Below are 56,679 nucleotides of genomic sequence, written 5' to 3'. Positions count from 1 at the left end.
TCGATCACCATGCCGGGGCCGTCCAGCTCGCAGGTGCCGAATACCGACGAGATCACCCCGGCGGCGGCCGAGCAGCTGTGCGACATGATGCGCGCCGACATCGACACCTGGCGTGGCCAGGGCGCGACGGTCGCCAAAGTGACGTTCAACGGCACAGTGCACAACTGGGCCGCCCGCAACGGCGGTCTCAACGACGTGGTCGTCACCGACCGGGGCACGATCGACGCCATCACCACGCAGAATTGCCCCGATGTCCGCGAGCAGGCGGTGCAGGCGCTGGACGTGCCCGACCTGGCCTCGGCTCTGGCGGGGTTCGGCCGATGAGCGCCGCGGGCCGCATGGGAATCGCCGCGCTCGCCGCGCTGGCACTCTGCGCAGGCGGATGCGGCGACGAGCCGGAGAAGATCGTGAACAAGGGCGGTGACACGCCGTGCAACGAATTCGTCGCCCAGGACAGCGACAAGCAGCGCATCACCACCGAGAAGTTCCTCGAGCAGGAACGCGAAGGTGATGGCACGCCCGACGCCAGGACCGTCGATGCCTCGATCGCGGCGATCAAGCTGATGTGCGCGGCACAGGCCAATCCGGATACTCCGATCCGCAAGGCCGACCTCACCGGCATCTTCGTGCCGAAATAGCGAGGGTTTCGAATCAGGCAGATCGGGCATCTCCGGATGTAGCAAGGACCGCTCGTCCGATTTCCGAATGCCGCTCCCGCGTGGGTGTCCAGGTGCCGACCTCCTCGGGAGTACCACCGTCATCCGTGCGTTCCCCCCTCGACAACGGCGTCGAGGTCCGTACACCGGCGGTGGGCTTCGAGCCCCGTTTCCCGGCCTTTTCTCGAACGACTCGAAGCTATGTGGCACACCCGCCCCGGGCCGCCGACGACGTCGGCCCGGGCGGCGGGGCCGTGCCCTTCGCGCCGAAGTGGAGGCTTTTTCCGTGACTGTGTTGCTCGCGCTGCGCGCGCACGGGTTGCGGGAGCTGCTGACCGCGGTTCCCGCGCTGCGCGCCTTGCACGACGTCCGCCCCCGACACCGGCTCGTACTCGCCGCGCCGGGATGGCTGCGTCCCGTCGTAGAACTGGCCGATTGCGTCGACGAACTCCATGCGACCCCGATGGCGGGCGGACTGCGCTGGAACGCTCCGCCGCCTGCCTTCGCGGTCAATCTGCACGACGCCGGGGCCGACAGCATACGCGCGCTGCTGGCGACCGATCCCGGCCAGACGATCACTTTCCGGCACAAGGACTTTCCGCAGTTGCCGGGTTCGCTGTGCGACCCTGGCCTGCACGAGACCGTGCGGTGGTGCCGACTGCTGGAATGGGCGGGTATCGCGGCCGACCCGGCGCGGCTCGACCTCACACCGCCGCCGGAGAGCACCGGTGAGCGCCGCTGGATCGTCGTCTATCCAGGCGGAGCGCCTGCTCGGCGCTGGCCCGCCGAGCGGTTCGCGACGGTGTCGGCCGGCCTGCGCGAGTGGGGGTATCCGGTGCGTATCGTCGGCAGCGCTGCCGACCGTCCGCTCGCGCGCGCCGTGGCCGAAGCAGCCGGATTGCCCGAAACCAGCGTGCTGGCAGGCGAACTCACACTGCGGCAGCTGGCCGTCACGGTGGCCGACGCCGCCCTCGTACTCAGTGGTGACACCGGTGTGGGGCATCTGGCTACGGCGTTCGGCACGCCGTCGGTGCTCGTCTTCGGCCCGGATTCGCCCGCGGTGTGGGGACCGCCGCCGGAACGGATGGCCCATGTCGCCTTGTGGGCCGGACACGTCGGCGATCCCCGGTCGGACGCGCCGGCGCCCGGGTTGGCGATGATCAGCGCCGCCGAGGTGCTCGCCGCGGCGGATCGGCAGCTCAGCAGTCAGGTCCGGGTGTGACGAGGAAGCGACGCGGGCGTTTCAGGCCGCCGAGACCGGCTATCTCGGGCTTATGACGTCCCTATGGTTGCACGGCGCGCAGGTTCCGGCGCGGTTGCGGTTGACGCCGGGATCGCACTTCGACACGGTGGTGATCGGCGGCGGGCTCACCGGACTGGTGACCGCACTGCTGCTCGTCGAGAACGGCGTCGAGGTGGCCGTGGTCGAGGGCAAGCGCGTCGGTGCGGGAACGACCGGCGCGACCACCGGGAAAGTCAGCCTGCTACAGGGGACCCGTGCCCAGCAGATCGCCAAGCACCACTCCGATGACGTCCTGCGCGACTACGTGGCGGCCAACCGCGAAGGCCAGGAATGGCTGCTGCGTTTCTGCGCCGCCCACGACGTCACCGTCGAGCGGGCCGCGGCGTTGACCTACGCGCAGACCGAGGACGAGATGTCCGCCGTGCGAGCGGAATACGCCGCGACGCAGAAGGCCGGTCTGCCCACTGAACTACTCTTCGAGCTGGATACCCCCTTCCCCGCGCACGGCGCGGTCCGCCTGGCCGATCAGGCACAACTCGACCCGATGGCGCTGCTGGCGGCGCTCGCGGCCGACGTGGAGTCGCACGGCGCGCCGATCTACGAATCCACCTCGGTTCGCGGCGTGCACCACGGCGCCCGCGGCGAACTCGTCGTCTCCACCGAGCACGGTGACCTCGGCGCACGCCGGGTGGTGCTGGCCACCGGGACGCCGATCCTCGATCGCGGCGGGTTCTTCGCCCGTCTGACTCCGCAGCGCTCCTATCTGACGGCCCTCCGCCTGGAGCGGCCCGCTCCGCGCGACATGTACATCAGCGCCGGCAGCCCGACCAGGTCCCTGCGTCGCGCGCAGGGACCGGACGGTGAGCTCCTGCTGGTCGGCGGCAACGGCCATGTCGTCGGCCGCGGCGGATCGACCCGCGAGAAAGTGGAGGATCTGGTGAGCTGGGCGCGAACCTGGTTCCCCGGCGCCGAACCGACGCACCGATGGTCCGCTCAGGACTACTCCCCCATCGGTGAACTTCCCTACGTGGGTCCGGTGCTGCCCGGTCAGAACGACATACAGCTGGCCACCGGCTACGCCAAATGGGGTCTGACCAATGGTGTGGCCGCGGCCATCGCGCTGGCCGGACGGCTCACCGGCACGCCGCCCCGGTGGGCGGGCGCCCTGGCGAGCTGGCGCCCGGACGAACTCAAGGCGCTACCGGCGGCCACGAAGATCAACAGTGCTGTGGCACAGAAACTCTCCGCGGGCTGGCTGCGGGTCGCGACCCACCACGACGGCGCCGCTCCGGACGAAGGCTGCGGCACGGTACTGCGCGAGGGCCTGCACCCGACCGCCGTGTGCACGGTGGACGGCGTCACCAACCGGGTCTCGGCGGTGTGCCCGCACCTGTACGGCATCGTCAACTGGAACGACGCCGAACGCACCTGGGACTGCCCGCTGCACGGGTCGCGTTTCGCCGCGGACGGCACGCTGATCGAAGGACCGGCCACCAGTTCGCTCACTCCCCTGCGCGTGCCGCGGGACACCCCCTGAGCGGACGGTCCGCCGGATCCGGATCGAACGCCCCGCGTCGGTCCGTCAGCGGCCTGGCCTCGGTCAGGATTCGGTCGACCGTCTGCTCGACCGTCGACTCCGAGGTGTCCAGCCAGAGTCCGATCCGGGGCGTGCTCTCGCGCAGCAGCGTGTCCAGCTCCGCCACGGTGAATTCGTCGTAGGCGACCTTGCCCCGCCCGGCCTCCCGCGCGGCGACCACCTCCGGGCGCGGCGCGAGCACCACGACATAGAGCGGGCGCGTGACGATGAGATCCGCCAGCCAGGGCAGGAAGTCGCCGAGCACGACGTCTTGCAGGACGGTCGTGAGCCCGGATTCGGCATAGGCGTCGGCGGTAGCGGCGGCGAGGCGGTAGCGCAACCGCAGCTGGGCCAGCGCCTCGGGCGATGGATCGGCGCTCATCTCCACCCGCCCGCGCACGACGAAGCGGCGGAACACGTCGCCTCGCACGTGCGCCGAGCGCGGCAGCCGTTCGGCCAATGCCTGGGCCACGGTGGATTTGCCCGCCGCCTGGATCCCGGTGATCAGATAGACAGCCGATGTCATGACGACGATCATGGCGAATCCGGCCCGACCGTCGGCGGGCGCCCTGCCGTGTTCAGTTGGCGGCGGCGGCTGCCTTCTGTTCGACATAGCGGTTCATCGCCCAGTTCAACCCGCGCATCGCGACGTTGTATCCGGGCGGGAAGTAGCGCTGCGCCCAGAAGCCCACCCGAATGTCGGGTGAGGTGAAGACCAGGTAGCGGTTGCGCTCGACGCCGCGCACGATCGACCGCGCCGCCGCTTCCGGCGTCACCGCGTGCCGCATGAACAGCGCCATTCCCCGCTGCACCGCTTCGGCCGTGCGATCGACACCCGCGATATCGACGCTGTCCACCATGGGTGTCGCCATCGCACCCGGACACACCAGGCTCACGCCGATGCGGTGGCGCGCCAGGTCGAAGCGCAGCACCTCCGACACCCCGCGCAGGCCGAACTTGCTCGCGCTGTACGGCGCATGCCAGGGCAGGCCGAACAACCCCGCCGCCGACGACACGTTCACCAGGTGGCCGCCGCGCCCGGCCGCGATCATCGGCGGGACGAACGCTTCGATCACGTGGATCGGGCCCATCAGGTCGATGTCGATGGTGCGCCGCCATTGGCTGTGCGTCAGCCGGTCGACGGTGCCCCAGGTGGCGATGCCCGCCACGTTCATGACGATGTCGACGCTGCCCACCGCCTCGTGCACCCGCGCCGCCAGCGCGACGACCTGATCGTAGTCACTGACATCGGCCGTCTCGGCCAGGTGCACGGTCGCACCGGCGGCGCGCGCGTCCGCGGCGGTCCGCGCCAGCCCCTCCGTGGCGATATCGGTCAGCACGAGCGCGGCGCCCTTGGCCGCCGCCGCGAGCGCCGCGCTGCGACCGAGACCACTGGCCGCCCCGGTGATCAGGCAGATTTTGCCGGCGAACTTCGTCATAGTGGACGACCATACGCAACCATGAACATTGCTGTCTATGGAACGGCCGGACGGCTCTCCCACGGAACAGGCGCCAGCGCGACCGTGATGTTGTCCCCGCCGCCGCAGCGCAACGCGAACTCCGCCAGCGCGCGGGCCGCCGCCGCGGGCGACGCGCCCGCCACCTGCTCGGCCAGCGCGGACGGGGAGGGAGCGTAGTTCCACATTCCGTCGGAGCACAGCAACAGCAGGCCGGGCCCCGAGACACGGACCGTCCGTACGCAGTTGTCCGCCCACGGCTTCGGCGGGCTGTCCGCGCCCAGCCAGCGGATCAACGTGTGCGCCCGGGGATCGGCCATCGCCGCACGCTCGTCCATCGCGCCCGCGTCGACCAGCGCCTGAGCCCACGAGTCGTCGACGGTCAACCGTTGGGCCTGCTCGTCGGCCGGTCGGCCGTCTCGGTCGGTAGGCAACCAATAGGCGCGGCTGTCACCGACATTGGCCACTGTGATCTCGGTTTCCGTGCCGTGGTGGGCGACGACGGCGGACACGTAGGTGCACGAGGGCGCGGGGCCGTCGGGAACATCGACGTCGCGGACCGCCTGCACCGCGGCCGTCAATCCGGCCATGATCGCCTCCGCCGCGGGCGCTCCGGTGGCGAGCGCGGCGGCGGTGGCCCCGACGCCGGAGCGGACCGCCGCACCCGAAGCCACCTGCGGGCGCGACGAGGTCGACACTCCGTCACTGACCGCGATCACGACGGATGCGGCCGCTGCGGGCGCGACACTTTCGAGCACCCCGGCCGCGACGGCGTCCTCGTTGCGCGCATGGACGATGCCTCGATCGGTGAGCACCGCGACCGCGCCGAGATCGGCGTCGAAGCGATCCGGCGCCGTGCGCGCCCGGCCGCATTGCGCGCAGCGCCCCTCCGCGTCGAAGCGGTCTCCCCCGCAATCGACGCACGGCGTCGGATCGTCACCGGGCAGCGCGACGTACCGGTAACCGAGTTCCAGACCACAGGACGGGCACCGCCTGCTGTCCAATCCGACAGCCGAGCATCCCGCGCAGCGTAGGTCGGCACCTTCATCGGTCATCGTTTCGCTCCCCCGGCCGACGATGCCGCGGACCCGGCATGCTCCGGAAGTCGTTGGCCCAACCGTAACCACAGTGGCTCGTTGCTGGTGCGAACTCCCACACCGTCCTCCTTCATCTCCCCGGCAGGCCGACTCCGATCGCGATAGTACGGGAGCGACGCGGGCTTCCGTCCCAGTGCTGGAGCGACCGCCCGCTGCCGGGCGGCACGATAGCCGACGGTCTGCCCGCGCCCGCGCGCCACCGCCTACTCCACCGGATAGCCGGCCCGGCGGGGGCCGCTGAAGCTCAGACCAACTCGGGCGCGCGATGCGAGCGCCGCCCCCGCGAGCGGAACGTCTGCGGAGGACAGCCCTGCCAGCGGCGGAAGGCGCGTATGAAGGAGGCCGCCTCCGCGTAGCCGAGCCGTGCGGCGACCTGTTCGGTGGTCATATCGGTGTGCGCGAGCAGCACCTCTGACATGGTCCGGCGCACCTCGTCCAGCAGTGCCCGGAACGACGTGCCTTCCTCGTGCAGCCGCCGAGACAGCGTCCGCGAGCTCATATACAGCCCGAGCGCGACCGTCGACTGATCGGGGATCTCACCCGGAGTGCGGACCAGGCGGTCGCGTACCGACCCCGCGACGCCGGTGCGCGTCCGGTACCGGTCGAGCAGATCGCGGCACAGTTGCCCGCAATTGTCCCGCGCGGCGTCGTTCGCCGGAGGCAACGGCCGGTCCAGCACACCGCGGTCGAAGACCACCGCGCTCACCGGCGCGCCGAATATCGGCGCGACGCCGAAGATGTCGCGATACCGCCTGATGTCGCGCGGAAAAGCATGCCGGAAACTGACCTGCCGTACCGGCACACCGACGGAGAACAGCTCACGATCGAAGGCGGGCAATCCGGCCAGGCTCGCCTCGGCGAAGAATGCCCGCATCCCGGGCGGAATGGTCGAGTCCTCGAACACCAGCCGCGCTTCGCCGCCGGCTTCCTCGACGGTCAATCGCCCGAACGGCACCGTACGACCGACGCAGCACAACCCCACTTCGATCAGCTCGCGCAGCGTCCGGCTGCCCAGCAGCGCGAGCCCCCACGGCCCGCGCGACCGCAGCCGGTGCCGGACCGCGGCCGCGAGGCCGAGCCCGGGCTCGTCACCGAAGCGACCGAGCACCGCGCGCACTACCCGCAGTTCGTCGTGCGCGGTGATCTCGGCGGCGGGATCGTCCAGCTCGGCGGGCCCCAACGCCGTACCGGCCAGGCACTCGGCAGGCGCCATGCCCCGCTCACCGGCGATGTGTACGAGAGCGCGCACGCCCGCGGCACTGCGGAGAGAATCCGGATCGACCATGGCTCGCATCCTCGATGAGCGGTACTACGCGGTATCGGCGCAATGTATCAATCGGGTGTCGCACGCATCGGTGGTTCGCCGAAATGCTGGTGCGCCACCCGCTGGCGCACTGTATTTTTCGTCATTTTTCGTCGCCCGAACAGCGGTCCGGTGCTCGCACGCGCTCAATCCCGCACGGTGATGCCGATGGAACGCGCGAAAGCGGGCGCCAGGTCGATCAGCTGCAGACCGGTGACCGTCGCTCCACGCAGGCTGTCGAGCCCCTCGGTGAACTCGAGGGCGGTCGCACCGCGCAGATCCACTTTCGCCAGCCGCGTCTTGCGCAACGACAGCCGGACGAGCGCCGAGCCGGGCACCGTGACGTCGGTGAGCGCGGCCTCGGCGAAGTCGCAGTCGCGCAGTACACAGTCGACGAAGGACACCTCGCGCAAGTGGGCGCCGCGGAAGTTGACCGAGTCGAACTTGCAGCCTTCGAACCGCACCCGCCGCAGGTTCGCGCCCGCGAAATCGACGCCGGACATCGCGCCCGACACCACCTCCCCGTCGAGCCATCCCGTGTCGGCCAGTTCGGTGCCCACCCAGCGGACGTGACGCAGCCACACATCGGTGAACCGGCTGTAGCGCAGACTTCCCCTGGTGAAGGTGATCGACGTGAACGCCGACTCGTTGAACCGCGCGTGCCGCACATCGGGATCGTCGAGCTCACCGCCGTCCAGCCGGACGCAGTCGTAGTCGCCTTCCGCCTCGAGGTCGCCGTCCGGGGCCGTGAGGTACCGCGCGTAAGGCAGGTCGTCGAGTTCGCGCGCCATGCACTCCTCCAGTTCGTCACGATGATCGGTCGGCGCCGAGTATTCCGGTGACCCACGACAAGTTCGCCGCCGATCCGACCGGTCGTGCGCTGCCGGCCGGAGGTGCGCTCACGCGGTGACCGAACGTGCCGCTAGCCGATGTGGCCGATGTCCGACCAGAGGTCGCAGTGATGTTGTCGGGCGAAGGAGTCCGCGACGGTGATGTCGTCGCTGCCGAGTTCGAGGGTTCGGGTCGTGTCCGAGGCCGACGGCCACGGGGTGAAGGCCGGCGTTTCCGGGTTCCCGGTGTGCGCGAATTGTGCCCAGCTCTGCTGGATCCGCTGGGAGAGACGGTCCGCCGCAGGTGGCAGCGGGATGGGCACGCCCAGCAATCCGGAGAAGACGTAAGGCACTTCGGCACCGTGAAATGCTCCGGGCAGGATCGGGTTGCGGCCCAGGGGCGCATCGTTGAACTGGTATTGCCACACCTGAGCGCCGCCGCGACGAGCGGCTCGGGTCGTGAACAACGCTGGACAAGCGAAGAAACCGTCGGTGATCACGTGCTGCTTGGCCTCGACCGGGCTCGGGAAGGCGGAGACGGGGTATCGCTGCAGAACGCGATCGGCGTTGCCGGTGAAGATTTCCCGCGCCCAACTCACGTAGTCCGCCGAGCCCGGCACGGTGGCGCGAGCGAAGTCGAGCAGCGCGAGGAAGGTCGCCCCTTCGTCGGCGTTGCTGCCGACGACGAGCGGAATATCGCGCACGGCCCCGTCGGCCAAGGCGTTCTCCGGCGAGGTGGCGACGACGACGTCGTCGCGCACCGGGGTCCAGGTGACGGCCATCGTGTGCAGAGTCGTCGTGGGCGAATCCAGCATCCGGTCGGCCGGTAGCGCGCGCAGGCACGCCAGGCGAGTCGCGGCTTCGGCGCAGCCGAGACCGGCGGCGTATTCGGCTGATCGCTGATAAGCCTGTTCTTTCGAGGCGGGTGCGAGGGGGCTGCGTGCGCAGGAACCGCTTTCGATGATGGCTTTGGCGTAGAGACCGCGGGCGGTCGGTGAGGCCAGTTGCGTGCAGACGCTCATGCCGCCCGCGGATTCGCCGAACAAGGTGAGGTTGTGCGGGTTTCCACCGAAGGCCGCGGCGTTGTCGCGGATCCAGCGCAGTGCTGCTTGCTGGTCGAGGGTGCCGTAGGTTCCGGTCACCCCGCCTTCGGCCGCAGCGAGTTCGGGCAGCGCCAGGAAACCGAACGGGCCGAGTCGGTAGTTGGGTACCGCGACGATGACCTGGCCATCCCGCACGAGCCGGGCGGGTGAGTCGTACTGGGCGTTGGAACCGAGGACGAATGCGCCGCCGTAGAACCACACCATGATCGGAAGTTCGGTTCCGGCAGGATGTTCCGGCACGTAGACGTCGATGGCGAGGCAGTCCTCGCTCGAGGGCTGCAGCGCTGGGGCCCACGGCAACGGAGATGATTGTGGGCACTGCGGACCATGCGCGGTGGCCGCGCGGACACCCGTCCATGACGGGGCGGGCCGCGGCGGCGCGAAACGGTTGACACCCCCGGTGGAGGCCGCGAACGGAACGCCCAGATACTGGACCACCCCGTTGACGCGCGCACCCCGGATCATCCCACCGGAAACACTCGTAGCCGGCCCCTCGTCGGCGCCTGCCGGCCCGGCAGCGGGCAAGCCGAACGCCCCGATGACCAGGACCACGACCACGACCAACCACCGTAGCGGGCGCATACGCTGAGATATTCCGACGTCGACCGGCATGAGAACACTCCTGCACACCTGGGGTCAGCGCCTGACGCATCGCCGCACCGACCTGGAAATTTGCTTTTGTGACAAAAGCAAGTTACAGGGGTCTCGTCGCGGACGGGAGGAATTGGACGAATCAGATCGCGGGCCGCTACTAGATGTCGGGACCACTCGCCAGGATGGTCAGCAACCGCTGCAGCGCGGGCAGGGCGGATTCGATCGACGTACGGTCGGAGGCGGGAAGGGACCCGAGGGCTTCGCGCAGCATCGCGGCGCTGGCCTGGTCATACCGATCGAGCAAATGCCGCGCCCGCAGCGAGGCCACCAGCATCGCGCCGCGCCGGTCGGAAGGCAGCGGCGTGCGATCGACCAACTCCGCCTCGGCCATCGCCTTGACCAGGTTGCTGATCGTCGAGGGCGCCATTCGGAGTTCGCTCGCGGCACGGGTGGGCGTCACGCCGCCGGTGGCCACCAGCAATCGCAGCAATTCGATCTGAGGTTCCGGCAAGTCCGGCAACCCCTCGGCGGCGCGCGTGCGGTTGAGCACCGCACGCCGCAGCGGCCCCAGCAGGGCGCTGAGCCGAGCCTCGACATCGGGCTCCGGCGTCGCTCGAGCCCGGACGGTGATGGCATCCACGGACTCATTGTGCACTTGCGGTGGACGGTACTCGCCATTATTTTTGTAACAAAAGCATTAGCCGCACCGGGCGCACGCCGCCCCGGCCATCCCGCACAGGAGCCATCCGATGAGCGTCCCACGTCGCACCGAGGACAACGAGCCGCCGATGGCCGAATTGGCCGGGCTGGTGGGCCACCGGTTCATCTACCGCTACGACAATGGTTGGCGGTACGAGATGTACGTGAAAAACAGCCACACCATCGACTACCGCATCCACTCGGGCATGGTCGGTGGACGCTGGGTCAAAGATCAGCATGTCGACGCCGTCCGCATCACTACCGACCACTTCAAGGTCTCCTGGACCGAACCGACCGGCACGTGCGTCGCCGTGGACATCCTGCCCCCGCAGCGACTTCTGCACGGGGTCATCTTCTTCCCGCGCTGGGTACACGAGCACCCCGAGCGAACAGTGCTGTTCCAAAACGAATTCCTCGACCGGATGGCCTCCTATCGCGACCAGGGCCCGACCTACCCGATCGATGTGGTCAGCGAGCTCGCCACCATCACGTGGTATGAACATGTAGGCGAGAACGACGACACCGTCATCGCCTGCGCACCGGACGAGTTGCCGCCCGGATACGCAGACCGAGTCAACTGATGCCGAACGCAAGCAACCGTCGTCCACGCCGATTCCGGCAGCCGGCGCGGGGAAACGCCTGCTCGCTCGGGGCATACGGTGTGCTCCACCGATCGCGCCGTCGCCGAGCGCCTGGCTTCGTCGATCCTCCGACGGAAGAAGCAAGAGGTTGTGATGACAAGGCGTTCGAATATCGATGGTCGGCGGAAGGCCGAGCACAACCCGCTCCTACCCTCGCAGGATCCCTTCTACCGACCACCGGCCGATCTGGCCGCGCACAGGCCGGGCGCGATCGTGCGGAGCCGTCCCGTCGAGGTGGCACTGTTCGCGGTTGTGCCGCAAAAGGTTTCGGCATGGCAACTGCTGTATCGCAGTAGCGATCTGCACGGCCGGGCGGAGGCCGCGGTCACGACCGTGCTCCTGCCCGCGGGGGCCGTACCCGATCCCGACCGGCCGTTGCTGGCGTTCCAATCGGCGATCGATGCCGTCACCGAGCGCTGCGACCCCTCCTATGTCCTGCAGCGCGGCGCCCGTGCCCGCGGGTCCATCACGCAGGCGGAATGGTTGCTGGTCGCCGGCGCCCTGCGACGCGGCTGGGCGGTGAGCATCGCCGACCACGGTGGCCGCGCAGGCAATTTCGGCGCTCCCCGCGAGCCCGGCTACCGCGCCTTGGACGGCATCCGGGCCGCCCTGCAGTTCGGGCCACTGCATCTGCACGCGGACACCATGATCGGCGTCTGGGGTTACTCCGGTGGCGGCATGGCCAGCTCCTGGCTCGTCGAGATGGCGCCGACCTATGCCCCCGAACTCGACATCGTGGGCGCCGTCCTCGGCTCACCCGTCGGCGATCCCGGGCAGGTGTTCATCCGGCTCAACGGCGGCCGCTACGCCGGCTTCCCCGCCATCGTCATCGCCGCGCTCCGGCCGCTGTACCCGATCCTCGACCGCGTCATCGAGGCCAACCTCACTCCCGAAGGCCACCGCCTACTGGATCGCGCGCGGAGGCTGCCGCCCATCGCCGCGCTGCTGCGGCTGGCCAACCAGAAATTCGACGACTACCTGCACAAACCCTTGGAACAAATCATGGCCGAGCCGGAACTGCAGGGCATGCTGGACGATCTGCGCCTGGGCGGATCCGCTCCCCGGTGCCCGCTGCTGGTCGTTCAGCCCGTGCGCGACAAGATCGTCCACATCGCGGGAATCGACGCACAAGTCGACAGTTACCGCCGCGTGGGTGTGCACGTCACCTACCTGCGCGACCGGTGCAGCGACCACTTCACACTCCTGCCACTCTCGACGCCGATCAGCCTGCGATGGCTTGCCGACCGATTCGCAGGCGACCAGCTGCCGCCCGCAGGCACCCGCACGGTACGTTCCGTCGCGACCATGACGCCTGGAGTGCGCGGCTTGCTCGAGATGGCTGTGACAGCACTGCGCGTCGCGTTCGGCCGGCCCCTGACCGCAGGCCGCGGGCCGCGGCGGCACACTGATCGCGCCATCGCCGCATAACCGGCCGACCGCCGTAGGCCGGTCGTCGGCGATACCCCGAACTTTCGCCGAGCGGGTGACCGGACACAAGGATCGATTCCGAGCGGTGGCCGGGGCATGGTCGGAGGGCGTCGGCAGCGGTTCGCCACGAGATCGGGCGGGTGTTCGCTCGGCCGCGTCGTGACATGCTGTGCCGCATGACAGTTGAAGGAACCGTCGCCGCCGGCTACCAGGCCGTGCGGGAGGCGTTCGCGGCGAACTTCACCGGACACGGCGAGGTCGGCGCCGCGGTCTGCGTGTACCGGGACGGGCAGCCGGTGGTCGATCTGTGGGGCGGATCGGCCGATCCCGGCGCCGGGCGGCCGTGGCAGCGCGACACGCTGCAGTTGGTCTACTCGGCGACGAAAGGCGTCGTCGCGACGATCGCGCACCTGCTGGCGCAGCGGGGCGAACTCGACCTCGACGCTCCCGTCGCGCGCTACTGGCCGGAGTTCGCGGCGGGGGGCAAGGCCGGCATCCCGGTACGGTGGCTGCTCACGCACCGAGCGGGCGTGGCGGCGCTGGACAAGCCCGTTCCGTTGGACGATGCCCTGGCCTGGACGCCGATGGTCGAGGCGCTGGCCGCGCAGGCGCCGAACTGGCAGCCCGGTACCGCGTTCGGCTACCACGGGCGCACCTACGGCTGGCTGATCGGGGAAGTGATCCGCCGCGTGTCCGGCCGTACGCCGGGCCGGTTCCTGGCCGAGGAGATCGCGGGTCCACTCGATATCGACTTCTTCATCGGGCTACCGCCGGCGGCACAGCACCGGGTGAGCCGATTGGTGTTCGCTCCGGCACCCGATCTGTCCGAGGTGCCCGAGGAGAACGTTCCCGAGTCACTGCGGCCACTGCTCGCCGCGATGCGCGACCCGCAGGCGCTGGTCAATCGGGCCTTCCAGATCACCGACCCCGCCGACATCGACTTCGATTCCCCGGCGGTCCAGGCCGCGGAGCTGCCCGCGAGCAACGGCATCGGCACCGCCCGCGGCCTGGCCCGGCTGTATGCGGCGCTCGTCGGCGAGGTCAATGGCCGGCGCCTGCTCACCGACGAGACAGTCGCGGCGGCCACTCGCGAGCAGGTGGCGGGCACCGATCGGGTGCTGATGCTGCCCGGCCGGTACGCCTCCGGGTACATGCTGCCCACCCCGGAGCTGCCGCTCGGCGGCGGCGCTTCGTTCGGCCATCCGGGCCGTGGCGGCAGTCTCGCCTTCGCCGACCCCGATCGCCGCCTCGCCTTCGCCTATGTCACCAACCACATCGTCGAAGGCGCGCTGGACCTGCGCGCCCGCAACCTGGTCGACGCGCTGAACGGGGTGCGCTGACGGCTCCGCACCGTCGCCGAGCGGCCGGCCCGGCCGATGAGCCCAGGGCGCCCGCCGCGGCGCGGTGGTGAATGCCGGGTCCGGCGTGGCCGCCGAGACACCTGCTCAGCGCACGACGGCGCGCACGTCGACAGACCCCGAGCGCGGCGCTATCCGTTACGTTCGCCGCACATCAGCGCAATGTGCGCAGCCAGCGGCGGGTGTCGGCGGGGTCGATGACGTCGTCGACCTCGAGCACGGTGGCCGCGGTGAGTGCCTTACCGTTGGCGTAGGCGAGCTGGACCAGATTGTCGAAAGCCTCCTGACGTTCGACCGGATCATCGATCGCGGCCAGTTCCTTGGCGAACCCGAGGCGGACCGCGCCCTCGAGGCCCATGCCGCCGATCTCCCCGGTCGGCCACGCGACGACGAACCGGGGCGCACGGAACGAGCCGGCCGCCATGGCCTGAGCGCCCAGACCGTAACCCTTGCGGACGATGACGGTGCCCAGCGGCACCGAGAGCGCGGCGGAGTCGATGAACAGGCGGCTGAACTTCGTCACCGTGGCGTCCTTCTCCGCGTCCGGGCCCACCATGAAACCCGGTGTGTCGCACAAGGAGACGATCGGCAGGCCGTGCGCGTCGCACAAGCGCAGGAACATGGCGAGCTTGTCCGCGGCGGGAGCGTCGATCGCCCCGCCGTGATGGTGGCAGTTGTTGGCGATCAACCCGAAGGGCCGTCCCTCGACCCGGATCAACGCGGTGACGATCCCGACCGCCCAATCGCGCCGCAACTCCAGCACCGACCCGACGTCCGCGACGGCTTCGATGGCGGCGCGGATGTCGAACGCGCGCAGGCGATTCTCCGGGACCACATGCCGCGCCAGGCGCGGATCCGGCGCGGTCCAGTCCTCGGTGTCGCCTTGGAAGTAGGCGAGATAGCGACGTGCGGCGGCGACCGCCTCGGCCTCGTCGGCGGCGACGATGTGCACGACGCCGTTGCGGCACTGCACCTCGACCGGCCCGATGTCCTCCGGTGCGTACACACCCAGTCCGCCGCCCTCGATCATGGCCGGACCGCCCATGCCGATATTCGCGTCGGGGGTGGCTATCACGACGTCGCACATGCCTAGCAGGGCCGCGTTGCCCGCGAAGCAGCGTCCGGACACGATCCCGATCAGCGGCACGCGCCCGGAGAGCGCACCCATCGCGCGGAAGGTGGTGACGTCCAGGCCGGAGATGCCGGGGTAGTCGGTATCGCCTGGCCTGCCGCCACCGCCCTCGGTGCAGAAGATCACCGGAAGCCGTTGCTCACGAGCGAGTTCCAGCATGCGGTCGGTCTTGACGTGGTTGCGCATCCCCTGGGTGCCCGCCAGTACCGTGTAGTCGTAGGACAGCACCACCACGCGGGAGCGATCGGGGCCGAATCGCTCGGCGCCGACCGTGGCGACGCCCGCGACCAGCCCGTCGGCGGGCGTGTTCGCGATCAGGTCCTCCTGGCTGCGACGCAAGCGCTGCGCGGCGACCGCGAGCGCGCCGTATTCCACGAAGCTGTCCGCATCGACCAGGTCGGCGATGTTCTCCCGGGCGGTGCGCCGCCCGAGTCGATGGCGTTTCGCGACCGCTTCCGGGCGGGATTCGTCGAGGACGGCGCGGTGGCGAGCGTGGACTTCGGCAAGATCGGCGCGCACCGAATCCAGGTCGACCGCACCGTGCTCCACGGCCGCGCCGTCGTAGTCGGCGGCGACGAAGGTCAGCAGCGGCGCATGCGGATCGACGACGGCCCCGAGCGCGACGACGTGACGGCACACGCGCAAGTCCCGTTCGGCGCGCACCACGTGCTGCATCTTCATCGCTTCCAGTACCGCGACCTCGCCGCCCGCCGCGACGACGGCGCCGGGCTCCGGGAGCGCGACCACCGTGCCGCCCATCGGCGAACGCACCGCTTGCTCGTCACCGGCCGGCGTCACCTCGGCCGCCGCGACCGGCTCTGCGACCGGCGCGGCGGGCAAGGCGAGAGCGAAATCCTCAGCGCGCCGTACCAATTCGCCGACGTGCTGCTCGAACCACGTGGTCGAGACGACGCGGCCCCGCGACAACTCCGCCAGGACCGCGCGCAGCACGGCGAGATTGGTGTCCACTCCGGTCACGACGGTCTCGGCGAGGGCGTCCGCGCACCGGCGCAGTGCGGCCGGATAGGACGGACCACTCGCGACGATCTTCGCCAGCAGAGAGTCGAAGCGCGCGTCCTGCCGCATCCCGGCGAACGCGGCGGTGTCGACCCGCACCGCGGCACCGGTCGGGGGCGCGAACCGGGTCAGCGTGCCCGCGCCGGGCAGCACGTCGCCGCCCGAGGTGACGGTCTCGGCGTTCAGGCGTGCCTGTACCGCGAAGCCGCGTGCGGCAGCGGGAGCGGGCAGCGCGAGATCGGCCAGCGCGGCGCCGCGGGCCAGATCGCATTGCATCGCGACCAGGTCGATCCCCATGACCGCTTCGGTGACGGTGTGCTCGACCTGCAATCGCGGGTTGACCTCGAGAAACCATGCCTCGTCGCCGCGCACGAGGAACTCGACGGTGAGAACCCCGCGGCAACCGACGGATTCGGCGATCCGGACAGCCCAGCCGTGCAATCGCTCGCGCACCGTGGCGGAAAGTTCGGGCGCAGGCGCCACCTCGAGCAGTTTCTGCTGCCTGCGCTGCACGCTGCAATCGCGATCGCCGACGGCCGCCGCGCCGCGGCCGTCGGCGACGATCTGGACTTCGATGTGGCGTGCGCCGGTGACCAGCGCCTCCGCGTAGATCCCGGAGTCGCCGAATCCGGCCAGAGCCTCCGCACGGCAGCGTTCGATCACCTCCGGAAGGTGAGCCGCATCCCGGACGGCGCGCATACCACGGCCTCCACCCCCCGCGGCGGCCTTCACCATCACGCCGTCGGGATGCGCGGCGAGCAGGGTCTCGACCGCGGCGATGTCCGCGCCGCGCACTGTCGCCGGGATCACCGGGACACCCGCGCGCTCGGCCGCCCCGCGCGCCGCGGTCTTGTCGCCGAAGACCTCGAGCGCTTCGGGCGACGGACCGACGAACACGAGGTCCGCCGCCGCGCACGCGCGCGCGAATTCCGCGCTCTCGCTGAGAAATCCGTAGCCCGGGTGCACCAGCGCTCCCGGCCCCGCCTTCCTGGCCGCGGCGACGACCGCCGTCACGTCGAGGTAGGCGGCGGCTGCGGCGCCCGGCAACGGCACGGCGTCGTCGGCCAACCGGACATGCAGCGCGTCTTGTTCCTCGGCGGTGTGCACCGCCACGGTCCGCCAGCCCTGTTCCCTGGCGGTGCGCAAGACGCGAACCGCTACTTCTCCCCTGTTGACCACAACGACCTGCATGCCGCTCAGTCTCGTTGACATTGACGTCAACGTCAATATGGGGCACGATGACCGGTGTGACCCAGTCCACCTGGTCGGTGCGCGCTGCGCGCGAGCGCTCGCACACCTCCCGGCACCGCGCCCTGCTCGACGCCGCGGCCCGGGTGTTCGCCGAACGCGGCTACGACAACACCACGGTCGCCGCGATCACCGCGGCGGCGGGCGTCTCCCGCGCGACGATGTACGTCTACTTCGCCTCGAAAGAGGAGATCTTCCTCGCGCTCGCCGAACGGGTTCGCGACGACTTCCTCGCCGCCCAGGAGCCGGGCATCGAGGACGACGATCCGCGAACGATGTTGCGCGCCACCATCGAATCCTTCGCCACGGCGGTCGCCACGGCCGGGCCCTTGGTGCGCCTGATCGACGAGCGCGGGGCGGTGGACCCGAAGGTGGGCACGCTGGCCGAGGAGATCACCGAGCGCCCGATCCGCCGCTTCACCCGGTATCTCCAGCGTCAGCTCGACGCGGGCCGCATCGCGCCGGTTGCGGCCCCGCGGGTGATCGCGGAGACCATCGGCTACACCCTCACCGCGGGCATCCTCGCCCGACGGACCGCCGACGAGACCGGCCGCGCCGAGTATTGCGCCGCCATGGGTAGAGTCGCCGAAACCCTGCTGGGTCTGTAGGCGACGACGACGCGCGAGAGTCGACTCGCTGCCCGACGGCAGCGCCGGCGAAGGATGCCGCACGGATGACCAGACCGTGCCCACCGCGGCGGCGCTCAGGCGCTGCGCGTGCCTTCCAGCGGGCGCGCGGCGGTCGGCGTCTGCTCGGCCCGGCCGAAGGTCAGCACCCCGTCCTCGAGCGCGCCCTTGCGCAGCAGCTTGCGGTCGCGGAAGTAGTTGTTGATCACTTGCCACGGACCGTTGGTGCCCTGACGCGGCATCACCGCGTCGCCGCGCTGGATGTAGCCGGAGGTCAGCGCCCCGCCCATCACCGAATCGACGCCCCGGTCACGGTCGGTGGCGACGGCCTCGACCCGGGTGAAACCATTGTTCTTCATGTGGTTGAGCACGCGGCAGAAGTACTCGGCGGCCAAGTCCGCCTTCAGCGTCCAGGACGCGTTGGTGTAGCCGAGCACCATCACCGCGTTCGGCACGCCGTCGAGCATGGCGCCCTTGTAGACCACCCGGTCACGGGTGACCACCGGCTCGCCGTCTACTTCCAGGCTCATACCGCCCAGCATCTGCACGCTCAGGCCGGTGGCGCTGATCACCAGGTCGGCGGGCAGTTCCTCGCCGGAGACCAGGCGGATGCCGGTCTCGGTGAAGGTCTCGATGCGGTCGGTGACGATGGACGCCTTGCCGCTGCGCAGCGCCTTGAACAGGTCGCCGTTGGGCACCACGCACAGCCGCTGGTCCCACGGGTTGTAGCTCGGGGTGAAATGCCGCATGTCGATACCCGGGCCGACCTGTATCCGCACGGCGGCCAGCAGCAGCTTCTTGGCCGCCTCCGGGTTGGTGCGGGAGAGTTGGAAGCTCGCGCGTTGCAAGGCGATGTTGCGCGCCCGCCCGATCCGGTAAGCGAGCTTCTCGGGCACCTTGGCGGCTTTCATCCCCACCGCGACCGGGTCGTCGGCGGGTAGCGCGGTGATGTAGGTCGGTGAGCGCTGCAACATGGTGACGTGCGCGGCCGCGTCGCTCATCGCCGGGATCAGGGTGATCGCCGTGGCGCCGGAGCCGATCACGACAACCCGCTTACCGGTGTAGTCGAGATCGTCGGGCCAGTGCTGCGGGTGCACGATCTGCCCGCCGAAGTTCTCCTCGCCGGGGAAGGTCGGTCGGTAACCATTGTCGTAGTCGTAGTAGCCGGTGCAGCCGACCAGGAAGCTACTGGTGAAGACCTCGGTCTCGCCGGTCTGCTCATCGAGCGCCTCGACCGTCCAGGTGGCCGTCTCGCCGGACCAGCGCGCGGTGGTCACCTTCCGCCCGAACCGGATGTGCTCGGCGACGCCGTACTCGGCGGCGGTCTCCTCGATGTATTGCCGGATGTGCGGACCGTCGGCGAGCACCTTGGTGCCGTTCCACGGACGGAAGCCGTAGCCGAAGGTGTACATGTCGGAATCGGAGCGAATGCCCGGATAGCGGAACAGGTCCCATGTGCCGCCGATGGCCGTCCGGCGCTCCAGGATCGCGTAACTGCGTCCGGTCCGCTCCCTGGTGAGATGGCAGGCCATGCCGATTCCGGACAGCCCAGCGCCGATGATCAATACGTCGACATGCCGCGTCATTGAGGTACTCGTTTCGTCCGCTCCGCCTCGCACACCCGAGGGTGCGTGCTGAAGCCAGATTACGTGTTATTCATGGTTACGTCTAGTCACGAATCGTGACAAGTGCGGACCCCGGGATTAAAACCGGGCTGGTTCCAAACCGTGACCCGGGCCGGGCGAGCGCCCAGCATGGATCACTGCGGCGCCCACCACGCGCACCGCCTCGATCTGCCCGTTACCGGCTCGGCCGCGGTCTCCCGAAGGAAGTTGGCTCACATGAGTCTGTCGTTCCACTGGTTCCTCCCCACCTACGGCGATTCCCGTGGACTGGTCGCGGGCGGGCACGGCACTTTCATGTCCGGTGACCGCCCGGCCGACCTGCGGTATCTGAACCAGATCGGCGCCGCGGCCGAGGACAACGGCTTCGAGGCCGTGCTCACCCCCACCGGCGCGTGGTGCGAGGACGCCTGGCTGACCACCGCGATGATGGTCGACACCACCGAGACGCTGAAGTTCCTGGTGGCCTTCCGCCCCGGCCTGGTCAGCCCGACGCTCGCGGCGCAGATGGCGGCCACCTTCCAGCGGCACTCCCGGGGAAGGCTGCTGCTCAACGTGGTGACCGGCGGCGAGCCACACGAGCAGCGGGCCTACGGCGACTTCCTGGACAAGACCCAGCGCTACGCCCGCACCGGCGAATTCCTGCACGTGGTGCGGGAACTGTGGACCTCCACCGAGCCCGTGACGTTCGACGGTGAGCACATCCGGGTCCACCAGGCGTTGCTGAGCAACCGGCCCGATCCGGTGCCGCCGGTGTTCTTCGGCGGTTCCTCCGAACCGGCGGGCCCGATCGCGGCCCGTTACAGCGACGCCTATCTGACCTGGGGCGAGCCGCTGCCCGCGGTGAGCAGGAAGCTGGAGTGGATCCGCGGTCTGGCGGTGGATCACGGACGCGTCCTGGACTATGGCCTGCGCGTCCACGTGATCAGCCGCGACACCTCCGAGCAGGCGTGGGACGAGGCCGACCGCCTGCTGGCCGGCATCGACCCCGCCGACATCGAGCGGGTGCAGGCCAATCTGGCGCGCAGCGAATCCGAGGGCCAGCGGCGCATGTCGGAACTGCACGGCGGCAGCACCGAGCGGCTGGAGATCGCGCCCAACCTCTGGGCGGGAGTCGGCCTGGTCCGCGGTGGCGCCGGCACCGCCCTGGTCGGCTCGCACGCCGAAGTCGCCGATCGGCTGGCCGAATACGCGCGGCTCGGCATCAAGCACTTCATCCTCTCCGGCTACCCCCACCTCGAAGAGGCGTACTGGTTCGGTGAAGGCGTGCTCCCGATCCTGGAACGCGAGGGCTTGTGGCGGCATCCGCACCGCACCGCCCGCGTCGCCGCCGCCACGCCCTTCGCCGCGTCCTCCGGTAGCTGAGCGCAACACCCCAGTTATTCCCAGGCGGGGCCGCGCGGCGAGAATGGCTATCGGTTCGGCACACCGGCCGTGACCGACGGACTGTTCTCGTAAGGGAGTCATGACCACCGCATCCGCCCGGCGATGGCGCCGCCGACTGCCCGACACCACGACCCAGGCGGGCGCTCCCACGCTCGCGCGCAGGCTCGGCCGACTCGATCTCACCGCCATGGGCGTCGGCACCATCGTCGGCGCGGGCATCTTCGTCATCACCGGCGTCGCCGCCGCGGAGAAGGCCGGCCCAGCCATCGTGCTGTCGTTCGTCCTGGCCGGAGCGGTGTGCGCACTGGTGGCGCTGTGCTACAGCGAACTCGCGGCGATGGTGCCGGTCTCCGGCAGCGCGTACACCTACACCTACGCGACTCTCGGTGAAGCACCAGCGTTCCTGGTCGGCTGGAACCTGCTGCTGGAGTTCGTCATCGCGGGCGCCGCGGTGGCGATCGGCTGGTCCGGGACCACGGTCTCCGCGCTGGACTCCCTGTTCGGCATCACCATCCCGCACGCACTCGTCGCGGGGCCCGCCGAAGGCGGCGTGGTGAACCTGCCCGCCGTCCTGATCGTCGCCGCCGTCGTCGCGGTGCTGGTCGGCGAGGTGACATTCACCGCGCGCATCACCAAGGCGCTGGTCGGGGTGACCATCGGCGTGCTCGTGCTGGTGGTCGCCGTCGGCGCCCCGCACGCGAGCGTGGACAACTGGACCCCGTTCGCGCCGTTCGGGATCGGCGGCATCATCGGCGGCGCGGCGATAGCGTTCTTCGCCTTCCTCGGCTTCGACGTGGTCGCCGCGTCGGCGGAGGAGGCCCGCAACCCACGCCGCGACGTACCGTTCGCCATCATCGGCACGGTACTCATCGCCACTGTGCTCTACGCGCTGGTCAGCGCCGTGCTCACCGGCATGGTGCCGTTCGCCACGCTGAACAACGGCGCGCCGATCGCCACCGCGTTCGGCGCGGTGCGGATCGGATGGATCGGCGATGTCATCGTGATCGCCTCGATCATCGCACTCACCAAGGGACTGCTGCTGATCGTCTACGCGCAGGTGCGATTGATGTTCGCGATGTGCCGCGACCGGCTGCTGCCCTACCGCCTCGCGGCCACCGGGAAGCGTTCCACCCCGGTGCGGCTGACGCTGCTGCTGGGCGTGCTGGGCGCGGTGATCGCGGGACTGCTGCCGATCGACATCGTGGTCGAATTGGTGAACATCGGCGCGCTGTCGGCGTTCGCCGTGGTGTGCGTGGGCGTGCTGGTGCTGCGCCGGGCGGAGCCCGAGCGCGAGCGCCCGTTCCGCACCCCGCTGGTGCCGGTGGTTCCGTTGCTCGCGCTGTTCGGCTGCGTCCTGCTCGCGACCACCCTCGAGGCGCTGACCTGGGTGCGGTTCGGCGTGTGGGTCCTGGTCGGCATCGCGGTCTACCTCGGATACGGACGCAACCGCTCCACCCTCGCCGAGCCACGACCCACCGCAGGCCCGCCGGCTGGGGCCTGACTCAGCCCGCCACGAAGAACAGGCCCGCGCCGTAGGCATCCCGTGCGGAGACGAAGAAACCCTCGTCCGTCTCCCGAACCGGTACACCCGCGTTCCCGACGATGTCGCGTGCGACGGCAGGATCGTGCACCGCGATGGTCATGGCGGCCAGGTACGACGGCGCGGGCGCCGGTTCGCCCGGCAGCACGGCGGGGGCCTCGGACGCGCGCACCAACTCCAGCCGCCCCGCGCCCATCTCCAACACGGTCAGCGGTCCCTTGCGAACAGCGGCCACAGCCAAGACGCGGCTGTAGCGTTCGACGATCGCGTCGAACTCGGCGTCGGCCCCGACGATGAGCACAGCGGCGATGGCGCGGGCGCCGTTCGGGTGCGACAGGTAGCGCGGCTGGTGTACATATTCACGGGTCAGATGCTGGGCCACGCCCAGCAGCGCCTCCGGCGTCGAACGCGGGTCCACGTGCACGGCCCGCGCGCGCACCACACGAATGCCGTCCTCGGTCTCGACCTCGCGCTCCAGGTCCAGCACGCCGGAGGCGGGCACGCCCGCCGCCGCGAGCTGCCGCCGCGCCGACTCGGCGTCACCGGTCTCGAGGTTGAGCAGGCGGAAGCCCTCGTACTCGTCGGCCATCGCCTTGGTGTGCCATGGATCCGGCGCGGATTCGTCCACGATGCCGAGCAGTTCGAGGTAGGCCCCGCCGAACAACGCGCACCGGTTGGCCGTGCAACCGGGCGTGGGGGGTTCGCCCGGGCGCGCGCTCAGCAGGTGCCGCGAGCGGGGACTCAGCGTGAACCCGAGATCGAGATAGCGGCGTTCCAGGCCGTCCAGATCGCGGGTCAGGATTCCGGTGTGGTGGATGGCGTCGATCGGTTTCTGCACACGGACGATGCTGGTCCCGCCGGCGCCGCGCCGCCCGTCACCGAGGACGATTCGGCGGAATCCGGCGCTGCCCTACGCTGACGTGGTGGATTCGGTCATTTTGGACGACGTCGACCGAAGGCTGCTACACGCCTTGCAGCTCGACGGCCGCGCGCCGTTCAGCAGGCTCGCGCCCGTTCTGGAGGTCTCCGAGCGCACGCTGGCCCGCCGCTACCGGCGGCTACTCGACACGGGCGGGCTACGGGTGACCGGGGTCGCCGATATCGGGCACGTGGGCCACGCCGAGTGGCTGGTCCGACTGCGGGTCCGGCCGGATGCCACCGTCGCGCTGGCCCGCGCGCTGGCGCGCCGCGCCGATACCGCCTGGGTGACGGTCATCGCCGGCGGAACAGAACTGACCTGCCTTTTTCGTGTCCCCGGCGACGCCCCGCTGCCCGAGCTGGCCCGCCATCCGGCCGTCCAGGCGGTGGACGCCCAGCGCGTCTTGCGGCACGTCATGCGACACCGCTGGCGGGAACGGATGTCGGCGCTGTCCACCGAGCAGAGCGCGGCCATCGGTGCGCCTCGCGCGGACCGGCCCGCGCCCGTGGCGCCGAGCGAACTGGATCAGCGTCTGCTGCCCGCGCTGGCCGCCGACGGGCGGGCAGCCTATCCACGGCTCGCGCGCGTTGTCGGGTGGTCGGAATCCGCGGTGCGGCGTCGGGTGGAGGAACTGCGTCACGCCCGGGTGCTCGGATTCGATGTCGAGATCGATCCCGCCCTGTTCGGGTTCACGGCGCAAAGCCTGCTCTGGCTCACCGTGACTCCCGCGAACCTGGTCACCGTCGCTGCCACGCTCGGCGCCGATCCGGAGGCGGCGTTCGTCGGCGCCATCACCGGCCCGCACAATCTGCTGGTGTGCACTGTCTGCCGCGACACCGATGCCCTCTTCCGCTACACAACCGAGCGAATCGGGGCCCTGAGCGGGATAGATCGCATGGAGATCAGCCCGATCAGCGGCTACGCCAAACGCACCGCGCCACCGATCCGCACCTGACGCAGGTTTGCGTCCGACGCCGAAATATTCGATCGCACAGCCGGTTACGTGACATCGAGTGCATCGGCGGTTCCACGTGAAGCATGGCCGCACCACCACACCGTCCGGACCGCCCCACCGCACACACACCCCGGGTGCGGCGGAGTTGTGAATCACAGCAGCCCGACCGGCACGCCGCCACGCGGGCGATTAGGGTCGATCAAGTGACCTGGACCGTCGGCTTCGACCTCGACATGACGCTGATCGACTCGCGGCCCGGCGTCGCGCGGGCCATCGACCTGCTCGGCGCGGAGTTCGACCTGCCGCTGTGTGGGACGACGTTCGCCGATCGGCTCGGCCCACCGCTGGCCACCCTGCTCGTCGAGGCGGGCGCGCCGGAGGAACTCGTCCCAGCGCTGGTGACCCGCTACCGGGCGCTGTATCCGACGCTCGTGTCGACAATCCCCCCGATGCCCGGCGCGCAGTCCGCGCTGGCCGCCGTGGAGGCCCGCAACGGACGGGTACTCGTGGTCACCGGCAAGCATGCCCCGCTGGCGCAGCTGCACATCGCCGAACTCGGTTGGCGCATCGACCACCTCGCGGGCGACCTCTGGTCGGCGGGCAAGGCGGCGACACTGCGCGAGCAAGGCGCCGACCTCTTCGTCGGCGACCACGTCGGCGACATGAACGGCGCGCGGGCCGCGGATGTCTTCGCCGTCGGCGTCAGCACCGGACCGTGCTCGGCCGACGAACTGCGGGCGGCGGGCGCGGATGTGGTCCTCACCGATCTCACCGAGTTCCCCGCCTGGCTCGCGACGGAGTTCGGCGCGGTCACCGCCTAATGCGGCGTCGCTAGGGGTCAGCCCCTCCGGCGGCGCCCGCAGCCGTGTCGAAAGGCCGACGATGCGCGCGGCAGAACTCCCTCGGTGTTCTCGCTGGGTACCGTGTTCTCGCTGGGCACCGAGCGCGGAAATCCGGTAGCGCCCCGCTGCGGCGAGGTCACCGCAGGCACCGCGGCTCACCACGGCGCCGGTCCAGCAGGGCCGCTACCACCTGGGAGCAGCGGTCCTACCCCGGCGACCACCGGCTGCGGCATGATCGACAGGTGGATCGAACCGAGCTGGCCGCGTTGCTCAGGCAGGCGCGCGACCACGTGCGTCCGGGCGATGTCGGGCTGCCCGCGGGCGCCCGTAGGCAGGTGCGGGGGTTGCGCCGCGAGGAGGTCGCCCAACTCGCCGGCGTCAGCGTGGACTATGTGGTTCGCCTGGAGCAAGGGCGCGGACCACGTCCGTCCACCGCGGTGCTGGCCGCGCTCGCCCGCGCACTGCGGCTCAACGACGAGGACCGCACGCTGCTGTTCCAGCTCGCGGGCGCGGCGCCACCGCAGGAAGGCCGCATCGACATGGTGGTGCGCCCGAGCGTCTTGCGGCTGCTGGACCGGATGGCGGATCTGCCCGCACTGGTGCTCTCTGCCAAAGCCGATGTGCTGGCCTGGAATCCGATGGCGACCGCGCTGCTCGGTGATTTCTCGGCATGGCCGCCCGCCCAGCGCAACATCATCTGGCAGCGCTTTCTCGGCACCGAGCCGGGACGAGTCGCGATGACGCCCGCCGAGGCCGAGAACGCGGCGTCGTTCTCCGTCGCCAGTCTGCGCAGCGCCCGCGCCCGCTATCCCGACGATCCCGGCCTCCTGCGCTTGGTCTCCGAACTCCGCGCCCGCAGTCCACGATTCGAGCAGCTGTGGACCGCACGGCGATCCGGGCAGTGGCGCAGCGCGACCAAGACGATCGAACACCCGGATCTCGGCGCGCTGCGGCTGGACTGCGACACCTTATTGGTCCCGGACACCGACCAGGCGGTCGTGGTCTACTCGGCGGCGGCCGGCAGCCGGGAGGCCTCGGCGCTGGAACTGCTGCGGGTGACGGGGACTCAGCAGTTCACAGCGCCGGAGCCCGGCGGCTAGCTAGCCGCCTTGTAGCGGCGCAGGTATTCGCCGGTGAGCGAGGACGGATGCGCGAGCAACTCGGCGGGCGTCCCGGTGCAGACGATCTCGCCGCCGCCCTTGCCGCCGTCGGGCCCGAGATCGATCACCCAGTCCGAGTGGGCGACCACGTCGAGATTGTGCTCGATCACCACGACGGTGTTGCCGCGGTCGACCAGACCGTCCATCAGCCCGAGCAGCGTGTCGACGTCGGACATGTGCAGGCCGGTGGTTGGTTCGTCGAGCACGTAGACGCTGCCAGTGTTCTGCAACTGGGTCGCCAATTTGATCCGCTGCCGCTCTCCGCCGGAGAGCGTACTCATCGCCTGTCCCAGGCTGAGATAGTCCAGGCCCACCTCGTTCATGGTGCGCAGCTTGGTGTGCAGCGCCTTCTCGGCGAAGAATCCGAGCGCCTCCTCGGCCGACATCTCCAGCACGTCGGCGATGGATTTACCGCGCAGCGTCAGGGCGAGCACCTCATCGGAGAAGCGCCGTCCGTCGCAGGCGTCGCAATGGGTGGTCACGGGGTCCATGTAGGCGATCTCGGTGATGATCACGCCGCGGCCCTCACACTGCTCGCACGCGCCCGCCGAATTGAAGCTGAACAGGGCCGCGGACTCCCCCGTCGCCTTGGCGAACAACTTGCGAATGGGGTCCATCAACCCGAGATAGGTCGCGGGAGTGGACCGGGACGACGCCGCGATGGGCGACTGGTCCACGAAGATCGCCTCGGGATACTCCTTGACGAACACGTCCCGGATGAGGCTGCTCTTGCCCGAGCCCGCGACGCCGGTGACGCAGGTCAAGATGCCGGTCGGGATCCCGACGGTGACGTTCTTCAGATTGTGCACCGCCGCGCGCTCGATGAGCAGTTCGCCCGTACCCGTGCGGAAGGAGTCCTTCACCCGGAAGGGCCTGCGCAGACCGGCGCCGGTCGGAGTGTCGGCGGTCCGCAGGTCGGCGAAACTGCCTTGGAACACCACTTGCCCGCCGTGCACGCCCGCGCGCGGCCCGACGTCGACGATATGGTCGGCGATCTGGATGACATCCGGATCGTGTTCCACCACGATCACCGTGTTCCCCTTGTCCCGCAGCGCCTTCAGTAGGTCGTTCAACCGGCCCACATCCCGTGGGTGCAGCCCGACGCTGGGTTCGTCGAAGATGTAGGTCAGTCCGATCAGCGTGCTGGACAGATGCTTGATCATCTTCAGCCGCTGCCCTTCGCCGCCGGAGAGGGTCGAGGTCGGCCGGTCCAGGCTCAGATAGCCCAGCCCGATGTCGGCCACTCGCCGCAGGCCGGTGCGGATGGCGCGGGCCAAGCCGACGGCAGCCGGATCGGTGATCTCGTCGAGCACCTCGATCAGATCGGTGATCTGCAAGCGCGCCCAGTCCGCGATGGTGCGCCCGTGGATCTTCGTGGCCAAGGCCGCCTGGTTCAACCGGGCGCCCGCGCAGGTTCCGCAGACGCCCTCGGTGAGGAATCGCCGCATCTGCTCGCGGGTCTTCTCGCTCAGCGTGGAGGTATCGCGCTGCAGCCGGGTCCGCGTGAATTTCGTTGCCAGACCCTCGTAATTCGCCTTCCAGGTGCCTTTGCTGAAGGTCAGCTCGACCTTGCCGCCGGTGCCGTAGAGCAGGTCGTGGAGTTCATCGCCGGTGTAGTCGGTCAGCTTCTTGTCCGGGTCGAAGCGGCCGGACTTGCCATAGAGTTGCCAATCCCCGCTGCCCACGCCGTAACCCGGCAGCAGTATCGCGCCTTCGTTCAGCGACTTCGTCCGGTCGAGCAACCGATCGGGGTCGGCGCGTACGGTGACCCCGAGACCGTCGCAGTCCGGGCACATGCCCTGCGGCACATTGAAGGAATAGTTGTAGACGAATCCGGCCGAGGGCGAACCGAATCGGGCGAACATCGCCCGCACCATCGAGAAGATGTCGGTCATGGTGCCGACCGTGGAGCGCGGCCCACCGCCCACCGGCTGCTGATCGATGATCACCGGCGCGGTGAGATTCTCGATGGCCTCGGCGTGCGGGCGTTCGTAGCGGGGCAGGAAATTGAGGATGAACGCCGGGAACGTGGCGTAGAGCTGGCGCTGCGATTCGACGGCGATGGTGTCGAAGACGATCGACGATTTGCCCGAGCCGGAGACGCCGGTGAAGACGGTGATCTTGTTCTTCGGGATCTCGAGCGACACGTCGCGCAGATTGTGCTCACTGGCTCCGAGGACCCGGATGGCGTCGAGCGAAGCGGTGGATTCGGCGGAAGACATATGGCACACCTTGCCATCAGGGACCGACGAAATGCTCCGGCGAATGTGACGTAAATCACATTTCCGCGTTCTCGAAATGTGTTTGGAACATGATGTTGCGCAAGGATTTTCTTACCTGATTCCGGCGCCCGCGATCCGGGTGACAGACCGCGTGCACCGGCTCGACGGGCCCAGCGTGCCGATGCGTGACCCCGTGGACGGTTATGCCGAGATCCGCTCGGCCACAGCCGAACTCCCGCCCAGGTCGCGCATGCGACGACGGCTCATGGCACTACACCCTGACGTGGCGCAAGCCCGCGTGAGCGGTCTCCCGCCCGACCGGCTCGACATCCCCGCCGTGCTGGTCGGCCCGCCGAACACCGTGGTCCCGGCGTTGAACCGCACCGCGAACCCGGCCGGTGCCGGCGCTGCCACTGACGCCATGGTCGCTGCCGGCCATGTCACCCGCGAGGCGGTCGCACGCATGTGGCCATTCCTGACCAGCAGGCCGAGAGGCCTGCGGCAAATCGATCCGCGCGTCATCGTCGATCGGCTGCCGTGAAGCGCGAGCGGCGGATCAGCGCAGCAACGGGATGACCTCGGCGAACTTCTCCATGCTGTCCTCGAGGACGGTGACGTAGCTGATGCCGTAACGGTCGCGCCGCTCGCGCAGGCGGTCGGCCATCTCCTCGGGGGTGCCCATAAGCAGGATCGGGTGCTCCTCCGGGGAGTCCGCGACGTCCGGCGGCAGCGCCGGGCCGAAGACCTCCAGGACGCCCGCGCGTTCCTCCGGCGGGACAACCCGCTGCACCAGGATGTTGAACTCGACCTTGTCCAGCCGCGCACCGAGCAGTTCCCGCACGTAGGCGACGCGCTCCTCGATCTCGGCGAGCCCGGCCATCTGCAGCGGTCCGCCGTTGCGCGCGGCCGCGGCCCCGGTGAAGGCGATGATGTCCGCGTGCCGCGCGGCGACGGCGAGCAACCGATCGCCCCATCCGCCGATGAGCACGGGCGGACCCGACGGTTGCGCGGGCTGCGGCTGATACTCCGGGTCGGAGAACAGGCGGCGCAGCGTGATCACCGTCTGCTCCAGGTGCTCGACGCGCTTGCTCCCGCTTTCGAACGGGATGCCCGCGGCCTCGAATTCCGCCTGCACGTAGCCGGCGCCGAGCCCGAGTTCGACGCGCCCGTCGGTGAACTGATCGGCGCCGGCCACGTCGCGGGCCAGCAGGACCGGGTTGTAGAACGCGGTGTTGAGCACGAATGTGTTCAACCGCACCCGTTCGGTCGCCTCGGCGGCCAGGATCATCGCGGGGAACGGCGCGGGCAGGCCGAGATGATCGGGAACGCCGACCACATCGAAGCCGAGTTCTTCTGCCCGGCGGCACTTTTCGATCCAATTCGACCGGGACTCGGGGACCACCATGTTGACACCGAACCGGAAGGAGCGCTGCGCAGTCACGTGTTCTGTCTAGCGAATCACGCCGGAAGGCCGGACGCCGGGGCCGGTTCAGCACTGGGCCGGCGTGCCCGACACCACCGCGACCCCGAGCAGCGCGAGGAGGGTGGCGGTCACCGGCAGCGGCCGGCGCCACCCCCGCCGGCCCGAACCGGGGGTGTCGCGCCGGTCGGACTTCCCGCGCGGGGACCGGCGGGCGAACCAGCGCCGCGTCATCGCGACCGTGGCGATGATCAATGTCGCGATCAGCATGCCCGCCCCCTCAGACGCGCGCGGCGGCCGGCGCGGCGGACTTGCGCCGCGGCGTCGCGACGATCCCGCGCTGCAGCAGGCTTTCCGCGGTGTCCACCACCGATTCCCGCACCGGACGCATGGTCCAGCCCAGTTCGTGCCTGGCTTTGCCGGCGCTGAGCGACTCGGTGCGCCCCAAGCTCGGCAGTGTCAGCCGGACGCCCTTGTCGAAAAGCGCGACGCAACGCACTACCCAGTTCGGCAGTCGTCTGGTGGGCACGCGAAACCCGCGCGGTCCGTATTCCTCGGCGAGGATGCGCGCCATATCCTCCATCCACAGGTGCTCGCCCGCGCAGATGTAACGGTTGCCCGCGGCTGCCGGGGTCTCCAGCACGAGCCGGTGCGCCGCGGCGAGATCACGCACGTCCACCGGCGCCCAGCCGACCCGCGGCGCGCCGGGTACGTCTCCGGCCAGCAACCGCCGCACGGGCTCGTGCGAGGTGCTCGTCGCCACGGACAGCAACGGTCCGAGCACCATGCCCGGATTGACGACGACCAGTTCGAATCGCTCGGCGGCCGGGAGTTGCGCGACGAAATCCCAGGCCGCCCGCTCGGCCAGCGTCTTACTCTTCTGGTAGGCCGGGCTGCGCTCGACCACCGTCCAGTCGGCCTCGGTGCGCAGGGCGTCCTCGGTGTGACCGTAGGCGATCGCGGCGATCGAGGAGGTGAGCACCACACGGCGGACGGTGCCCGCGGCAGCGCAGGCGCGCAGCACCCGCAGAGTTCCCTCGACCGCGGTGTCGATGAGTTCGCGCTCGTCCTCGGGCGGGGTGGTGGGGAACGGAGAGGCTACGTGCAATACCCCGGCGCTGCCCGCCACGGCGGCCGCCCAGCCGTCGTCGCCGTTCAGATCGGCTTGCGCGAACTCCAGTGCGCCACCGGTGCGGCGGGCCAATTCCACCAGGTGCGCTCGTTTACCGACGTCGGCGAGGTCGCGGACCGTCGCGCGCACGGCGTACCCGTGCTCCAGCAACTCGGCGATGACGTGGCCTGCGACGAATCCCGTTGCGCCGGTGACTGTTACCCGTGTGCTCATGTGCTCATCCCTCTCGTCGAGTGGCTACCGCGGCCAGCATCTGAGCGCCGCTCAGATAATCTAAGCACCGCATAGTTAGGTTGTCCAGGACGCGTCGCATACGCTCGGATGGTGACGCGGACCAGTTACCACCACGGCGCCTTGCGCGACGCGCTGCTGGCGGCCTGCCTGCGATTGATCGAGACGGAAGGACTCGCGGCGGTCAGCCTGCGCCGCGTGGCGCGCGAGGCAGGGGTGAGCACGGCGGCTCCGTACCACCATTTCCCCGACCGGGCCGCCCTGCTCGCAACGCTGTCCACCCGGGGCTTCCAGTTACTCGGGACGCAACTGGCGGCGGCCCGGGCCGAGGCGGAAACGCCCATGGCCGCCCTGACCGCGCTGGCGAACGCCTACGTGCGGTTCTCCCGCGAGAACCCGGCGTACTTCCGCTTGATGTTCCGGCCCGAACTGTCCCAGCCCGACAAGCATCCCGACACGATGGCGGCGGGCGACGCGGCGTTCGGCGTCCTGGCCGACGCGATCGCGGAGTGTGTCCGCGCGGGAGCGCTGCCCGCCGACAAGGCCGACACGTTGGCGGTCATGTTCTGGGGGCTCGGCCACGGGCTGGCCTCGCTGTGGCTGGACGGCCAACTGGAGAAACGCGCGGGACAGTTCGGCACGAACGCCGCGGCGTTGGTAGACGATGTCATGCGAACCTTCGCAACTCTGATCGAGCCGAGCGCGACGCCGCCGGCCTAGAGTAGCCGCTGACCTAGAGTAGATGCCAGACATTTGCTGTCCGATGCTTCTCACACCGATCCGAGAGGACGACACGGATGACCGCGCAGCTGGATCCGACGGTGCAGGAGTTCGTCGACGCGCTCAACGCCAACGATCAGGACCGGTTCTACGCGGTACTCACCGACGATGCCACCATGTCCGACGACGGTGTGGAGCGCGACCTCGCGCAGTGGACCGGAGCGGAGATCTTCGACAGCAACGCCCGCATGCGGATCGAGTCCATCGGCGACGACGGCACCGAACTCGTTGCCGACTACACCAATTCGCGATGGGGCTCGATGCGGACCACCTGGCGATTCGTCCTGCGCGATGGCAAGGTGAGCCGTTTCGAGACCGGACAGGCGTGAATACCCTTGCCAGGCAGCCGCCGACATTGACATTCTGACCTTCGTGTTCGTCGCGCCGCGTTACGGTACCGGTTCCCTGGCCGATGTGTTCCCCTCCGTCCTCGCCGGTCTCGGCGTGCCGGGCGAGGAAGACCGCCTAGGGCTTGGCCTGAATGCCGACCAGGTCTGCGTCCTGCTGGTGGACGGGCTCGGCTACCAGGATCTCGTCGCGAATCCCACTGCGGCGCCGTTTCTGTCCGGCCTCGCGCCGGTCCGGCTCACGGCCGGTTTCCCCACGACGACGGCGACCAGCCTCGCCTCGCTCGGGGTGGGCGTTCCGCCGGGCGAGCACGGGATCGTCGGCTATCTGTTCCACGTCCCCGGCTACGACCGGCTGTTCACCCCGTTGTCCTGGCGGCTGCACGGCGTGCCGAAGTCCGATCTGCGCAAGGAATTGATCCCGGCGGAGTTCCAGCCCCGCACAACCGTTTTCCAGCGTGCCGTCGCCGACGGCGTCGCGGTCGCACAGGTGTCGCCGCGCGATCAGGCCGGATCGGGACTGACCGAGGCGGTGCTGCGCGGTTGCCGATTCCTCCCCCAGCTGTCGTTCGGCGATCTCGTCGCAGGTGTGAGCGAGGCGTTACGGGCCGGCCCGCGCTCGCTGGTCTACACCTACCACGGCGATCTCGACCTGACCGGACATGTGCGCGGCCCTTCGTCGCGGGCCTGGGAATTGGAACTGGCCAACACCGACCGGCTCGCCGCAGCGCTCGCCGCCGAGCTGCCCGCGGGCGCGGCGCTGCTGGTCACCGCCGACCACGGCATGGTGCAGATGGACGACAGCATCGATTTCGACACCACCCCCGTCCTGCGAGAAGGCGTCCGGGCGCTCGGCGGGGAAGCGCGGGCCCGGCACGTCTACACCGCGCCGGGCGCCGAATCCGACGTCGCGGCGGCCTGGCAGGCCGTGCTCGGCGCGGACTTCGAGGTGCTCGGCAAGGAGGAGACCGTGGCCCGAGGCTGGTTCGGCCCCACCGTCGACCCCGCGATCGCCCAGCGCATCGGCGATCTCGTCGTGCTCGCGCGGGGGCGGCGTGGTGTCATCCGCAGCGGCGTCGAACCATTGCAGTCGTCGCTGGTCGGGCAACACGGTTCGCTCACGCCGGCGGAAGTGGAGGTGCCGCTGTGTGTCTTCCGTGCCTAGCGCCCGCCTCCGGTGAACAGCGCTCTAGTCTGGAGTCCGATCGCGGCGGGTGTCGCCGCCGACCCTTCAGGAGGAGCCCATGAATGCCACGCTGTCACGGACCGGCCGGGCCGGCCTCGGGTTCGCGATGGTCGCCATGGCCCTCACCGGTTGCACCGACATCGAACGCGCCCTCAACCGCGGCGGCGACACTCCGTGCAGCGAGTACGTCAAGCAGGATCAGGACACCAAGCGCACGACGATCACCAAGTTCGTCAAGCAGCAGAGCCAGGACGACCGCGAGCCCGCCGGGACCGCGGTGGACGCGACGATGGTGTCGGTCGACTTGCTGTGCGGCGCCCAGGCCAACACCGACACCCCCATCAAGAACGCCGACGTGGCCGGGATCTTCATCCGGAAGTGACCGCTCAGCGCGGCGGATGGGCGGCCAGCCAGTCCGCCGCGCGCTTGCGCGAGGCGCGCGACAGCCAGGCGTCCTGGATGACCTCGGTGAGTTCTCGACGGCTCAGTGCGCCGAGGCGGGCGGCGCGGACCAGGACCGAGGGATGGCCGTCGAAATGCCGCGTGGTGAAGAACGGCGAGGCCGGGTCCTGCACCAGCGCCTGTTTGTCGGACTCCGACGGCACCCAGATCACGATCACATCGGCGTAGCGCTCGCCGGTCACCGGGTCCACGGCATCCGGACGGGGAGTGCGGAAGAACACGAACGACTTGCCCCCGACCTGATAGACCGGGTTACCGCGCGGTCCGTCGGCGCGTGTCACATGGGGCATGCCCGAGGCCACCTCGTGCACATCGGCGAGGCGTGCCCGCTGGAAACCGGTCGCCATGCGAGCAGCCTAGGGCGTCGTGGCCCACTTCGCTCGAAAGCGCAGGCGACCGGCCGGTAGGGCTCCGGACGCTCGCCACGCCGGTCGGCGTACGCCAGAATGAGACGGAGAATTCGAGCTCACACGACGACGGGTCTTCCACGTGGCACAGTTCCGCGCCCTCACACAGCAGCGGGTCGAACTGGAAAGAGAATGGGAGCGTTGGGCGACGGCTCCGCGGGCGGTACCCCGCCCCCGGAACACCGTCCTGCGCAACGACGTAGCTCAATCCTGGCGGCGCTCGCTGCACACTGTCGATCCCGGTCGCACGATCGCGCCGGGGGTGGACGACATCGGTGATCGCTGGGCCGCGTCGCCGCTGCGCGGACCGGTGACGGCGCTGGCGGGTGAACTGCGTGCCATCACCGAGGATTCCGGGTATCTGGCGGTGGTCACCGACAGCGCGGGCACCGTGTTGTGGTCCTGCGGTGACCGCATGCTGCGCAGGCAGGCCGAGCAGGTCAACCTCGCGCCGGGCGGATGCTGGGACGAAAGCCATATGGGCACCACCGGCTTGGCCCTCGCGCTGCACACCGACCGCCCCGCCTCGGTGTTCTCCGCCGAGCACCTGATCGCCGCACTGCACGGCTGGGTCTGCTATTCCGCGCCGATCCACGGACCCGACGGCAGGCAGGTCGGCGCGCTGGATCTGTCGAGTTCCTGGGACCGCTCGCATCCCGCGGTGCTCACCTCGGTGCGCGCGCTGGTGACGGCCGTGGAGACGATGTTGCGCACCGCCGAGCCCGCGCCCGAGCCGGGGATCCGGCTGGAGTGCCTTGGCGCCGCACGGCTGGTACGCGACGGGGCGCCGCTGCCGCTGCCGCCTCGGCAGCTGGAGATCCTCGCCCTGCTGGCGCTGCAGCCGGACGGTTTCACCCCGGAGCAATTGCACGCCGCCCTGTACGGCGACCGTTCGGTGTCCAGCAGCACGCTCAAAGCCGATGTCTCGCATCTGCGCCGCGCGATCGGCGGTGCGATCAGCAATCGCCGTTACGCGCTGACCGGTCCGGTGTCCTGCGACGCCGTCGACCTGTTCGCCGCCATCACCGCGGGTGACACCACCTCGGCGGTGTGGCTGTACCGGGGACCGCTGCTGCCCGGATCGGAGGCGCCCGGCGTGCTGCAGTGGCGCGACTACTTCGACGTCGGCGTGCGGACCGCCGTGCTCGCCGGTGACCGAGCCGAGCACGCGGTGGCGTTCGGCGAACGCGCGCCCCGTGATGTCGCGGTACACGAGCACGCGCTGCGATTACTCCCGTCCTACGACGTGCGCCGCGCGGTGGTCGCGGCTCGGTTGCATACGGCGTTGCGCGACTGACGCATTCACACCAACCTCGCACCAACCTCCGCGGACCATAGTGGATCGGTCCGAGATATCTGCGAGGAATCATGAGCTACACCAGACCGGGGGCGGGACTGCGGCATCGCCGACTACCCGACGCAGCCCGGCCACGTCCTCCACGCCGGTCGAACGGCACGGGGACGCATCGAACGCATCGGGTGGACATCACCGACCGCGCCAGGGCCGTCTTGCGCAGCGTGATCGATCAGCACGGAGCGGTGCTGCTGCACCAGTCCGCCGGGCACCGCGACAGCGACTCGCCACGGTGCCTGCCCATCCGGGAGTCCAGGATCGACCGCGCCGACGTCCTGCTGGGCAATCTGCCCTGGCACACCGAAGTGTGGATCAGCGGCGAGCAGTACGAGCACTGGAAGCACACCCACCTCACCGTGGATGTGGCCGAGGCAGCCGGCGGCCGGGCTTCGGACACTCTCGAGCAGACGCGTTTCGTCATCAGATCACGACTGCTCACCGACGAGGAAGCAGCGGCGCTGGCGGCCGGAGGGCCGCCGCGCACCGGAGCCGACCGGTTGGCGTGACCCCTGCACGACCGAACCGGCGGGTCGTCCGTCCGGGTGGGCACGACCACCCGGACGGACGTCGTGTGTCAGCGCCCGGGCAGGAAACGCAGGCTGCGCGCTACGGTCATCAGGAACGGCTGCCACTTGTCCTTCGGGAACAGCTTCGGCGCATCCAGATTCATGAAACGGGTGACCACGATCGACTGCGGTTCGGTGAACTTGAGCAGGCCGTCGGGCCCGTGACGGCGCCCCACACCGGAGATGCCCATTCCGCCCATCGGGGCGCCGGTGGTGCCCCACGCCGGCGCGTAGCCCTCGTCCACACAGACCGTGCCCGCGTGTAGCCGCGCCGCGATCCGCTCGCCTTCGGACTTGCTCGCCGCCCACACCGAGGCATTGAGGCCGTAGTCGGTGTCGTTGGCCAGGCGCACCGCCTCCTCGACGCTGTCGACCGGATAGATCGATACCAGCGGGCCGAAGGTCTCGTTGCGACCGCATTCCATCTCGTCGGTCACGTCGCCGAGCACGGTCGGCTCGAAGAACAGCGGACCCAGGTCCGGGCGGGCCTTGCCGCCGGTGAGTACCTTCGCTCCCTTCGAGGTGGCGTCCGCGACGTGCTTGGACACCGTTTCCAGTTGCGCTTCGGAGATGAGGCTGCCGATGTCGGCCGAATAGTCGTAGGCGGCGCCGAGTTTCGCGGCGTGTACGGCGGCGACGAACTTCTCCGTGAACGCCGCGGCGACCGGCCGCTCGACATAGAGCCGCTCGATGGAGATGCACAGCTGCCCGGCATTGGAGAAGCAGGCGCGCACGGCCGCCTTGGCGGCCTTGTCCAGGTCGGCGCCCGCGGCGACGATCATCGGGTTCTTGCCGCCCAGTTCGGCGGAGAAGCCGATCAGCCTGCGACCGCACTGCTCGGCCAGGGTGCGGCCGGTCGCCGAGGAACCGGTGAACATCAGGTAGTCGCAGTCCTCGACGATCGCGGTGCCGACCACGCCGCCCGGGCCGGGGACGACCGCGAGCAGCTCGCGCGGTAGACCGGCCCGGTAGAGCAGCTCCGCGCCGGCCAGCGTGGAGAACGGGGTCTGGCTGTCGGGCTTGACCACCACGGCGTTGCCCGCGATGAGCGCCGGAATGGAATCACCGATCGACAGCAGCAGCGGGTAGTTCCACGGGGCGATGACGCCGACCACGCCCTTGGGCTGATACCGGACCGAGGCGCGGTTGAGCACGGGGAAAGCGCCCGCTACCCGGTGGGTGCCCAGCACGCTCGGGGCGATCTTGGCGAAATAGCGGGCCGCGAACATCAGGCCCATGATTTCCTCTTGGGCGGCCCATCGGGCTTTGCCGGTCTCGGCCTGCACCACGTCCATCAGGAACTCGCGGTGCTCCACCACCAGCGCGCGGTAACGGTCCAGCACGGCAGCCCGTTCGGCCACCGGACGGGCCGCCCAGCGCTGCTGCGCGACCCTGGCCTTGTCGAAGGCGGCGGTGACGTCGGCCGCCGTACCGACCGGGACGCTGCCCAGGGGCTTTCCGGTGAACGTCTCGGCGATCGTCCTACGCGGACGGTCCGCGGACGCCTCGATCGCGGCCAGCGCGCTGAGGCGGTCGAATACATCGGCTTCCGGCGCGGGCATCGTTGGCCTCCTACTTGTGAGTAACTTTGAGATACACACAATCTACGCCCGATATCGCCCGTCATGAACCCGCTGCGGACGGATTGCGCAACACGCCGTCCATGGCCGCCTCGGCGCCGAATACCTCTTGGTTCGGGGCGTCGCCCGGATGACGATCCCCCGTTAGCCCACAGTTTTCCCAGTGGAGTCAATTCGAGTCCCACTCACCGGGACCGGCTGTCCGTATCGCCGGGTCGTGGTTTACGTTATGCCGATGTTCAGAGCGAGGCTCGGGGTCCGCACCCGGATTCTGGCTATCGCGCTCATTCCGAGTTTGACTCTGCTGTTGGCAGGCATGGGCGCCGCGGGCTACCTGGTGGCCGAAGGAACCAAAGCGAAGGACTGGGCCGCGGCGAGCCAGAAGGCCATCGCGGTGACCAGCGAGGTCATGGACGCTATCGAGCAGGAACGCTACCTCACCCTCGCCCAGCTGTCCGGCGACGACACTCTCGCGTCCGCGCTCGGGCCCGCGCGCATGCGCGTGGACGCGGCGGTGCGCAACCTGCTCGCGACTTCCGCGAACCTGCGCGACGTCGACGACTCGAAGATCACCGAGAAGGACGCCGACCTCGTCATGCTGACGCAGAGCCTGACGACGGTGCGCTCGGCCGCCGACGCGGGCGCACTGCCGATTCCGGACGCGTACATGTTCTACAACCGGTTGCTCGATCCGATCTCCGCAGGCGCCCAGTCCACCGTGCGGACCGCGCCGGAGAGCGAGATCGCCGTGGGCACCGTGGCCGGCATCCGCTTGTTCTACGTGAGCGAGGCGATGTCACGCAGCAACGCCCTCGGCGCGGTCTACGTCAACGGCGCCACTCCCCCACCCATCCCGATCGATGAGTACACCCGCCAGACCGGCTTCTACCACGCCGAAATCGCCATGCTCATCACCGAATTGGACGGCCCGATCAAGGCCCGCCTGCAGGCGCTGTCCACCGGCACGGCGTGGCAACAGCTGACCGCGATGGAGAATGCCATCATCCAGCGCGTCAGCGCCGCGACGGCTACCGCCACCCCATCGCCCCCCGCGGCGAGCGCGAGCACCGGCACACGGCAATCGAACTTGCCTCCGCTTCCGCTGAGCACCGACGAATGGCGCCGTGCGGCAGCCGAGGTCAGCCGCGGGCTGCTCGACGCCTGGTCGGTGTACAACCGGGATGTCCAGGAGGCCGCCGAAGACAAGGCCGCCGCGGCGGCGACCAGATCCGGCGTGACGGGTGGCGGCCTGCTCGTGATCGGCGTTCTGGTGCTCGTCGTCGCGGTCGCCTTGGCCAACCGCGTCATTCGCAGGCTGAAGCGATTGCGGGGAGAAACGCTCGCGCTGGCCGACGAGCGGCTGCCCGACATGATGCGCAGGCTGCGCGACGGCGAAGCTGTCGATCCCGCCGCCGAGTCCCCGAACCTGGACTACGGCAGCGACGAGATCGGCCAAGTGGCCAAGGCATTCCAGCACGCCCATTCCGCGGCCGTCTCCGCGGCGGTGGCCGAGGCTCGCACCCGGGAGGGCGTGAAAGCGGTGTTCCTGAACATCGCGCACCGCAGCCAGATCGTGGTGCACCGGCAGCTGGAAATCCTCGACGAAGCCGAGCAGCGGCAGGAAGACCCCGTCCTGCTCGACACCTTGTTCCGTCTCGATCACCTCGCGACCCGGGAGCGGCGCAACGCCGAGAACCTCACCATCCTGGGCGGTGGCAAGCCGGGCAGGCAGTGGCGCAACCCGGTTCCGCTGGTCGACCTGGTGCGCAGCGCCGTCGGCGAAACTCTCGACTACGCCCGGGTGCGGGTGTCCCGGCTGCCCGAAGTCCACGTGCTCGGCGCGGTGGTCGCCGACCTCATCCACCTGCTCGCCGAACTGGTGGACAACGCCACCTCCTTCTCGCCGCCGCAGTCGCGTGTCGAGGTGACCGGCAATGTGGTGGGCAAGGGGGTCGTAGTAGAAATCGGCGACCAGGGCATGGGCATGTCCGAAGCCGACCTGGCCAAGATGAACGAGACGCTGCGCAATCCACCGGATTTCGGCGTGGCGACCCTGTCGGCCGACTCCCGGTTGGGATTGTTCGTGGTCGCGCAGCTGGCGGCGCGCCACGGAATCGCGGTGCGGCTGTCGGACTCCGACTACGGCGGCATCAAGGCCATCGTGCTCGTTCCGTCCGCCCTCATCGCGGCCGATTCGGGCGTGCCGCAGACACCGGCGGAACTCACCGATCCCGGCAGTCGCCGCAAGCTCATCACCACGCCCGCGATCGCGACGGAGACGGCGAATTCCGCGCAGACCCCGTCGTCGTCGGTCGCGACCCTGCCGGTCGAATCCGCCGCGCCGCCGCGCTACGCCCCTCGCCCGTACACCGAGGCTCCGATGCAACCGGGCTCCGACGGTCGCCCGCCGTTGCCGCGGCGACACCGACAGACCAATCTCGCACCGCAATTGGCGCAGTCGGCCCAGGAGCAGCAAGCCGCCTCCGCGCAGGCTCCCCGCTCCGCCGAGCAGGCCCGTGATCTGATGTCCGCCATCGAGAACGGAACCAGGCAGGGCCGCCGTGCCACCATCATCCCCGACGAACAGGAAGGCTAGGGGTGTCCGCTTCTCCCGCAGGTGATCTCAATTGGCTGCTCGACGATCTCGTCGACCGGCTGGCCGGCGTGCGCCACGCGGTGGTGCTGTCCACCGACGGGCTACTACTCGGCCGCTCCAGCGGTATGAACCGCGAGGACGCCGAACACTTCGGCGCGATGTCCTCGGCGCTCTACGGGCTGGCGCGCAGCGCGGGCAACCGGTTCGACGGCGGCGGCGTCCGGCAGGCGGTCATCGAACTCGACCGCGCGGTGCTGTTCGTGACCTCCGCGGGCGACAACGCCTGCCTGGCACTGCAAGCCGCCGAGTCGGCCAATCTCGGCATGGTGGCCTACGAGATGAATCTGACGGTCCAGCGCGTCGGCAGCTATCTGTCCACCACCGCACGCCAAGACCTCGTCGGACATGCCGAGTAAGACCTGCCATGACCCATCCGCGTGAGCCCTGGTTCGACGAGGCGGCCGGCCCTCTGGTGCGTCCCTACGCGGTCACGCGCGGGCGCACCAGCGGCGCCGGACCCGAACTGGATATGCTCACCACCGTGATCGCGGACACCTCCGCGGCCACACTGCGACGCAGCGAACCCGAGTACGCCGATATCCTTCGCCTGTGCCGGGTTTCGCAGACCGTCGCAGAAGTCTCCGCGCAGTTGCGTTTGCCGCTGGCGGTGACGAAGATCCTCGTCGGTGACCTGATCGGCGACGGGCAACTGATCTTCCGCGCTCCCGTTCCGACGGAGGCCGGACCCGATGACCTCAACATATTGCGAGCGGTACTGGATGGAATCCGAAAACTTTGACCCGAGCGGCACACCGCAACTGGCCGCGTCGGTCAAGATCCTCGTCGCCGGCGGGTTCGGCGTCGGCAAGACCACCATGGTCTCGGCGATCAGCGAAGTCGCGCCACTGCGCACCGAGGAACTGATCACCGAGGTGAGCACCGGAATCGACGATCTGTCCGGCGTCGAGCAGAAGTCCACGACCACGGTCGCGCTGGACTTCGGCAGGCTCACCATCGACCGCGATTTGGTGCTCTACCTGTTCGGTACACCGGGCCAGGACCGGTTCTGGTTCCTGTGGGACGAACTGGCGCGCGGCGCGCTCGGCGCCGTCGTCCTGGCCGATACCCGCAGGCTCGGCAACTCTTTCGCGTCCGTGGACTTCTTCGAGCGCCGCGGTCTGCCGTTCATGGTGGGCGTCAACTGCTTCGACGGCGCACCGCGCTACACCAACGACGAAGTACGCGACGCCCTCGACCTCGACTCGGCCACCCCCGTCATGCTCTGCGACGCGCGCGACCGAGGGTCATGCAAGGATGTCCTGCTCACCCTCGTCGAACACCTCATCCAGCGGGCACAACGCGCACACGCCACCACCTGAGGGCGCTGCGGCTGCGCGGCGGTCGGGACCTGTGAACCCTCACGTCTGCCGCAGCCAGGCCACGAAAAGCAGCGCGCCACCCGCGGCCAGCACTACCGCGGCCGGAGCAGGCCACCGCGGCCCGTTCCGGCCGAGCAGGCCGCGGGTGAGCCGCAATTGGAACGCGCCGAGCCCGGCGAGGACCAGCAGCCAGATCGGCAGCAGCCCGACGCCGAGCGCCGCGTGCACCGCCCATGCACCCGCCGAAGTGGGACCGCCCCACGATCCTTCGAGATTGTCGCTCGCGACGACCGGAAACAAGATCCCGCGGAACGCGGCGACGATCGCCAGGAAGGCCAGAAACCAGGCCGTCAGGCCGACCGCGCCGCTGAGCACCGAGTGCGAGACCGACCGGGTGACCGAGAATTTGTGCGGCAGAACGGATTCACCGAGCAATCGCCGCGGCACGCGCAGTCGGGTCGGAATTCGCCGCACCGCCAGCGGGAGCGCCCAGAGCGCGTAGGCGGCGTAACGCAGGAGTGCCCGAAACCACGACATACCGCCGACGGTAGCGCTGTTCGGCCCGCGATTCACCGTAGCAGGCCCGCGTGCACCAGATCGTCGAACAGCATCTGGTCGACCGGAGGGACGAGGGGGCGGTCGGCATAGGAGAACCACGCGACCTCTTCGATCTCGCTGCTCGCGGCGAGCGTTCCGCGGTAATCCGCGGTGTAGCAACTCATCCGCACCACCGCCCCATCCGCCGGACCGTGCGGTGCCTCATAGATGCCGACGTGCGCGGCGGTCTCCGGCAGCAGCGCGACGGTGAGTTCTTCCTCGATCTCGCGCAGCAGCGTCTGCAGATCGGTCTCGGCGCCTTCGCGCTTGCCGCCCGGGATGTAGAAGACGTCCTTGCCGCGCGGTCTGGCACACAGGATCCGTCCGTCCTCGATTCGCACCCATGCCACCGTGTCGATCAACTGCCGCACTCGCCCGTCCGCCACCGCCGCAGCCTATCGCCGCGCGACGACGAACGTGGAATGGGCAGCGCCCGCCTCACCCGGCCGGAATGAGGGAAGGGTCCTTGGCGCCTGGGCCGAGAACGGGACGCAGGTCGCGCGGCGCGATGCGCTCACCGCACTCCGAGCACACCGGCTCGACGGTCGCGAGATTCCCGCACGCGGCGTGCGTCGTCTGCACCGGCGGGCCGTCCGGCGCGGCCCATTCGTCACCCCACTGCCGCATCGCGGTGACGACCAGCCACAGCGAGCGGCCTTTCGTGGTGAGCCGGTAGTCGTAGCGAACCGGATTGTCCTGATAGGGCTCCCTGGTCAGCACGCCGTGCTCCACCAGATGCTCGAGACGCTGGGTGAGGACATTGCGGGCGATGCCGAGCCGGGCGTGGAAGTCGTCGAAGCGCGTCACGCCGAACAGGGCGTCGCGCACGATCAGCAGCGTCCACCATTCCCCCACCACCTCGAGGCACTGGGCCAGCGAGCAGTTCATGTCCTCGAAGCTCGTCCTGCGCATATCCGTCAGCATAGTCAGTTGCTTGATAGAACTCACTATCCTATGGTGCGTTGCATGAAGCAACTCACTACGCGGACGCTCGCCGAGCAATTCGCGCTCACCGACACCGGCGCGGGCCGGTGGCAGGCGCGGGTCGACCGGTCCTGGCGGGGATGGACCGGACCGCACGGCGGCGTGATCGCGGCTCTGCTCATCGAGGTGGCTCGCGCGGCGGCTGCCGAACCATTGCCGGTGCGGGCCGTAGACCTCCGGTTCCTGGGCCGCCCCACCGAAGATGTCCTCACCTTTCGGGCGACCGAGCACACGGCCGGTCGCAGCACCGTAGTGCTGGACGTGCACGCCGAGCAGGACGGCAGCCCGGTCGCGGCGGCGTCCGTCACGCTCGGTCGCACCGTGGAATCGGGCATCGCGAAATACGCGGGCACACCGGCACCGCGGGTACCCGATGCCGAATCCTGTGCGCGGTTCGCCCTCCCACCCGAGCTCGTGCCTGCGGGAGCCCATTTCGACATCCGCCCCGCGGCGGGACCGCTGCCGCTCACCGGCGCGGACGAACCGATGATGTGCGCCTGGATCACACTCCTCCCCGAACTGCCCGCGGACGCGGCGGCCCTCGCGATCCTCGCCGACGCTCTGCCACCCGCCATATTCCCCACGCTGCGCACGCCCGTCGCGATCCCCACGGTGGCGCTGTCGATGCACGTGCACAGCGCGCCCACCGGTGGCCTGCCGGTGCTGGTTCGCACGGAGAACGCCTCTACCGGCGGCGGCTGGTCGGTAGACGACACCTCGATCTGGCACCGGAGCGGCCTGCTGCTCGCCTCTGCCCGCCAGACCCGCCGCGTGCTCGGCTGAAACGGAGAAGACCATGCCATCCCCTACCGCGGCGCCGAACCGGGCCGCCGCCGACTTCCGGGTCGTGCTCGCCGTCGTCTCGATCGGCGTACTGCTGTCGAGCCTGGATCTGTTCATAGTCAACGTCGCCCTTCCGGACATGTCCGCCGATCTCGGCGGAGCGCGGATCTCCGGGCTGTCCTGGGTGCTCAACGCCTACGCGATCGTGTTCGCCGCACTACTGGTCCCGGCAGGACGACTCGGCGACCGCCGCAGCATTCGAACCACCTTCCTGCTGGGGTTGGTGATATTCGTCGCCGGGTCGGCACTGTGCGCGACCGCCTGGGACGTCGGGTCGCTGGTGCTGTTCCGCGTCCTGCAGGCCGTCGGCGGCGCGTTGCTGACGCCCGCCTCACTCGGCTTGGTGCTCGCGGCCGCCCCGCCGCAGCGCCGTGCGGCGGCGGTGCGGCTGTGGGTCGCCTTCGGCGGCCTCGGCGCGGCACTCGGCCCGGTGCTGGGCGGGCTGCTCGTCGAATTCGGCTGGCGCTGGGTGTTTCTGGTCAACGTGCCGTTCGGCTTGATCGCGGTGGTTGTCGGCGTGCGGATGCTGCCCGATCCCGAAGGCGACGGCGGGCGGATGCCCGACCTGTTCGGCGCGGCGCTGTTGGTCGGCGCGATCGCCGGGCTGGTGCTCGGACTGGTGAAGGGTACGGACTGGGGGTGGTCGTCGGCGGGCGTGCTCACCGCGTTCGCGGTGGCGGCGCTGTTGACGGTGGCCTTCGCGGTCTCCTCGGCCCGGCATCACAGCCCGGTGGTGGATCCGGCACTGCTGCGCGCGCCCAACTTCGCCTGGATGACCGGCAACGCCGTTTTGTTCAACGTCGCCTTCGGCGCGATGCTGCTGTCGGTGGTGCTGTGGGCGCAGAATGTGTGGGGCTGGTCGGCGATACGCACCGGTTTGGCCGTCGCGCCCGGCCCGCTGATGGTGCCGGTGATCGCCGTCCTGGCGGGGCGGCTGATCGGGCGGATCGGCGCCGGGCCGGTCATCGCCGCGGGCGGGATCGTCTTCGGCGCGGGCATGCTGTGGTGGGCGCGGGCGATCACCCTGACGCCGGACTACGTCGGCGGCTTGCTCGGCGGCATGGTGGTCAGCGGCATCGGTGTCGGCCTCACCCTGCCGACCGCCTTCGCCGCGGGCACCAGCGGACTGCCGCCACAGCGGTTCGCCACCGGGTCGGCCGTGTTGAGCATGGCGCGCCAGATCGGTCTCGCGGTCGGCGTCGCGGTCCTGGTCGCGGTGCTCGGCTCGCCCACCGATCCGGAAGCGACACTGGAGGCGTTTCGGCGCGGGTGGTATGTGACGGCCGTGGTCGCGGTTCTCGCCGGTGTGGTCGGCGTAGTCGCCCGCATGCCGAAACCCGCCGCCGTGCAACCGGAATCGGTCACCGAGCCGGCCGTCGCCTGATCCGCCGCACCGACCGGCGCCGGGTCTGCGTGCGGTGACGGATCAGCGGCTCAGGCGCTGGAATCGCCGGTCCGCGAGCGGCAGGATGACCGCGGTGATGAGCGGCCCGCACCACGGCCGTCGGCGACGAGTGCTGCTCCAGCCAGGGATCCCCGCCGCGGACCGGCGTACCGGACAGCGCACGGGTTCGCCGCCACGGTCCACGCCGCGAGGAAGCCCAGCTGGTCCGGCATCAGCTGGGGCACGACGAGGAATTACGCACCGCTACATCGCTACCCGGCCCGCACCGTAAGGCTTTCGCGCCCGGCGGTCAGCGCCACGTGCGCGACGGCGGCGTCCAGCCCCCGCTTCGGCAACGGCGCATCGTCGAACATGGTGATCTCGACGGCGTCCTCGGTGAGTTCCCAGGTACCCGCGATACGTCCGCCCACCACGACGATCGGTGAGATCCAGCCCGCGGTCCGGCTCACCTTCGCGCGGTGGGCGGCAGGCAGCGCGACGGTGTCACCGGTGCCCGGCCCCAGCACGTACTGGTCGAAGGCGCCGAGCAGGTGCACTGTCGCGCTCGGCGCTGCGGCCGCCAGCGCGTCGACCTGATCGGTCGGCAGGAAGCCGCGGCGGCCCTCCACGTCGACTTCGGTGAGCAGGTCGCCCAACTCGGCGAACCAGCGCCGCACCGTGGACTTGCGCAGACTGTTACGGCTGAGCCAGGCGTCGAAGGTCTCCGGCGTCGCCGGGCCGTAGGCGCCGAGATAGCCGAGGATCGCCGCAGGCGCCGCGGCTTCCGGCTCGGGCAGGCCGGGCCAGTCGCGCACCAGCTGGGCGGGACGGGCGAACGTCACCTTGGCGCCCCGCGACGGACCGTGGCAGAGCACCCCTTGCCAGGCCAAGGGTTTGAGCAGCGCGCCCCAGCCGGAGCGCAATTCCTCGCCGAGCCGGTGGAAACCCGACTCGGACAGCAGTGCCTCGACGAGTTCCTCGCGGGTGAGCACCGCGCCGTCGAGCACCTCGGCGACCGCCTCGGCCAGCGCGGCCACCTCCGCGGGCGAGGCGCCGAAGTTCTTCTGCCAGGCGGGCTTCTCCCAGGTGCGTGCCGAGCCGATGAGCGCAAGACAGGCGGCGGCCGGCTCCGGGGTGAGCGCGTGCAACGTGCCGCGCATCGCCCAGGTCTTCATCAACGTGCCATCCCCGAGCGCGCGAACCAGCCCACCCGGTTCCGGTTTCGTGCTGCGCAGCCCGACCGCCAGTTCCGCCGCGGAGGCGACCTGGGCCTGCACGCCGAACAGACGCCCGGCGATGGCTACCGCGCCCTCGTCGGCACGGGACCGGACATACTGACGATCCAGCCGCCAGGCGAAAACCTGATCCCAGGTGGCCCGCACGCGTGCTCCTTCTCCCACTCAGCTCAGCAGCGCGCCGACGCCGGCCACCGTCGCGGCCGCCAGTGCCGACCCGGTCACTGTCATCGCGATCACGCCGAGCAGAGCGGTGCGGGTGGTGGCGCGCCGGATCGCGCCGACCGGGTCGGCCAGCCGCTCGGCACGGGCCAGGACAGCTGTGCCCGCCGCGGCCAGCGCACCCGGGGGCGCGGGCTCGACGATGCCGACGATCGCCAGCAACCCGCCCAGCAACGGCAGCGAACCGTGCTGGTCGGCGGCCTTGTCGTCGGCGCACATCTCCAGCAGCCGGGCGGTCTCCGCCGCACCGACGGTGAACAAGCGCAGGCCCGGCAGCGTGGTGGCCACCGCGCGCAGCACCGCCGACAACGCCGCGTGCCTGCCGGACAGGTGCGCGCGCTCGTGCGCGAGCACCGCGGCGAGCTGGTCGTCGTCCAGCACGTCCAGCGCGGCGGTGGTGACGACGATGGTGTCGGGCCGTCCCGGCACGCAATACACCTGCCGCTCCGGCGAGTCGAGCGCGACCGCCCCGATACCCGGCACCGGCCTGCCGACCAGGCGGACGGCCCGCGCGTGGACGCTGGTGCGCCTGCGCATGTCCACCACGACACCCACCGCGCGCGCGATGAGCGCCACCGTGCCGGTGGCCACCAGCGCCGCCACGGCGAACGTGGCTGCCCGGGTGGCCGCGGCCCCGTGCACGTGCATCGGCGTCCACAGGAACGACACGCAGGAGCGCAGCGCGTCCTTCGGATGTCCCCAGTAGGTGGCGAATTCGATGGTCACCACCGTCGCGGCGATCCCCCAGGCGCTCAGGGCCCCGACGATCGCGACCACCCAGGCGATCACGCCCAGCCGCGGCGCGATGCCGCGATGAGTCAGACTGCGCAGCACGGGCGGACCGAAAGTCGCCACGACGCTGCCGTACAGCGTCAGAGCGATGGCCAGGTTCACGGGACTTCTGGTGACTTGCGCGCCGCGAGTCTGCGCAGCGCGGCACGCAGCCCGGCCGACTCCTCGGCGCTGATCCGATCGACGAAATGACTGAGCACCAGGTCGGATCGGCCGCCGGAACCCAGCGCTTCGAGCATGAGCCGGGCGCTGTGCTCCTCCCTGGTGAGCGTCGGCCAATATCGGTAGGCTTTACCGGCGCGTTCGCGTGCCAGCCAGCCCTTGCGATGCAGGTTGTCCATGGTCGACATCACCGTCGTATAGGCGATGTCTCGCCGAGCCGACAGTTCGTCGAAGATCTCACGCACCGTTGTGTCCTCTGCGTCCTGATCCCAGATGCGGTCCATGATCACCGCCTCCAGATCCCCGAATCCACGCACCGTACCGACTCCCTCATCCGAGCTGTGCCCCGTCGTGGGAACAGGGTACCGGTTACGGCCGGTTACTACGGAGGCAACCAGTAGATCCGGCCGCGCCGATCAGGGCTGCCGGATGCTTTGCACGACTGGGGCCGTGCCCTTACGCCGTGGCGCGCGGCGTCCGATCGAGCATGGCGAGGTAAGTGTCGAGTTGGGCCGCGCCGGCGAGAAGATTGCGGCTGCGCATGGTCAGCCGGTCTTGCCAGGAGTCGAGAAAGGCGCTCAACGCGTCCGCTCCGCCCGCCGCGCGCAGCGACTCGACGAACTGCGCGACCTGGGACAGCCGGTAGCCGCCCCGGCGTAGCTGTCGTGCGATCTCGGCGTCGCGTACGCAGTCCGGTCCGTAGTGGCGGTAACCCGTCGTCCGGTCGCGTGCGGGACGCAGGATGCCATGGGCCTCCCACATGCGCAGTGTCGCGGCGTGCACGCCGAGCCGGCGCGCGAGTTCGCCGACGGTCAGCGGCCGACCGGGGACAGGGGGAGGCATCGTGGCGGACAGGCCGCCCAGGGCCCTCGCGACCTCGATGCGGGTGTCGCGTTCGGTGAGCAGCGCGACGTGCGCGGCGTCGATGAGCCGGTAGGCGGCCTCGGAGTCGCCGCGGTTGGTCGCGCGCATGATGTCCGTTGCCGGCCGGTGCCCGTGGCCGGCGCGCAAGGCGAGGAAGGCGCGCAGCGCCTGCGCGTGCAAGGCCGTGTAGCGCCGGTAACCGGTCTGGCTGCGCTCGGTCGGCGGGAGGATGCCCGCGTCGTCGTAGTTGCGGATCGCCTGTGCGGACAACCCGTGTTCCCGGGCGAGGTCGATGGGCCGCAGCTCACACCTCCGATTGAGGGTTTTGTCTCTGAATATCAGGGATAGGTCGCGAAAGTTTCACTCGAATGTTCAACGATACTGTCGAGGGCAGTCCTTCCGGAAAGGGGTGTCCATGTCCACTGCCGCATCACTGCGCGCCATCGGCCGCCAACTCGACGACCCGGCAAGCCTGGGCCGCGCCCTCGATGAACTGCTCGCCGCACGAACCGAGCCGACGGCCCTCCTGGCGCTCGGCGAGCCGACGCACGGCGTCGAGGCGTTCCCGTTGTTACGCAACGAGATCCTCTGTCACCTCGTCGAACAGGGGTACCGGTCGATCGTGCTGGAGACCGATGTCTTCGCCGCGTCCGTTGTCGACGACTACGTGACGGGGGCCACCGCGGACATCGACACGGTGCTCGCGACCGGGTTCAGCCACGGGTTCGGCGCGGTGCCGGGCAACCGCGAACTCGTCGAATGGCTCCGCACGCACAACGCAGGCCGCGCGCCGGCGGACCGGGTGCGCTTCCACGGCTTCGACGCACCGCTGGAGCACTCCGGCGCGCCGAGTCCGCGACGCGCACTGTCGTCGGTCACCGACTACCTGCCCGCGGCGCTGCGGCCCGGATCGGTCCGCGACCTCGACGCACTGCTCGGCGAGGACGCGGACTGGACGAACCAGGCGGCCATGTTCGACCCGTCGGCGTCCATCGGCGACTCCGACCGCGCTCGTGCCCTGCGCGTCGTCGCCGACGACCTCGCCTGCGCGCTGCACCGCGCGGCGCCCGGCCTGCGTCGCGCCGACCCGACCGGCTACGACCACGCCGTCGCGCACGCGCGCACCGGCCAGGGCCTGCTGCGCTATCACGCGGCGATGGCCGGTCGCACACCCGATCGCATCGCGACCCTGCTCAGCGTGCGCGCCGAGATGATGGCCGAGAACCTGCTCGCGATCATCGCGCAGGAGCAGCGACGCGGACCGAGCCTGGTGTTCGCACACAACGCGCACTTGCGGCGCGCGCAGTCCCATACGCCGATCGGCCGGGACGAGGCGAACTGGTGCAGCGCCGGCGCGCTCATCGAACTCACCCTCGGCGAGCGCTACATGTTCGTGGCAACCGACGCCAGTCCTGACAGTGAGCCGGGCACCCTCCAGCGCGTGTTGGCCGAGGCGACCTCCCGTCGTGCCCTGTTCCCGGTCCAGGCCCTGCGCGCCGCGCTCGCCCCGTCGATCGGCGCGAGCACACCTTTCGTGCCCGGCCACATCCCGCTCGACCCGGCCGACCTGGACGGCGCGGATGCGGTCATCTTCGTCGCCGACACCGACGGAAAGCGGCATCAGTACTGGTAGGTAGCCTTCGACCCCACCTCTGAGTCCCGCTACGGGCGCCTCGGCGGGCAATCCGAGCAGCCCAGGGTCGACACGTCAGACGGTGGCTTATGCGAACATATGTTCGTGTCCGATGCGTCCGTCCCCCGCAGGCCCCGGATACTCGCGCGGCCGGAGGCATCGATCCTGCATGCCGACCTCGACTCGTTCTACGCCTCGGTCGAGCAGCGTGACGACCCGCGACTGCGCGGCAAGCCGGTGATCGTCGGCGGCGGCGTGGTCCTGGCGGCGAGCTACGAGGCGAAGGCGTTCGGGGTGCGCACGCCGATGAACGGCGGGCAGGCGCGCCGGTTGTGCCCGCACGCGATCGTGGTGCCGCCGCGGATGTCCGCCTACGCCGAGGCGAGCAAGGACGTCTTCGAGATCTTCCGCGACACCACGCCCGTGGTGGAGGGCATATCCATCGACGAGGCCTTTCTCGATGTCGGCGGGCTGCGCCGGATCGCGGGCGAGCCGGTAGCCATCGCGACGCAACTGCGCGCGCAGGTCCGCGACCGGGTCGGCTTGCCCATCTCCGTGGGCATCGCCCGCACCAAGTTCCTCGCCAAGGTGGCCAGCGCCGTCGCCAAGCCCGACGGGTTGCGGCTGGTCCCGCCGGACGGCGAACTGGAGTTCCTGCATCCGCTGCCGGTGGAGAGACTCTGGGGTGTCGGCGACGTCACCGCGCGCACGCTGCACGAGCACGGCATCACCCGGGTCGGTCAGCTGGCCGAACTCGGCGAGCGCCCGCTGCGGGCGATACTCGGTCCCGCCGCGGCACGCCACCTCTATGCCCTGTCCTGGGCGCGTGATCCCCGACGCGTCGAGACCGGCAGGCGGCGGCGCTCGATCGGCGCCCAGCGCGCCCTCGGGCGCAAGCGCCGTCCTTCCGACGAGATCGAGGCCTACCTGCACGGGCTCACCGATCGGCTGGGCAGGCGGCTGCGCGCCGCCGACCGGGTGTGCCGAACGGTGGTGCTGCGGCTACGTTTCGACGATTTCACCCGGGCCACCCGCTCCCACACCCTCGCCGAGGCCACCGACCACACCGAGACGATCCTGTTCGCGGCCCGCGCTCTGCTCACCGGCGCGATGCCGCTCATCCAGGAACGCGGCCTCACCCTGATCGGCCTGGCGCTGACCAACCTCGACGACGCCGACACCGTCCAACTCTCGCTGCCCTTCGAGGCCCGCGCCAGCAACACCCTCGACGCGACCCTCGACGACTTGCGCAAGCGCTTCGGCTCCGCCGCCGTCACCCGCGCCGCCCTCCTCCACCGGGGCGAGGGCCTCTCGGCCCCCCTCCTCCCCGACTGACCCACAGCGCTCGCGATACCGAACGGCGGCCGCGGCATCCCTCAGTACGACCGTTTCGGCCGCTTGTCCATCAACCGAAGGATCAGCGGCGTGAAGATCAGCTGCATGGCCAGCTCCATCTTGCCGCCGGGCACCACGATGCAATTCGACCGCGACATGAACGAGTCGTGCAGCATCGACAGTAGATAGGGGAAGTCGATCACCTTCGGGTCGGCGAACCGGATCACCACGAAACTCTCGTCCGCCGTCGGAATGGTGCGCGCGATGAACGGATTGGATGTGTCCACCGTCGGCACGCGCTGGAAGTTGACGTAGGTGCGGGAGAATTGCGGGCAGATGTAGGTGACGTAGTCCGGCATCCGCCGCAGGATCGTATCGATCACGGCCTCACTGGAGTAGCCGCGCTCGGTCTTGTCCCGGATCACTTTCTGAATCCACTCCAGATTGATGATCGGCACGACGCCGACCAGCAGATCGGTGTACCGGGCCACATCGACGGTGGAGGTGACCGCCGCGCCGTGCAGGCCCTCGTAGAACAGCAGGTCGCTGCCCGGCGTCAATTCCTCCCACGGTGTGAAGGTCCCCGGCGGTTGACCGTAGGGTTTGGCCTCGGCCTCGTCGTGCAAATAACGACGCACGGTCCCGACGCCGGTCTCGCCGTAGTCGCGGAACAGCGTCTCCAATTCCTTCAGCAGGTTGGCTTCCTCACCGAAATGCGAGAACCGCAGATTGCGGGTCTGCTCGGCCTCGGCCATGGCCAGTTTCATCTCGTTGCGGTCGTAACGGTGGAACGCGTCGCCCTCGACGACGGCCGCATTGATCCCCTCGCGGCGGAAGATCTCCTGGAAGGTCCGGGTCACGCTGGAGGTCCCCGCCCCGGAGGATCCGGTGATCGCGACGACCGGGTGCTTGACCGACATGGTTCTCCTCTTCAGCGCTGGGCCGGACGAAACAGCGACCGCCTGCCGAACAGCGAACTGTCGAAGCTGGGCCCCTCGTCGGGTTGACGGTGATACCGCTCGATGCGCTCCACTTCGTTGCGGGAGCCGAAGATCAGCGGCACCCGCTGGTGGACCTCGCCGGGCAGCACTTCCAGCACCCGCTCGCTGCCGGTGGTCGCCGCGCCACCGGCCTGTTCGACGATGAACGCGATGGGGTTGGCGCCGTAGAGCAACGCCACCCGCCCCGGACGCGCGGGCGGGCGGGTGTCGCGCGGATACAGGTACACCCCGCCGCGCGTGAGGATGTGGAAGGTGTCGGCGACCAGCGATGCCACCCAGCGCATGTTGAAATCCCGCTCGCGCGGCCCGTCCACGCCGTCCAGGCACTCGTGCACATAGCGGCGCACCGGTCGCTCCCAGAAGCGCTCGTTGGCCGCGTTGATCGCGAAACCGGAGGTGTCCTCGGGAATGCGCATCCGCGGGTGGGTCAGCACGAACGCGCCGATCTCCCGGTCCAAGGTGAACCCGTCCACGCCGCTGCCGGTGGTCAGCACCAGCATGGTCGCGGGCCCGTACAGGGTGAACCCCGCGCACACCTGCTCGACACCGGGCTGCAGGAAGTCGTCCGCGGCCGGGCCGTCCTGCGACCCCGTGTCCCGCACGGGCGCGCGCAGCACGCTGAAGATCGTGCCCACCGGAAGGTTCACGTCGATGTTCGACGAACCGTCCAGGGGATCGAACGCCAGCAGGTATTTTCCGCGCCGATGCGTGGCGGGCACCGGATGGATCTCGCTGATCTGTTCGGAGAGCAACGCCGAAAGATGGCCGGTCCACTGGGTTTCGGCGACCATGATGTCGTTGGCGATCGCGTCCGGTTCGCGGTGCACCTTCGCCGGCGGGTTGCCCGGCTCGGAGGGGCCGCCGAGCGATCCGACGATCGCGCCGCGGGTGACCTGATTGGCGACGATCTTCGTCGCGGTCGCGATCACGTTCACCAGGGCGGAGAACTCACCGGACGATCCGGGATGCCGATGCTCCTGCTCGATGGTGTAGCGGGTGAGGGTCTTCAGTCCTTCTGGCATAGCGCCTCGATCTCGTCACCGGGGGGCTCGCGCGGTGGGCCCGGGGTCGGTGAACACGCTGCTGCCGTAGACATCCTGATCGGTGAGCGTGATCAAATCGGTCTTGGTCAGCGGTCTGCGCAGTTCGACGAGCCGCTTGGCCTGCCGCAACCGGCAGCGGTCCAGCGCGTTGCGGACGCTGCGCGCGTTGGAGAAGCGCGGACGGGCCATCCGGCGTTCCAGGTACTCCCCGAAAGCGCTGCGCGCCGCGTCGTCGAAGTGGAAGTTCTCCGCGGCCACCATGAGTGCGGCGATGCCCAGCAGCTCGGCATGGGTGTAGTCGGCGAACTCCAAGTGGTGGGCCACCCGCGAGGACAGGCCCGGGTTGGCGGAGAAGAAGCGGTCCATCCGGTCCGGGTATCCCGCGAAGATCACCACCAGGCTGGCGCGCTCGTTCTCCATCTCCTGCAACAGGATCTCGATCACCTCCTGCCCGTAGTCGCGTTCGTTCTCCGGCCGGAACAGGTAGTAGGCCTCGTCGATGAACAGCACGCCGCCCGCCGCCTTGGCCAGCGCCTCCTTCGTCTTAGGGGCGGTGTGCCCGATGAACTGGCCCACCAGATCGTCACGAGTGACGGTGTGCACCTTGGGTTTGCGGATGTAGCCGAGGGCATGCAGCATCTGCGCCATCCGCAACGCCACCGTCGTCTTGCCCGTGCCCGGACCGCCGGTGAAGCTCATGTGCATGGTCGGCCGCGACGAAGTCAGCCCGAATCGCTGCCGCGCCCGGTCGATCAGCAGCAGCGCCGCGATCTCGCGCACCCGCCGCTTCACCGGGGCCAGGCCGATCAGTTCCGCGTCCAGTCTGCGCAACGTCTCCTCGACGTCGTGGCCTGCGATGTCGGCCGCCAGATCCAGCATCGCGTCCTCGCCCAGGATCTCCGGCGCCTCCGAATCGGCGGGCGCCGTCCGCACCGCGCCGGGGGCGTCGGTCCCCGGCCGGTGCAGACGGAATCCGGAGCCGTTGTGCTCAGCCGCCATACCGGTCTCCCGGGCGCACGGTAGTGGCATACGAGTGCAGGCCGTAGGTCTGCCTGCGGTCCGGGCCCTCGGTGCGGGTCAGCACGAAGCCGGGCTCGTCGGGCGGCCGCTGCACCAGGAAACTCAGCGCTGTCGTCTGCCTGGTGTAGCGTGCGTCGTAGGCCAGCACCCGCACGTAATGCCGCGGGAAAGTAGCTCGGCAGGCATTGATCTCGGCCAGTACACCGTCGGGCTCGTCCAGGTCGAACAGCGGCAGTCCCCACATCTCCCAGTAGGCGTTGCGTGGATGCGGATCGTCGGTGTATTCGATGGATACCGGCCAGCTGTTGAGCAGCGCGTAGCGCACCTGGGCGGCGATCTGCTCATCGGTCAGCGGCGGCAGGTAGCAGAATGTTCCGTGCCGTAGATACATCGGCTCGTCCTTCCGGGATGATCAGCGGCTGGCCGTCGGTACGGCGTCCGGCGCGTCGGTGGAGGTGTAATCGAAGGTGACATCGCCCCAGGTAGCGAGCGCGACGTCGAGCGGGCGGCAGATCTCGGCCGCCTTGCGCAACACCTCGGGCCCCTCCTTCAGCAGGTCACGACCCTCGTTGCGGGCCTGTACGACCGCCTCCAGCGCGACTCGGTTCGCCTCCGCGCCCGCGGCGATGCCGAGCGGATGTCCGATCGTGCCGCCGCCGAACTGCAACACCACGTCGTCGCCGAACAGGTCGAGCAACTGATGCATCTGCCCGGCATGGATGCCGCCCGAGGCCACCGGCATCACGCCGGGCAGACTCGCCCAGTACTGGTCGAAGAAGATCCCGTTGGCCGGTTCGGTCCGAATGTGGTTGTCCCGCAAAGTGTCGTAGAACCCTTTGGTCGTCGCGGGATCGCCCTCCAGCTTGCCTACCACGGTGCCCGCGTGCAGATGATCGACGCCGATCAGCCTGCACCACTTGGCCAGCACCCGGAAGCTGACACCGTGCGTCTTCTGCCGGGTGTAGGTGGAATGCCCGGCGCGATGCAGGTGCAGCAGCACCCCGTTGCGCCGCGCCCAGTGCGACATCGACTGCATCGCGGTGAATCCGACGGTGAGGTCCATCATGATGACAACGCTGCCGAGCTCCTTGGCGAACTCCGCGCGCTCGTACATCTGCTCCATCGACGCCGCGGTCACATTGAGGTAGTGGCCTTTGATCTCGCCGGTCTCGGCCATCGCGCGGTTGACGCCCTCCATCGCGAACAGGTATCGGTCGCGCCAGCGCATGAACGGCTGGGAGTTGATGTTCTCGTCGTCCTTGGTGAAATCCAGACCGCCTTTGCACGCCTCGTAGATCACCCGCCCGTAATTGCGCGCGGATAGCCCGAGTTTCGGTTTCACCGTCGCACCGAGCAGGGGCCTACCGTATTTGTTGAGATATTCCCGTTCCATCACCGTGCCGTGCGGCGGCCCCTGGAACGTCTTCACGTATGCCACCGGAATGCGCATGTCCTCCAGCCGCAGCGCCA

56 protein-coding genes (2 of these 56 running past the window's edge) are annotated in these 56,679 nt (G+C 69.6%); 28 read left to right on the top strand and 28 right to left on the bottom strand.

Going from position 1 to position 56,679, the window contains the following annotated elements:
* The 4 genes from NA8_RS03310 to NA8_RS03295 all read left to right on the top strand — a co-directional run.
* Positions 1-324 carry the 3' portion of a hypothetical protein gene (locus tag NA8_RS03310; protein ID WP_063048861.1) on the top strand. It extends 135 nt beyond the left edge of the window, so 324 of the gene's 459 nt are visible here — the last part of the coding sequence; its start codon lies off the left edge, out of view; its stop codon occupies positions 322-324.
* Positions 321-638: a hypothetical protein gene (locus NA8_RS03305; RefSeq protein WP_063048860.1), complete on the top strand. Its 318-nt coding sequence runs from the start codon at positions 321-323 to the stop codon at positions 636-638. Before NA8_RS03310 ends, NA8_RS03305 begins: the two co-directional genes overlap by 4 nt.
* A 304-nt stretch (positions 639-942) precedes the next feature.
* On the top strand, positions 943-1,878 hold the full coding sequence (locus NA8_RS03300; RefSeq protein ID WP_218019394.1) for a glycosyltransferase family 9 protein: 936 nt from the start codon (positions 943-945) through the stop codon (positions 1,876-1,878).
* A 52-nt stretch (positions 1,879-1,930) separates the two neighbouring features.
* On the top strand, positions 1,931-3,436 hold the full coding sequence (locus tag NA8_RS03295) for an FAD-dependent oxidoreductase (RefSeq protein ID WP_063048858.1): 1,506 nt from the start codon (positions 1,931-1,933) through the stop codon (positions 3,434-3,436).
* Here NA8_RS03295 and NA8_RS03290 read toward each other — a convergent pair.
* The 7 genes from NA8_RS03290 to NA8_RS03260 all read right to left on the bottom strand — a co-directional run bounded on the left by NA8_RS03290 (position 3,402) and on the right by NA8_RS03260 (position 10,499).
* A complete protein-coding gene (locus NA8_RS03290) occupies positions 3,402-4,001 on the bottom strand; it encodes an AAA family ATPase (RefSeq protein ID WP_157106501.1) in 600 nt (199 codons plus the stop codon). The two genes, NA8_RS03295 and NA8_RS03290, sit on opposite strands and share 35 nt — an antisense overlap.
* A 52-nt stretch (positions 4,002-4,053) precedes the next feature.
* Complete coding sequence (locus NA8_RS03285) at positions 4,054-4,914, bottom strand: SDR family oxidoreductase (protein WP_063048857.1); 861 nt, start codon at positions 4,912-4,914, stop codon at positions 4,054-4,056.
* A 35-nt stretch (positions 4,915-4,949) separates the two neighbouring features.
* Positions 4,950-5,987 carry a PP2C family protein-serine/threonine phosphatase gene (locus NA8_RS03280; protein WP_063048856.1) on the bottom strand — a complete coding sequence of 346 codons (1,038 nt, stop codon included), beginning with the start codon at positions 5,985-5,987 and terminating at the stop codon, positions 4,950-4,952.
* Between the two features lie 286 nt (positions 5,988-6,273).
* Positions 6,274-7,314 carry an AraC family transcriptional regulator gene (locus NA8_RS03275; protein WP_063048855.1) on the bottom strand — a complete coding sequence of 347 codons (1,041 nt, stop codon included), beginning with the start codon at positions 7,312-7,314 and terminating at the stop codon, positions 6,274-6,276.
* A 164-nt stretch (positions 7,315-7,478) separates the two neighbouring features.
* Positions 7,479-8,123 (bottom strand): pentapeptide repeat-containing protein, encoded by a 645-nt coding sequence (locus NA8_RS03270; protein WP_063048854.1) that lies wholly within the window; start codon positions 8,121-8,123, stop codon positions 7,479-7,481.
* Positions 8,124-8,254: 131 nt separating this feature from the next.
* Complete coding sequence (locus NA8_RS03265) at positions 8,255-9,823, bottom strand: carboxylesterase/lipase family protein (RefSeq protein ID WP_218019392.1); 1,569 nt, start codon at positions 9,821-9,823, stop codon at positions 8,255-8,257.
* Between the two features lie 193 nt (positions 9,824-10,016).
* Positions 10,017-10,499 carry a MarR family winged helix-turn-helix transcriptional regulator gene (locus tag NA8_RS03260; protein ID WP_218019391.1) on the bottom strand — a complete coding sequence of 161 codons (483 nt, stop codon included), beginning with the start codon at positions 10,497-10,499 and terminating at the stop codon, positions 10,017-10,019.
* Between the two features lie 109 nt (positions 10,500-10,608).
* Between NA8_RS03260 and NA8_RS03255 the strand changes: the two genes are divergently transcribed.
* The 3 genes from NA8_RS03255 (at position 10,609) to NA8_RS03245 (ending at position 13,967) form a co-directional block, all read left to right on the top strand.
* On the top strand, positions 10,609-11,139 hold the full coding sequence (locus NA8_RS03255; RefSeq protein ID WP_063048852.1) for a phenolic acid decarboxylase: 531 nt from the start codon (positions 10,609-10,611) through the stop codon (positions 11,137-11,139).
* Between the two features lie 153 nt (positions 11,140-11,292).
* Positions 11,293-12,627, top strand: a complete 1,335-nt coding sequence (locus NA8_RS03250; protein WP_063048851.1) for a lipase family protein — start codon at positions 11,293-11,295, stop codon at positions 12,625-12,627.
* A 176-nt stretch (positions 12,628-12,803) separates the two neighbouring features.
* Positions 12,804-13,967: a serine hydrolase domain-containing protein gene (locus NA8_RS03245; protein ID WP_063048920.1), complete on the top strand. Its 1,164-nt coding sequence runs from the start codon at positions 12,804-12,806 to the stop codon at positions 13,965-13,967.
* 172 nt (positions 13,968-14,139) lie between these two features.
* On the opposite strand, the gene NA8_RS03240 is transcribed toward NA8_RS03245, so the two are convergent.
* Positions 14,140-17,325 carry an acetyl-CoA carboxylase family protein gene (locus NA8_RS03240; protein ID WP_063048850.1) on the bottom strand — a complete coding sequence of 1,062 codons (3,186 nt, stop codon included), beginning with the start codon at positions 17,323-17,325 and terminating at the stop codon, positions 14,140-14,142.
* 47 nt (positions 17,326-17,372) lie between these two features.
* Between NA8_RS03240 and NA8_RS03235 the strand changes: the two genes are divergently transcribed.
* Positions 17,373-17,990, top strand: a complete 618-nt coding sequence (locus tag NA8_RS03235; protein WP_063048849.1) for a TetR/AcrR family transcriptional regulator — start codon at positions 17,373-17,375, stop codon at positions 17,988-17,990.
* A 95-nt stretch (positions 17,991-18,085) separates the two neighbouring features.
* Here NA8_RS03235 and NA8_RS03230 read toward each other — a convergent pair whose 3' ends face one another.
* Positions 18,086-19,594 (bottom strand): flavin-containing monooxygenase, encoded by a 1,509-nt coding sequence (locus tag NA8_RS03230; protein WP_063048848.1) that lies wholly within the window; start codon positions 19,592-19,594, stop codon positions 18,086-18,088.
* Positions 19,595-19,849: 255 nt separating this feature from the next.
* On the opposite strand from NA8_RS03230, the gene NA8_RS03225 reads away from it, so the two are divergent.
* Entirely contained in the window at positions 19,850-20,995 is a 1,146-nt protein-coding gene (locus tag NA8_RS03225; protein WP_063048847.1) for an LLM class flavin-dependent oxidoreductase, read from the top strand.
* Positions 20,996-21,095: 100 nt separating this feature from the next.
* On the top strand, positions 21,096-22,517 hold the full coding sequence (locus NA8_RS03220) for an amino acid permease (protein ID WP_063048846.1): 1,422 nt from the start codon (positions 21,096-21,098) through the stop codon (positions 22,515-22,517).
* Position 22,518: 1 nt separating this feature from the next.
* On the opposite strand, the gene NA8_RS03215 is transcribed toward NA8_RS03220, so the two are convergent.
* Entirely contained in the window at positions 22,519-23,394 is an 876-nt protein-coding gene (locus tag NA8_RS03215) for a VOC family protein (protein WP_245663652.1), read from the bottom strand.
* An 85-nt stretch (positions 23,395-23,479) separates the two neighbouring features.
* Here NA8_RS03215 and NA8_RS03210 point away from each other — a divergent pair, with 85 nt between their 5' ends.
* The 3 genes from NA8_RS03210 to NA8_RS03200 all read left to right on the top strand — a co-directional run bounded on the left by NA8_RS03210 (position 23,480) and on the right by NA8_RS03200 (position 26,372).
* A complete protein-coding gene (locus tag NA8_RS03210; protein WP_063048919.1) occupies positions 23,480-24,430 on the top strand; it encodes an Lrp/AsnC family transcriptional regulator in 951 nt (316 codons plus the stop codon).
* A 203-nt stretch (positions 24,431-24,633) separates the two neighbouring features.
* Positions 24,634-25,251, top strand: a complete 618-nt coding sequence (locus NA8_RS03205; RefSeq protein WP_169810452.1) for an HAD family hydrolase — start codon at positions 24,634-24,636, stop codon at positions 25,249-25,251.
* A 263-nt stretch (positions 25,252-25,514) separates the two neighbouring features.
* Positions 25,515-26,372: a helix-turn-helix transcriptional regulator gene (locus NA8_RS03200; RefSeq protein WP_063048844.1), complete on the top strand. Its 858-nt coding sequence runs from the start codon at positions 25,515-25,517 to the stop codon at positions 26,370-26,372.
* On the opposite strand, the gene NA8_RS03195 is transcribed toward NA8_RS03200, so the two are convergent.
* Positions 26,369-28,654, bottom strand: coding sequence for an ATP-binding cassette domain-containing protein (locus tag NA8_RS03195; protein WP_063048843.1), 2,286 nt, complete (start codon positions 28,652-28,654; stop codon positions 26,369-26,371). The two genes, NA8_RS03200 and NA8_RS03195, sit on opposite strands and share 4 nt — an antisense overlap.
* Positions 28,655-28,919: 265 nt before the next feature.
* Between NA8_RS03195 and NA8_RS33430 the strand changes: the two genes are divergently transcribed.
* Entirely contained in the window at positions 28,920-29,195 is a 276-nt protein-coding gene (locus NA8_RS33430) for a hypothetical protein (RefSeq protein ID WP_157106499.1), read from the top strand.
* Positions 29,196-29,210: 15 nt separating this feature from the next.
* On the opposite strand, the gene NA8_RS03185 is transcribed toward NA8_RS33430, so the two are convergent.
* The 3 genes from NA8_RS03185 to NA8_RS03175 are packed head-to-tail and all read right to left on the bottom strand — an operon-like array spanning position 29,211 to position 31,419.
* Positions 29,211-30,095 (bottom strand): LLM class F420-dependent oxidoreductase, encoded by an 885-nt coding sequence (locus tag NA8_RS03185; RefSeq protein WP_063048841.1) that lies wholly within the window; start codon positions 30,093-30,095, stop codon positions 29,211-29,213.
* A 48-nt stretch (positions 30,096-30,143) separates the two neighbouring features.
* A complete protein-coding gene (locus tag NA8_RS03180) occupies positions 30,144-30,344 on the bottom strand; it encodes a hypothetical protein (RefSeq protein ID WP_063048840.1) in 201 nt (66 codons plus the stop codon).
* Positions 30,345-30,354: 10 nt separating this feature from the next.
* On the bottom strand, positions 30,355-31,419 hold the full coding sequence (locus NA8_RS03175) for an NAD-dependent epimerase/dehydratase family protein (protein WP_063048839.1): 1,065 nt from the start codon (positions 31,417-31,419) through the stop codon (positions 30,355-30,357).
* Between the two features lie 108 nt (positions 31,420-31,527).
* Between NA8_RS03175 and NA8_RS03170 the strand changes: the two genes are divergently transcribed.
* The 4 genes from NA8_RS03170 (at position 31,528) to NA8_RS03155 (ending at position 34,132) form a co-directional block, all read left to right on the top strand.
* Positions 31,528-32,157, top strand: coding sequence for a TetR/AcrR family transcriptional regulator (locus NA8_RS03170; protein ID WP_063048838.1), 630 nt, complete (start codon positions 31,528-31,530; stop codon positions 32,155-32,157).
* A gap of 77 nt (positions 32,158-32,234) precedes the next feature.
* A complete protein-coding gene (locus tag NA8_RS03165; protein ID WP_063048837.1) occupies positions 32,235-32,546 on the top strand; it encodes a nuclear transport factor 2 family protein in 312 nt (103 codons plus the stop codon).
* A gap of 43 nt (positions 32,547-32,589) precedes the next feature.
* Complete coding sequence (locus NA8_RS03160; RefSeq protein WP_063048836.1) at positions 32,590-33,729, top strand: alkaline phosphatase family protein; 1,140 nt, start codon at positions 32,590-32,592, stop codon at positions 33,727-33,729.
* Positions 33,730-33,808: 79 nt separating this feature from the next.
* Positions 33,809-34,132 carry a hypothetical protein gene (locus tag NA8_RS03155; RefSeq protein ID WP_063048835.1) on the top strand — a complete coding sequence of 108 codons (324 nt, stop codon included), beginning with the start codon at positions 33,809-33,811 and terminating at the stop codon, positions 34,130-34,132.
* 4 nt (positions 34,133-34,136) lie between these two features.
* Here NA8_RS03155 and NA8_RS03150 read toward each other — a convergent pair whose 3' ends face one another.
* Entirely contained in the window at positions 34,137-34,559 is a 423-nt protein-coding gene (locus NA8_RS03150; RefSeq protein WP_063048834.1) for an MmcQ/YjbR family DNA-binding protein, read from the bottom strand.
* Between the two features lie 142 nt (positions 34,560-34,701).
* On the opposite strand from NA8_RS03150, the gene NA8_RS03145 reads away from it, so the two are divergent.
* Positions 34,702-35,916 (top strand): sigma-54-dependent transcriptional regulator family protein, encoded by a 1,215-nt coding sequence (locus NA8_RS03145; RefSeq protein WP_063048833.1) that lies wholly within the window; start codon positions 34,702-34,704, stop codon positions 35,914-35,916.
* A gap of 182 nt (positions 35,917-36,098) precedes the next feature.
* Positions 36,099-36,479 (top strand): DUF779 domain-containing protein, encoded by a 381-nt coding sequence (locus tag NA8_RS03140; RefSeq protein ID WP_063048832.1) that lies wholly within the window; start codon positions 36,099-36,101, stop codon positions 36,477-36,479.
* A 68-nt stretch (positions 36,480-36,547) separates the two neighbouring features.
* Here NA8_RS03140 and NA8_RS03135 read toward each other — a convergent pair whose 3' ends face one another.
* Positions 36,548-38,101: a succinic semialdehyde dehydrogenase gene (locus NA8_RS03135; RefSeq protein ID WP_063048831.1), complete on the bottom strand. Its 1,554-nt coding sequence runs from the start codon at positions 38,099-38,101 to the stop codon at positions 36,548-36,550.
* A 253-nt stretch (positions 38,102-38,354) separates the two neighbouring features.
* Here NA8_RS03135 and NA8_RS03130 point away from each other — a divergent pair, with 253 nt between their 5' ends.
* From NA8_RS03130 to NA8_RS03115, 4 genes are read left to right on the top strand one after another with little or no spacing between them, the layout of a single operon-like run.
* Positions 38,355-40,715, top strand: a complete 2,361-nt coding sequence (locus tag NA8_RS03130; protein WP_084466494.1) for a sensor histidine kinase — start codon at positions 38,355-38,357, stop codon at positions 40,713-40,715.
* Positions 40,716-40,717: 2 nt separating this feature from the next.
* A complete protein-coding gene (locus tag NA8_RS03125; protein WP_063048829.1) occupies positions 40,718-41,131 on the top strand; it encodes a roadblock/LC7 domain-containing protein in 414 nt (137 codons plus the stop codon).
* A gap of 8 nt (positions 41,132-41,139) precedes the next feature.
* On the top strand, positions 41,140-41,514 hold the full coding sequence (locus tag NA8_RS03120; RefSeq protein ID WP_063048828.1) for a DUF742 domain-containing protein: 375 nt from the start codon (positions 41,140-41,142) through the stop codon (positions 41,512-41,514).
* Positions 41,495-42,094, top strand: a complete 600-nt coding sequence (locus tag NA8_RS03115; protein ID WP_040866767.1) for a GTP-binding protein — start codon at positions 41,495-41,497, stop codon at positions 42,092-42,094. Before NA8_RS03120 ends, NA8_RS03115 begins: the two co-directional genes overlap by 20 nt.
* Positions 42,095-42,133: 39 nt before the next feature.
* On the opposite strand, the gene NA8_RS03110 is transcribed toward NA8_RS03115, so the two are convergent.
* Genes NA8_RS03110 through NA8_RS03100 form a run of 3 tightly spaced genes read right to left on the bottom strand, consistent with a single transcriptional unit; the run spans position 42,134 to position 43,603 of the window.
* Positions 42,134-42,631: a hypothetical protein gene (locus tag NA8_RS03110; RefSeq protein ID WP_063048917.1), complete on the bottom strand. Its 498-nt coding sequence runs from the start codon at positions 42,629-42,631 to the stop codon at positions 42,134-42,136.
* Positions 42,632-42,663: 32 nt separating this feature from the next.
* Positions 42,664-43,077: an NUDIX hydrolase gene (locus NA8_RS03105; RefSeq protein ID WP_084466480.1), complete on the bottom strand. Its 414-nt coding sequence runs from the start codon at positions 43,075-43,077 to the stop codon at positions 42,664-42,666.
* Between the two features lie 52 nt (positions 43,078-43,129).
* Entirely contained in the window at positions 43,130-43,603 is a 474-nt protein-coding gene (locus NA8_RS03100) for a winged helix-turn-helix transcriptional regulator (protein WP_063048915.1), read from the bottom strand.
* Positions 43,604-43,657: 54 nt separating this feature from the next.
* Between NA8_RS03100 and NA8_RS03095 the strand changes: the two genes are divergently transcribed.
* Positions 43,658-44,458 (top strand): acyl-CoA thioesterase, encoded by an 801-nt coding sequence (locus NA8_RS03095; protein WP_063048827.1) that lies wholly within the window; start codon positions 43,658-43,660, stop codon positions 44,456-44,458.
* A 13-nt stretch (positions 44,459-44,471) separates the two neighbouring features.
* Complete coding sequence (locus NA8_RS03090; RefSeq protein WP_063048826.1) at positions 44,472-45,902, top strand: MFS transporter; 1,431 nt, start codon at positions 44,472-44,474, stop codon at positions 45,900-45,902.
* Positions 45,903-46,174: 272 nt separating this feature from the next.
* Here NA8_RS03090 and NA8_RS03085 read toward each other — a convergent pair whose 3' ends face one another.
* From NA8_RS03085 to NA8_RS03070, 4 genes are all read right to left on the bottom strand, one after another.
* Complete coding sequence (locus NA8_RS03085) at positions 46,175-47,284, bottom strand: DNA glycosylase AlkZ-like family protein (RefSeq protein WP_063048825.1); 1,110 nt, start codon at positions 47,282-47,284, stop codon at positions 46,175-46,177.
* Between the two features lie 18 nt (positions 47,285-47,302).
* Positions 47,303-48,253 carry a M56 family metallopeptidase gene (locus NA8_RS03080; protein WP_063048824.1) on the bottom strand — a complete coding sequence of 317 codons (951 nt, stop codon included), beginning with the start codon at positions 48,251-48,253 and terminating at the stop codon, positions 47,303-47,305.
* The gene (locus NA8_RS03075; protein WP_084466478.1) at positions 48,250-48,630 is read right to left on the bottom strand and encodes a BlaI/MecI/CopY family transcriptional regulator; all 381 of its coding nucleotides are present in this window, start codon (positions 48,628-48,630) and stop codon (positions 48,250-48,252) included. Before NA8_RS03075 ends, NA8_RS03080 begins: the two co-directional genes overlap by 4 nt.
* A 139-nt stretch (positions 48,631-48,769) precedes the next feature.
* Entirely contained in the window at positions 48,770-49,480 is a 711-nt protein-coding gene (locus NA8_RS03070) for a MerR family transcriptional regulator (protein ID WP_063048823.1), read from the bottom strand.
* Between the two features lie 112 nt (positions 49,481-49,592).
* On the opposite strand from NA8_RS03070, the gene NA8_RS03065 reads away from it, so the two are divergent.
* Positions 49,593-50,810 carry an erythromycin esterase family protein gene (locus NA8_RS03065; RefSeq protein ID WP_063048822.1) on the top strand — a complete coding sequence of 406 codons (1,218 nt, stop codon included), beginning with the start codon at positions 49,593-49,595 and terminating at the stop codon, positions 50,808-50,810.
* Between the two features lie 99 nt (positions 50,811-50,909).
* Positions 50,910-52,145 (top strand): DNA polymerase IV, encoded by a 1,236-nt coding sequence (gene dinB, locus NA8_RS03060; protein WP_063048821.1) that lies wholly within the window; start codon positions 50,910-50,912, stop codon positions 52,143-52,145.
* Between the two features lie 41 nt (positions 52,146-52,186).
* On the opposite strand, the gene NA8_RS03055 is transcribed toward dinB, so the two are convergent.
* The 5 genes in view from NA8_RS03055 to NA8_RS03035 are tightly spaced (at most 21 nt apart) and all read right to left on the bottom strand, a layout consistent with a single transcriptional unit that may run on beyond the window.
* Complete coding sequence (locus NA8_RS03055; RefSeq protein ID WP_063048820.1) at positions 52,187-53,065, bottom strand: phosphoribulokinase; 879 nt, start codon at positions 53,063-53,065, stop codon at positions 52,187-52,189.
* An 11-nt stretch (positions 53,066-53,076) separates the two neighbouring features.
* Positions 53,077-54,168: a class 1 fructose-bisphosphatase gene (locus NA8_RS03050; protein WP_063048819.1), complete on the bottom strand. Its 1,092-nt coding sequence runs from the start codon at positions 54,166-54,168 to the stop codon at positions 53,077-53,079.
* Between the two features lie 15 nt (positions 54,169-54,183).
* Positions 54,184-55,188 (bottom strand): AAA family ATPase, encoded by a 1,005-nt coding sequence (locus NA8_RS03045; protein ID WP_063048818.1) that lies wholly within the window; start codon positions 55,186-55,188, stop codon positions 54,184-54,186.
* Positions 55,178-55,600 (bottom strand): ribulose bisphosphate carboxylase small subunit, encoded by a 423-nt coding sequence (locus NA8_RS03040; RefSeq protein WP_043691098.1) that lies wholly within the window; start codon positions 55,598-55,600, stop codon positions 55,178-55,180. The genes NA8_RS03045 and NA8_RS03040 overlap by 11 nt, the downstream gene beginning before the upstream one ends.
* A gap of 21 nt (positions 55,601-55,621) precedes the next feature.
* Positions 55,622-56,679: the 3' portion of a form I ribulose bisphosphate carboxylase large subunit gene (locus NA8_RS03035; RefSeq protein WP_063048817.1), read on the bottom strand. Its footprint extends 385 nt past the window's final position; 1,058 of the gene's 1,443 nt are visible here — the last part of the coding sequence; the start codon falls outside the window, past its right edge — the gene reads right to left on this strand; the stop codon is at positions 55,622-55,624.

The sequence above is a fragment of the Nocardia arthritidis NBRC 100137 genome, assembly GCF_001612765.1.
GTDB classification, from domain to species: Bacteria; Actinomycetota; Actinomycetes; order Mycobacteriales; family Mycobacteriaceae; genus Nocardia; species Nocardia arthritidis.
This window is presented reverse-complemented; position numbering and strand designations above follow the sequence as displayed.

Coding starts and splice junctions, on each gene's coding strand:
- NA8_RS03305 (WP_063048860.1), top strand. CDS start 321: ATGAGCGCCGCGGGCCGCATGGGAATCGCCGCGCTCGCCGCGCTGGCA.
- NA8_RS03295 (WP_063048858.1), top strand. CDS start 1,931: ATGACGTCCCTATGGTTGCACGGCGCGCAGGTTCCGGCGCGGTTGCGG.
- NA8_RS03290 (WP_157106501.1), bottom strand. CDS start 4,001: ATGACATCGGCTGTCTATCTGATCACCGGGATCCAGGCGGCGGGCAAA.
- NA8_RS03285 (WP_063048857.1), bottom strand. CDS start 4,914: ATGACGAAGTTCGCCGGCAAAATCTGCCTGATCACCGGGGCGGCCAGT.
- NA8_RS03280 (WP_063048856.1), bottom strand. CDS start 5,987: ATGACCGATGAAGGTGCCGACCTACGCTGCGCGGGATGCTCGGCTGTC.
- NA8_RS03275 (WP_063048855.1), bottom strand. CDS start 7,314: ATGGTCGATCCGGATTCTCTCCGCAGTGCCGCGGGCGTGCGCGCTCTC.
- NA8_RS03270 (WP_063048854.1), bottom strand. CDS start 8,123: ATGGCGCGCGAACTCGACGACCTGCCTTACGCGCGGTACCTCACGGCC.
- NA8_RS03255 (WP_063048852.1), top strand. CDS start 10,609: ATGAGCGTCCCACGTCGCACCGAGGACAACGAGCCGCCGATGGCCGAA.
- NA8_RS03250 (WP_063048851.1), top strand. CDS start 11,293: ATGACAAGGCGTTCGAATATCGATGGTCGGCGGAAGGCCGAGCACAAC.
- NA8_RS03245 (WP_063048920.1), top strand. CDS start 12,804: ATGACAGTTGAAGGAACCGTCGCCGCCGGCTACCAGGCCGTGCGGGAG.
- NA8_RS03240 (WP_063048850.1), bottom strand. CDS start 17,325: ATGCAGGTCGTTGTGGTCAACAGGGGAGAAGTAGCGGTTCGCGTCTTG.
- NA8_RS03235 (WP_063048849.1), top strand. CDS start 17,373: ATGACCGGTGTGACCCAGTCCACCTGGTCGGTGCGCGCTGCGCGCGAG.
- NA8_RS03230 (WP_063048848.1), bottom strand. CDS start 19,594: ATGACGCGGCATGTCGACGTATTGATCATCGGCGCTGGGCTGTCCGGA.
- NA8_RS03225 (WP_063048847.1), top strand. CDS start 19,850: ATGAGTCTGTCGTTCCACTGGTTCCTCCCCACCTACGGCGATTCCCGT.
- NA8_RS03220 (WP_063048846.1), top strand. CDS start 21,096: ATGACCACCGCATCCGCCCGGCGATGGCGCCGCCGACTGCCCGACACC.
- NA8_RS03195 (WP_063048843.1), bottom strand. CDS start 28,654: ATGTCTTCCGCCGAATCCACCGCTTCGCTCGACGCCATCCGGGTCCTC.
- NA8_RS33430 (WP_157106499.1), top strand. CDS start 28,920: ATGGCACTACACCCTGACGTGGCGCAAGCCCGCGTGAGCGGTCTCCCG.
- NA8_RS03180 (WP_063048840.1), bottom strand. CDS start 30,344: ATGCTGATCGCGACATTGATCATCGCCACGGTCGCGATGACGCGGCGC.
- NA8_RS03175 (WP_063048839.1), bottom strand. CDS start 31,419: ATGAGCACACGGGTAACAGTCACCGGCGCAACGGGATTCGTCGCAGGC.
- NA8_RS03170 (WP_063048838.1), top strand. CDS start 31,528: ATGGTGACGCGGACCAGTTACCACCACGGCGCCTTGCGCGACGCGCTG.
- NA8_RS03165 (WP_063048837.1), top strand. CDS start 32,235: ATGACCGCGCAGCTGGATCCGACGGTGCAGGAGTTCGTCGACGCGCTC.
- NA8_RS03155 (WP_063048835.1), top strand. CDS start 33,809: ATGAATGCCACGCTGTCACGGACCGGCCGGGCCGGCCTCGGGTTCGCG.
- NA8_RS03150 (WP_063048834.1), bottom strand. CDS start 34,559: ATGGCGACCGGTTTCCAGCGGGCACGCCTCGCCGATGTGCACGAGGTG.
- NA8_RS03135 (WP_063048831.1), bottom strand. CDS start 38,101: ATGCCCGCGCCGGAAGCCGATGTATTCGACCGCCTCAGCGCGCTGGCC.
- NA8_RS03130 (WP_084466494.1), top strand. CDS start 38,355: ATGTTCAGAGCGAGGCTCGGGGTCCGCACCCGGATTCTGGCTATCGCG.
- NA8_RS03120 (WP_063048828.1), top strand. CDS start 41,140: ATGACCCATCCGCGTGAGCCCTGGTTCGACGAGGCGGCCGGCCCTCTG.
- NA8_RS03115 (WP_040866767.1), top strand. CDS start 41,495: ATGGAATCCGAAAACTTTGACCCGAGCGGCACACCGCAACTGGCCGCG.
- NA8_RS03110 (WP_063048917.1), bottom strand. CDS start 42,631: ATGTCGTGGTTTCGGGCACTCCTGCGTTACGCCGCCTACGCGCTCTGG.
- NA8_RS03100 (WP_063048915.1), bottom strand. CDS start 43,603: ATGCGCAGGACGAGCTTCGAGGACATGAACTGCTCGCTGGCCCAGTGC.
- NA8_RS03095 (WP_063048827.1), top strand. CDS start 43,658: ATGAAGCAACTCACTACGCGGACGCTCGCCGAGCAATTCGCGCTCACC.
- NA8_RS03090 (WP_063048826.1), top strand. CDS start 44,472: ATGCCATCCCCTACCGCGGCGCCGAACCGGGCCGCCGCCGACTTCCGG.
- NA8_RS03065 (WP_063048822.1), top strand. CDS start 49,593: ATGTCCACTGCCGCATCACTGCGCGCCATCGGCCGCCAACTCGACGAC.
- dinB (WP_063048821.1), top strand. CDS start 50,910: ATGTTCGTGTCCGATGCGTCCGTCCCCCGCAGGCCCCGGATACTCGCG.
- NA8_RS03055 (WP_063048820.1), bottom strand. CDS start 53,065: ATGTCGGTCAAGCACCCGGTCGTCGCGATCACCGGATCCTCCGGGGCG.
- NA8_RS03050 (WP_063048819.1), bottom strand. CDS start 54,168: ATGCCAGAAGGACTGAAGACCCTCACCCGCTACACCATCGAGCAGGAG.
- NA8_RS03045 (WP_063048818.1), bottom strand. CDS start 55,188: ATGGCGGCTGAGCACAACGGCTCCGGATTCCGTCTGCACCGGCCGGGG.
- NA8_RS03040 (WP_043691098.1), bottom strand. CDS start 55,600: ATGTATCTACGGCACGGAACATTCTGCTACCTGCCGCCGCTGACCGAT.